This is a genomic window from Halorussus caseinilyticus (assembly GCF_029338395.1).
Taxonomy (GTDB): domain Archaea; phylum Halobacteriota; class Halobacteria; order Halobacteriales; family Haladaptataceae; genus Halorussus; species Halorussus caseinilyticus.
In genome coordinates this window covers 275951-333621 of record NZ_CP119809.1, presented here as the reverse complement: position 1 = coordinate 333621, position 57671 = coordinate 275951, and the positions used below count along the sequence as shown (strand labels likewise).

General features: G+C 67.9%; 48 protein-coding genes, 1 tRNA gene and 1 pseudogene (2 of these 50 running past the window's edge). 27 read left to right on the top strand and 23 right to left on the bottom strand.

The genetic code is table 11. The features are described from left to right. The 18 genes from P2T60_RS01705 to P2T60_RS01620 all read left to right on the top strand — a co-directional run. Positions 1–650 carry the 3' end of a type II secretion system F family protein gene (locus tag P2T60_RS01705; RefSeq protein ID WP_276280829.1) on the top strand. Its footprint begins 1252 nt before the window's first position, so the window shows 650 of its 1902 coding nt (coding positions 1253–1902); its start codon lies beyond the left edge, outside the window; the stop codon is at positions 648–650. Positions 651–658: 8 nt separating this feature from the next. Then, a complete protein-coding gene (locus P2T60_RS01700; protein ID WP_382210419.1) occupies positions 659–1468 on the top strand; it encodes a DUF7289 family protein in 810 nt (269 codons plus the stop codon). 96 nt (positions 1469–1564) lie between these two features. Continuing rightward, a complete protein-coding gene (locus P2T60_RS01695) occupies positions 1565–1987 on the top strand; it encodes a DUF7266 family protein (RefSeq protein ID WP_276280827.1) in 423 nt (140 codons plus the stop codon). Then, positions 1987–2661 (top strand): DUF7263 family protein, encoded by a 675-nt coding sequence (locus P2T60_RS01690; protein ID WP_276280826.1) that lies wholly within the window; start codon positions 1987–1989, stop codon positions 2659–2661. The genes P2T60_RS01695 and P2T60_RS01690 overlap by 1 nt, the downstream gene beginning before the upstream one ends. Beyond that, positions 2654–3094, top strand: coding sequence for a DUF7262 family protein (locus tag P2T60_RS01685; protein ID WP_276280825.1), 441 nt, complete (start codon positions 2654–2656; stop codon positions 3092–3094). Before P2T60_RS01690 ends, P2T60_RS01685 begins: the two co-directional genes overlap by 8 nt. Continuing rightward, the gene (locus tag P2T60_RS01680; RefSeq protein ID WP_276280824.1) at positions 3082–3645 is read left to right on the top strand and encodes a DUF7261 family protein; all 564 of its coding nucleotides are present in this window, start codon (positions 3082–3084) and stop codon (positions 3643–3645) included. The genes P2T60_RS01685 and P2T60_RS01680 overlap by 13 nt, the downstream gene beginning before the upstream one ends. A gap of 219 nt (positions 3646–3864) precedes the next feature. Beyond that, positions 3865–6075, top strand: a complete 2211-nt coding sequence (locus P2T60_RS01675; RefSeq protein ID WP_276280823.1) for a hypothetical protein — start codon at positions 3865–3867, stop codon at positions 6073–6075. Beyond that, a complete protein-coding gene (locus tag P2T60_RS01670) occupies positions 6072–9560 on the top strand; it encodes a DUF6603 domain-containing protein (protein WP_276280822.1) in 3489 nt (1162 codons plus the stop codon). Before P2T60_RS01675 ends, P2T60_RS01670 begins: the two co-directional genes overlap by 4 nt. Beyond that, positions 9557–13378 (top strand): hypothetical protein, encoded by a 3822-nt coding sequence (locus P2T60_RS01665; protein ID WP_276280821.1) that lies wholly within the window; start codon positions 9557–9559, stop codon positions 13376–13378. The genes P2T60_RS01670 and P2T60_RS01665 overlap by 4 nt, the downstream gene beginning before the upstream one ends. 91 nt (positions 13379–13469) lie before the next feature. Then, positions 13470–20084, top strand: a complete 6615-nt coding sequence (locus tag P2T60_RS01660) for a BGTF surface domain-containing protein (RefSeq protein ID WP_276280820.1) — start codon at positions 13470–13472, stop codon at positions 20082–20084. 1 nt (position 20085) lies between these two features. Continuing rightward, positions 20086–22536: a lamin tail domain-containing protein gene (locus tag P2T60_RS01655; RefSeq protein ID WP_276280819.1), complete on the top strand. Its 2451-nt coding sequence runs from the start codon at positions 20086–20088 to the stop codon at positions 22534–22536. A 127-nt stretch (positions 22537–22663) separates the two neighbouring features. Beyond that, positions 22664–24577 carry a hypothetical protein gene (locus tag P2T60_RS01650; RefSeq protein WP_276280818.1) on the top strand — a complete coding sequence of 638 codons (1914 nt, stop codon included), beginning with the start codon at positions 22664–22666 and terminating at the stop codon, positions 24575–24577. A 208-nt stretch (positions 24578–24785) separates the two neighbouring features. Continuing rightward, positions 24786–25541, top strand: coding sequence for a hypothetical protein (locus tag P2T60_RS01645; protein WP_276280817.1), 756 nt, complete (start codon positions 24786–24788; stop codon positions 25539–25541). Positions 25542–25576: 35 nt separating this feature from the next. Continuing rightward, positions 25577–26389, top strand: coding sequence for a hypothetical protein (locus P2T60_RS01640; RefSeq protein WP_276280816.1), 813 nt, complete (start codon positions 25577–25579; stop codon positions 26387–26389). Continuing rightward, a complete protein-coding gene (locus P2T60_RS01635; RefSeq protein WP_276280815.1) occupies positions 26379–26936 on the top strand; it encodes a hypothetical protein in 558 nt (185 codons plus the stop codon). Before P2T60_RS01640 ends, P2T60_RS01635 begins: the two co-directional genes overlap by 11 nt. Positions 26937–26947: 11 nt before the next feature. Next, the gene (locus P2T60_RS01630; protein ID WP_276280814.1) at positions 26948–27883 is read left to right on the top strand and encodes a hypothetical protein; all 936 of its coding nucleotides are present in this window, start codon (positions 26948–26950) and stop codon (positions 27881–27883) included. Continuing rightward, complete coding sequence (locus tag P2T60_RS01625; protein WP_276280813.1) at positions 27877–28809, top strand: hypothetical protein; 933 nt, start codon at positions 27877–27879, stop codon at positions 28807–28809. The genes P2T60_RS01630 and P2T60_RS01625 overlap by 7 nt, the downstream gene beginning before the upstream one ends. Position 28810: 1 nt before the next feature. Continuing rightward, complete coding sequence (locus tag P2T60_RS01620) at positions 28811–29749, top strand: metallophosphoesterase family protein (protein ID WP_276280812.1); 939 nt, start codon at positions 28811–28813, stop codon at positions 29747–29749. 30 nt (positions 29750–29779) lie between these two features. On the opposite strand, the gene P2T60_RS01615 is transcribed toward P2T60_RS01620, so the two are convergent. Both P2T60_RS01615 and P2T60_RS01610 read right to left on the bottom strand, forming a co-directional pair. Further along, complete coding sequence (locus tag P2T60_RS01615; RefSeq protein WP_276280811.1) at positions 29780–30850, bottom strand: TrmB family transcriptional regulator; 1071 nt, start codon at positions 30848–30850, stop codon at positions 29780–29782. A 130-nt stretch (positions 30851–30980) separates the two neighbouring features. Next, on the bottom strand, positions 30981–31772 hold the full coding sequence (locus P2T60_RS01610; RefSeq protein ID WP_276280810.1) for a helix-turn-helix transcriptional regulator: 792 nt from the start codon (positions 31770–31772) through the stop codon (positions 30981–30983). Between the two features lie 189 nt (positions 31773–31961). On the opposite strand from P2T60_RS01610, the gene P2T60_RS01605 reads away from it, so the two are divergent. Next, positions 31962–32465 carry a hypothetical protein gene (locus P2T60_RS01605; protein WP_276280809.1) on the top strand — a complete coding sequence of 168 codons (504 nt, stop codon included), beginning with the start codon at positions 31962–31964 and terminating at the stop codon, positions 32463–32465. A 68-nt stretch (positions 32466–32533) separates the two neighbouring features. Here the strand turns inward: P2T60_RS01605 and P2T60_RS01600 are convergent, their stop codons facing one another. Next, positions 32534–33190, bottom strand: a complete 657-nt coding sequence (locus P2T60_RS01600; RefSeq protein ID WP_276280808.1) for a hypothetical protein — start codon at positions 33188–33190, stop codon at positions 32534–32536. Between the two features lie 136 nt (positions 33191–33326). On the opposite strand from P2T60_RS01600, the gene P2T60_RS01595 reads away from it, so the two are divergent. The 3 genes from P2T60_RS01595 to P2T60_RS01585 all read left to right on the top strand — a co-directional run bounded on the left by P2T60_RS01595 (position 33327) and on the right by P2T60_RS01585 (position 36135). After that, positions 33327–33956, top strand: coding sequence for a helix-turn-helix transcriptional regulator (locus P2T60_RS01595; protein WP_276280807.1), 630 nt, complete (start codon positions 33327–33329; stop codon positions 33954–33956). Positions 33957–34149: 193 nt separating this feature from the next. Further along, on the top strand, positions 34150–34743 hold the full coding sequence (locus P2T60_RS01590; RefSeq protein ID WP_276280806.1) for a hypothetical protein: 594 nt from the start codon (positions 34150–34152) through the stop codon (positions 34741–34743). A 420-nt stretch (positions 34744–35163) separates the two neighbouring features. Next, positions 35164–36135, top strand: coding sequence for a lamin tail domain-containing protein (locus tag P2T60_RS01585; protein ID WP_276280805.1), 972 nt, complete (start codon positions 35164–35166; stop codon positions 36133–36135). 6 nt (positions 36136–36141) lie between these two features. On the opposite strand, the gene P2T60_RS01580 is transcribed toward P2T60_RS01585, so the two are convergent. The 5 genes from P2T60_RS01580 to P2T60_RS01560 form a co-directional block, all read right to left on the bottom strand. Further along, on the bottom strand, positions 36142–36336 hold the full coding sequence (locus tag P2T60_RS01580) for a DUF7535 family protein (RefSeq protein WP_276280804.1): 195 nt from the start codon (positions 36334–36336) through the stop codon (positions 36142–36144). A gap of 51 nt (positions 36337–36387) precedes the next feature. Next, on the bottom strand, positions 36388–39441 hold the full coding sequence (locus P2T60_RS01575; RefSeq protein ID WP_276280803.1) for an outer membrane protein assembly factor BamB family protein: 3054 nt from the start codon (positions 39439–39441) through the stop codon (positions 36388–36390). Positions 39442–39552: 111 nt separating this feature from the next. Further along, positions 39553–39729, bottom strand: coding sequence for a DUF7535 family protein (locus tag P2T60_RS01570; protein ID WP_276280802.1), 177 nt, complete (start codon positions 39727–39729; stop codon positions 39553–39555). A 33-nt stretch (positions 39730–39762) separates the two neighbouring features. Beyond that, the gene (locus tag P2T60_RS01565) at positions 39763–40341 is read right to left on the bottom strand and encodes a DUF8054 family protein (protein WP_276280801.1); all 579 of its coding nucleotides are present in this window, start codon (positions 40339–40341) and stop codon (positions 39763–39765) included. Continuing rightward, positions 40338–41111, bottom strand: a complete 774-nt coding sequence (locus P2T60_RS01560; protein WP_276280800.1) for a nucleotide-binding protein — start codon at positions 41109–41111, stop codon at positions 40338–40340. The genes P2T60_RS01565 and P2T60_RS01560 overlap by 4 nt, the downstream gene beginning before the upstream one ends. A gap of 291 nt (positions 41112–41402) precedes the next feature. Here P2T60_RS01560 and P2T60_RS01555 point away from each other — a divergent pair, with 291 nt between their 5' ends. Continuing rightward, entirely contained in the window at positions 41403–43910 is a 2508-nt protein-coding gene (locus tag P2T60_RS01555; RefSeq protein ID WP_276280799.1) for an efflux RND transporter permease subunit, read from the top strand. A gap of 199 nt (positions 43911–44109) precedes the next feature. On the opposite strand, the gene P2T60_RS01550 is transcribed toward P2T60_RS01555, so the two are convergent. The 12 genes from P2T60_RS01550 to P2T60_RS01495 form a co-directional block, all read right to left on the bottom strand. Then, on the bottom strand, positions 44110–44745 hold the full coding sequence (locus P2T60_RS01550; RefSeq protein WP_276280798.1) for a hypothetical protein: 636 nt from the start codon (positions 44743–44745) through the stop codon (positions 44110–44112). After that, on the bottom strand, positions 44679–45068 hold the full coding sequence (locus P2T60_RS01545; protein ID WP_276280797.1) for a hypothetical protein: 390 nt from the start codon (positions 45066–45068) through the stop codon (positions 44679–44681). The genes P2T60_RS01550 and P2T60_RS01545 overlap by 67 nt, the downstream gene beginning before the upstream one ends. Positions 45069–45208: 140 nt before the next feature. Next, positions 45209–45802, bottom strand: a complete 594-nt coding sequence (locus P2T60_RS01540; protein WP_276280796.1) for a cob(I)yrinic acid a,c-diamide adenosyltransferase — start codon at positions 45800–45802, stop codon at positions 45209–45211. Next, positions 45799–46560 (bottom strand): adenosylcobinamide amidohydrolase, encoded by a 762-nt coding sequence (locus P2T60_RS01535; RefSeq protein ID WP_276280795.1) that lies wholly within the window; start codon positions 46558–46560, stop codon positions 45799–45801. The genes P2T60_RS01540 and P2T60_RS01535 overlap by 4 nt, the downstream gene beginning before the upstream one ends. Further along, positions 46553–47563, bottom strand: coding sequence for an aminotransferase class I/II-fold pyridoxal phosphate-dependent enzyme (locus P2T60_RS01530; RefSeq protein ID WP_276280794.1), 1011 nt, complete (start codon positions 47561–47563; stop codon positions 46553–46555). Before P2T60_RS01530 ends, P2T60_RS01535 begins: the two co-directional genes overlap by 8 nt. After that, the gene (locus P2T60_RS01525; protein ID WP_276280793.1) at positions 47550–48554 is read right to left on the bottom strand and encodes a nicotinate-nucleotide--dimethylbenzimidazole phosphoribosyltransferase; all 1005 of its coding nucleotides are present in this window, start codon (positions 48552–48554) and stop codon (positions 47550–47552) included. The genes P2T60_RS01530 and P2T60_RS01525 overlap by 14 nt, the downstream gene beginning before the upstream one ends. Next, on the bottom strand, positions 48551–49123 hold the full coding sequence (locus P2T60_RS01520) for an NTP transferase domain-containing protein (protein ID WP_276282237.1): 573 nt from the start codon (positions 49121–49123) through the stop codon (positions 48551–48553). The genes P2T60_RS01525 and P2T60_RS01520 overlap by 4 nt, the downstream gene beginning before the upstream one ends. Further along, positions 49123–49908 (bottom strand): adenosylcobinamide-GDP ribazoletransferase, encoded by a 786-nt coding sequence (gene cobS, locus P2T60_RS01515; protein ID WP_276280792.1) that lies wholly within the window; start codon positions 49906–49908, stop codon positions 49123–49125. The genes P2T60_RS01520 and cobS overlap by 1 nt, the downstream gene beginning before the upstream one ends. Continuing rightward, on the bottom strand, positions 49899–50912 hold the full coding sequence (gene cbiB / locus P2T60_RS01510) for an adenosylcobinamide-phosphate synthase CbiB (RefSeq protein ID WP_276280791.1): 1014 nt from the start codon (positions 50910–50912) through the stop codon (positions 49899–49901). Before cbiB ends, cobS begins: the two co-directional genes overlap by 10 nt. Beyond that, a complete protein-coding gene (locus P2T60_RS01505) occupies positions 50909–51547 on the bottom strand; it encodes an HAD family hydrolase (protein ID WP_276280790.1) in 639 nt (212 codons plus the stop codon). The genes cbiB and P2T60_RS01505 overlap by 4 nt, the downstream gene beginning before the upstream one ends. A gap of 172 nt (positions 51548–51719) precedes the next feature. After that, the gene (locus tag P2T60_RS01500) at positions 51720–52922 is read right to left on the bottom strand and encodes a M24 family metallopeptidase (RefSeq protein ID WP_276280789.1); all 1203 of its coding nucleotides are present in this window, start codon (positions 52920–52922) and stop codon (positions 51720–51722) included. A 68-nt stretch (positions 52923–52990) separates the two neighbouring features. Continuing rightward, positions 52991–53329: a hypothetical protein gene (locus P2T60_RS01495; RefSeq protein WP_276280788.1), complete on the bottom strand. Its 339-nt coding sequence runs from the start codon at positions 53327–53329 to the stop codon at positions 52991–52993. A 91-nt stretch (positions 53330–53420) separates the two neighbouring features. On the opposite strand from P2T60_RS01495, the gene P2T60_RS01490 reads away from it, so the two are divergent. From P2T60_RS01490 to P2T60_RS01480, 3 genes are all read left to right on the top strand, one after another. Next, complete coding sequence (locus tag P2T60_RS01490; protein WP_276280787.1) at positions 53421–53954, top strand: redoxin domain-containing protein; 534 nt, start codon at positions 53421–53423, stop codon at positions 53952–53954. 76 nt (positions 53955–54030) lie between these two features. Then, entirely contained in the window at positions 54031–55860 is a 1830-nt protein-coding gene (locus tag P2T60_RS01485; protein WP_276280786.1) for an SLC13 family permease, read from the top strand. A 1-nt stretch (position 55861) separates the two neighbouring features. Beyond that, complete coding sequence (locus tag P2T60_RS01480) at positions 55862–56089, top strand: hypothetical protein (RefSeq protein ID WP_276280785.1); 228 nt, start codon at positions 55862–55864, stop codon at positions 56087–56089. A 26-nt stretch (positions 56090–56115) separates the two neighbouring features. Here the strand turns inward: P2T60_RS01480 and P2T60_RS01475 are convergent, their stop codons facing one another. The 3 genes from P2T60_RS01475 to P2T60_RS01465 form a co-directional block, all read right to left on the bottom strand. Further along, positions 56116–56340: a YgaP family membrane protein gene (locus P2T60_RS01475; protein WP_276280784.1), complete on the bottom strand. Its 225-nt coding sequence runs from the start codon at positions 56338–56340 to the stop codon at positions 56116–56118. An 87-nt stretch (positions 56341–56427) separates the two neighbouring features. Then, positions 56428–56880 (bottom strand): hypothetical protein, encoded by a 453-nt coding sequence (locus tag P2T60_RS01470; protein WP_276280783.1) that lies wholly within the window; start codon positions 56878–56880, stop codon positions 56428–56430. 224 nt (positions 56881–57104) lie between these two features. Continuing rightward, positions 57105–57178: transfer RNA gene (locus P2T60_RS01465), tRNA-Tyr, on the bottom strand. Positions 57179–57631: 453 nt separating this feature from the next. On the opposite strand from P2T60_RS01465, the pseudogene P2T60_RS01460 reads away from it, so the two are divergent. Further along, positions 57632–57671, top strand: a pseudogene (locus P2T60_RS01460) (double zinc ribbon domain-containing protein); it runs 601 nt beyond the window's last position.

The following is a 57671-nucleotide window of genomic DNA, read 5'->3' as shown; positions in this document are numbered from 1 at the left end:
AGGACTTCGTTCACGCCGTCTCGGGTCACGTCAGCCTCGGCCGCCCGTTCTCGGCGGCGGTCGAACGAGTCGCCCGCGACGTGGACCTCGGCGCGCTGAACGACGACGTGGCGGACCTCGCGTTCAACGCGAACCTGACCACTCGCGGCGGCGACCTGCAAGCGTCGGCCCTCTCGCAGTTCGTCAGCCGAGTCGGGACGCCGCTGGCCGACCAGACCGTCGGACTCGTCACGGGCGCACTCGACGCGGGAGGGGACGCCGAAGCCGTCTTCGAGACGCTACAGGTCGAAATCGGACAGCTCTACCACCAGAAGAAGGCGCTTCGCTCGAACATGTTAGTCTACGTCGCCGTCGGATGGACCACGGCCCTGCTGGTGGTCGGCATCATGGTCGCGGTCAACGGCTACGTCCTCGACAGTTTCGCGCAACTCTCGTCCATCTCGACGGCCGACGCGGGAATCGCGCTCGACGCCGACGCCGTGCAACCCGCCCGCGACCGGCGGCGGTTCTACGTCGTGACGCAGGCGACGATGCTGGCCTGCGGGTGGTTCGCCGGGTACGCGAGTCGCGGGCGCTACGAGGCACTGCTCCACTCGGCGGCGTTGGTCGGGGTCGCGTACTTCGTCTTCGCGGGGGTCGGGATGGTGTGAGTCGGCGGTTGCGCTCCGGCGCGTCGCAGTCGCGCCGGACACGGAAGCGGCGACTCCTCGGGCGGCGCGCCCAGTCGAACGTCGTCGGCGTCGCCATTCTGCTCGGCGTGGTCGTGGTCGCGCTCGGGTCGCTGACCGCCGCCGTCGGCACCGTGGTCGAGGAGAACGCCGCGGCCGCCGACTCCGCTCGCGTGGCCGCCGACTTCGACGCGGCGCTCGACCCCGTGGCGGCAACGGGTGCCCGCCGCGGTCGGGTCTCGTTCACCGACGGCGAGTTGCGCACCGTCGAGCGAGAGATGCGAGTGCTGAACGAGTCGGGGACGATTCGGACGATTCGGACCGACGCGCTCGTGTTCACCGCGGGCGACCGCCGGGTGGCGTTCCTCGCCGGGGCCGTCGTCCGCGGACCGCCCGGCAACGCCCGGATGCGGACCGCGCCGCCGATTACGGCCTCGCGGGGCGGCGGCGCGAGGGCCGGTGGAGGCGGCGCAGACACCGGGAGCGACCTCGGCGTCCTCGTGGTCGGTGCGCCGAGGTTGAACGGGTCCGTTTCGGTGTCGGCGAGCGGCGGCGGGTCGGTCGTCCTCCGGACCACGGTGTCCCACCACCGGACGCGCCTCGGGAACGGCACCTACCGGGTCGCGGTCGAGACCGCGAACACCGAGGCGTGGCGGCGACACGTCGAGCGACAGAACGCGACGGCGACGACGCGGGACTTCGACGGCGACGGCGTGACGAGCGTCGTGGCCGCCTACCCCGGCGAGCGCGTGGCCTATCTCGTGGTCCACGACCTACGACTGGAGGTGCGCCGTGGGTAGCGAACGCGGCCAGCGCGGGTGCGAGCGCACCCGCGCTGCGCTTGCGGGGGACGTTCGGACGGAAATCGCGCCGTCTCGCCGGTCGTCGGGAAGGCGATGGAGGCGAGCGTCGTCGTCCTCTACGTCGGGGTTCTGACCGCAACGCTCTACGGCGGCGTCGTCCCCGAGTACCGGACCGCGGCGGGCGCTGAGGTCGGCGAGCGCGTGCTGGCCCAGTCCGCCGAACGCGTCCAGCAGGCCGTGCCGACCGACGCCCGAGCGGTCCGCGTCCGAGCGGAGGTGTCGCTCCCACGGACGCTCCGGGGACGGGCGTACGCGATTCGGACCGAGAATCGGACGCTGGTGCTGGACCACCCCGACGAGAGAATAGACGGCCGAGTCACGCTCGCGCTCCCCGAGACGGTCGATTCGGTCCGGGGCAACTGGTCGAGTCGGGACCCCGCGTTCGTCGCGGTCCGGAGCGACGGCGCGGGCGGTCTGGCGGTCAGACTGGAGTCGGGCGACGGAGGCGGCGACTGATGCGCGCCCAGATGAACCTGCCCGCGCTGGCAGTCGCGCTTCTGGTCGTGACAACGGTGACGGTCGTGAGCCTCGGGATGGCCGACCGCGCGTACCTGAGCGCCGAACGGGACGCCGACCAGCGCCGGGTCGCCGTCGCGCTCTCGGAGCGACTCGTCGCACCCGACGCGGCGGTCACGACTCGGGCGAACGTCCTCGAAGACGACGCGCTCGCGGACCTGAACGCCCCCCGACTCCGAACGCTGTTTCCCGTGGCCGAGGGCTACGACGTGCGGGTCCGACTCGGCGACCGGACGCTCGCGTCCGCGGGCGACCCGACCGGCGGGACGACGGTTCGGCGACTCGTGCTGGTCGAGAACCGGACGGAAACGACGTTGACGCCGAATCTCTCGGCGAGCGACCCGGCCGTGACCCTGCCGCGGCGCTCGCCGCGGGTCGAACTCGCACTGACTCCGCCGTCCGAAAGAAACGTAAAGATTGTTAAAACAAATGAAAAAGTGGTTTTGCGGAACGAGTCGGGGCTTCGGGGGACGTTCGCGGTCGAACTCTCGCGGTTCGAGACCACGACGCTGACCTTCGAGACGGACGGCCCGCTTCCCGCGGGGAGCGTCGAAGTGACCTACTACCCGGCCGAGACGACCAAGGCGGTGCTGGCGGTGACGGTGGATGAGTGACGAACGCGCCCGCGGCGTCCGCGCGCGGACGCCGCGTGGCCAACTCTCGCTGTCGGTGGTGGAGGCCGGAATCGGCGTCGTCCTGATTCTGGCGGTGGCGATGGGGTTCGCGCTCGGCGTCTCGCCGCCCGACGGCAGGGCCGCCCAGTTGGACCTCTACGCCGAGGACGCCGCCACCGTCCTCGCGGGCGAACCGCCGCGACACGGCGGCGCGACCCGACTCTCGGAGGTCGTGCGCTCGCCCGACGCCTTCGACCGCGAGCGGTCGGCCCTGCGTCGGCGGGTCGCGCGCATCCTGCCCGACAACCTCATGTTCCGGGTCCGGACGCCCCACGGCGCGGTCGGATTCCGGAAACCCGCGGGCGTGGCGATTGGGACGGCCAGCGTGACCACCGCTCACGGCGACGTGACGATTCGGGTGTGGTACGCGTGACCCGGCGTGCGCCGGGGGCCGACCGCCCGCCCGCCGGAGAGCGCGCCCAACTCGTCCTCGCGGCGGCGGCGCTGGTCGCCGTCGCCCTCGCGCCGGTCGTGGTCGCGTACCTCCAGTTGGGTTACCACGCCGACGTGACCGCGAGCGCGGAGTACGACTCCCCCGGCAGGAACGCCGAGCGACTCCTCGGGCGGGCGGTCCACGACGCCACCCGCGACGTGCCCGCCGACTTCGCGTGGGGCGAGCGAACGGCGGCCGTGGCCGCCGTTCGCGCCGACCTGCGGCCCAGACTCGACGCCCTGCGGTCCTCGCGGGTCGAATCGGGGACGGTCTATCAGGTCTCGTACAACCGGTCGGCGGCCGAGGCGTGGCGCGATTCGAGTTGTCCCGGCGGACCGAACCGGCAGTTCGGTCCCTGCGAGGCGCGGCGCGGCGTGGTCGTCCAGAATCGGGCGGGCCGGACCCACGTCCTCGCCGTCGCGTTCGACGTTCGGGTGGTGAGCGAGGAGTCGGAGATGGCGCTGACGCTGGTGGTCGAGGGCGTCGAGTGAGTGCGACGCTCCCGCGACACCACCGGGCGCTGTCTCGGTCGGACCGCCGTCGAAGACGGGAACCGAGCATTCTCGTAACGTCAGTAAAATATTTAAACTGGTAGGTTTGTCTGGTATCATGGTACCGGGTATAGGAATTTTACGCGTGGCGCGGTTGAGAATCCCGTACCGGCGTCGTGGTTCGCTAGCCGGGAGCAAATCCGCCGGAGACGATTCCGGATGACCGGCGAAAAGGAGACCCAGCAGGCGAAGGAGAAAGCCGACGGGAAGTCCGTCGCCCGGAAGTCCGGTCTCGAAGCGACTAACGGTTTCTACACGAGATACGCGAGGAGCGTAGTCGAATGGAACCGAAAACAGGCCGTCGAGGGGAATCGAAACCTACTGTGGAAAATCATCGAGAACCTGCTCGTTCAGAGTCGCACCGACGAGTGGAAGAACAAGGATGGACTCCCGACCAATTCGGACCTCCGGTCGGCCCTGAAGATTCAGGGGAGCGACGACATCGAGAAGATACTGGCCAGCGGGCAGGGCAACTCGCAATCGCCGTTCGTACAACACGGGCGCGACGTGGACCGTCGCCGCCGAAGGGTGGAGGAGAAGGCCAACGACCTCCGGAAGTTCGTCCTGTACGGCGGCACGGACGTTGAGACGCCTGCCGACGCGAAGAACCTGCTCGACCAACCGTTCTTTACCGCGTTCAGGGACCTCAGCTACAGAAGCCAACTCCGAGTTGCGGTCCAGTTGACGAACGGTCTCCACTACACGCGAGTCGGAAAGGAACTCTTGGCCGAACTCGTGTTCTCGTTGCCGTTCCGGTTCCTCGACTTCTTCGACGACCCGGCGAACAAACTCTCGGGCGAAAACTTCGGTCTCGTCAAACCGCTGGACGAAAGTTACGTCCAGTCGGACGCCCCCGGAAAGCTGAAAAAGGAGTTCGACCCCGTAGTCGACGACCTCATCCGACTCGCCCAGCAGTTGATTCCCGGTGTAATCCACAGACTGACCCGAGATTACGAACGCGAGACTACCCGGAATCAGGCGCTCGAAGCCCTCGGAACCATCTTCTATCCCCTCTTCGAGAGTGAGAACGTATTCGACGAGGAGGCGGTGAAAAAGCACCTTCCGTCCACGTCGCCGAACGCGGTCCTCGGAGACCTCGCGTCGGGCGACGTTCCGTGGTCGGAGGTGGGCGGACTGGTCCCTGCGTACGTGGGGAAGAACGCGAAAGTCATCCACACGATTAGCGAGGAGACCGAGTGGGCGGACTCGGGAAACATCATCCAACGCCGTGCAGTCGCGCTGAAAGGGTTGTTCACTCTCATGGGTGGCGCAGTCCACTTCTACGGGACCGTCTCCGAGTATCAGTCGGGTAACTACGAATTGAAGGACTTCGGGAAGAACATCGTCACCCTCGGGAAGATGATGGTCGATTCGGTGTCGGTCGCAAAGGTCGTCTTCAGCGTCGCCGTAAACGAGATAGCGGACAAGATACTGGGCGTCGTCGGTCTCTTGGCGGACTGTTACGACGCGGGGATGACCCTCTACAAGTCGGTCGAGGCCTACGAGCGTAACGACCTTTCGGTGGCAGTCGGACACGGCATCGCGGGGTTAGGGGCAATCGGCGGTATCGTCAGCGGGACCGTGTTGCTAGCCGGGACCTCGAACCCCGTCGGATGGACGATTGCCGGTATCACCAGTGCCATCATGTTCATCAGCGGGGAGTCGGTCGCGGCACTGACCGCGGACTCGGCGCTCCTTCAGTGGGTCCGGCGGTCCGCATTCGGTCGGAACCACGGCGACATCGACTCGCCGGAGCCGTCCAAGTTCTACTACGGGTACGACAGCGCTGACGATGACGACCAAACCGCCGACGCCCGGATGACTGGGACGTACTACGGCTTTCAGTCCGACGAGAAGGTGGTCAGTATCAACGTGCTAGATGGAGAGGGAATCGCGTCGATGCTCAAGATTACACTAGACGAGGTGGTCGTCGCCTCCGCGACGGACGTGTTCGTTCAGCCGATAGTCGATTTGGGCAACGAGTACGAAGTCAGGCCGTTCCAGCATATCGTTCACCTCGCGAACACCGCCCACGTGAGCAATACGGCGGACCCGCCGCCGCTCAGTACGAAACTGAGTCCGGGGGCGTACGCGACACCGACGAAGCCGTCGAAGTGGGCCATCGAAATCTTCGAGGACCCCAGCGAGAACCCGTTCAGTATCAAGGACCTGCTGGGCATCGAGCGCTCGTTGCTCGAAAAAGACAGGAAACACTATCTGGAGATTGGAATCGTCCCGAGTTCGCTGAAAGACACCGAGTCGGACTCGATAGGTCCGATGATTCGTGCGAGTACCGCCGACCAGTACTCGCGGGCGTACAACCGACTACCGACGATGGTTCGTGAAAGGAAGGTTATAGATTTCCCATGAGCGACGAGCAAAATCGGCAGGACACCGCGGCAGTCCTGCTCACGGAACTGACCCGGACGGTCGAACCCCTCGTGAGAGCGGGCGAAGACCAGCAGGCGGGCTTCGACGGTGTGGCCTTCCTCATGCGGGAGGCCGGTGTCGGTCGGGAACTGTTCGGCGACGACTTCGAGACGGTCGAGAAAGAGGTCGAGGAAATCGTCTCGTCGGCCACGAAACTGTACGAACGGGTCGTGGAGAACGGCCCGCCGGACATCGGCGACGTGCCCGACCTGATGGACGGGTTGGTCGCGGTGGTCGAGTCCGTCGAGGCGTTCGGCGAGGTGGCACAGGACACCGACGCCGCGGACGCCGCCGACGCGGGCGAGCGACTGCTTGACTACCTCCTGTTGACGTACCTCGACGATTACCACCCCGTCGTCCACAACGTGCTGGCGATGCTCGGCGTCGTGAAGTACACCGGCGAGGGCGACGAGCGAGAACTCGACTTCTCGGCCGTCGGCGACGTGTTCGCCGACCCCGGCAGTATCCCCGTCCTGCTGGCGAACTGGGGCGACGGCGAGTTCACCGAGGCGCGGGCGCTCGAACTGTTCCGTGGACTCCTGCAAGGGTTGGGCGTCCCCGCGGGTCTCGAAATCCCGGACGAGACGGCACGAACCGCCCTCGGCGGCGACGACGCCGACCTCCCGCAACTCCGCGTCCCGGTGTTGATACTCGATTCGGGGACGAGCGAGGCGGGCGTCCGAGTCCTCCCCGTCCCGAAAGGCGGCGTTCCCGGACTCGGCGTCGTCCCCTACGGCACGGCGGGTCTCTCCGAGTCCATCGACCTTGGCGACGGGTGGTCGTTCGAGACGAACGTGTCCGGGAAGGTGGACAATCAGGGAGTGGTCCTCAGACCCGACGACGTGTCGTTCGAGGCGATAGACGACGGCGACCCGTTGGGGTCGCTCCACGGCGAGGCGGGCATCGAGTACTCGCCGTCGAACGCCGAGGGAGACGACACGACCTTGCTCGAAGCGCCCGGCGGGACCCGCGTGTCTGTCGGGTCGATAGCGGTCCGGGCGCGGATAGACGCGGAACTCGGGTCGGGCGGCGACCCGTCGTTCAGTTACGAAATCGGGCTTCCCGCGCGGGGGAGACTCGCAATCGACCCCGAGGAGGGCGACGGCTTCCTCCGAAAAGTCCTGCCCGAGGACGGCATCAGCTACGACTTCGACACCGAAGTCGGTTGGTCCTCGAAGAGCGGTCTCTACTTCGAGCGCGGCGGGAGTCTAGAGGTGTCGCTCGCCCAACACGCAGACCTCGGACCCGCGGTGCTGAACGCCATCCACCTCTCGCTCGGTCCCGGCGAGACCGGACTCTCCGCGTCGGCGTCGGCGTCCGCGGGCGTCGAACTCGGCCCAATCTCGGGCAACGTCGAGAAGTTGGGCATCGAGACCGACGTTGGCTTCCCCGGCGGGTCGGCGGGCAACCTCGGTCCGGTGGACCTCGGTCTCGGGTTCAAACCGCCGGACGGCATCGGCGTCTCCATCGACGCTGGCGGCGTGACCGGTGGCGGCTACCTCTACTTCGACTCGGAGAACGAGCGGTACGCGGGGGCCGTCCAGTTACAGGTCGGCAAACTCACGCTGAACGCAATCGGGTTGGTCACGACCGAACTCCCCGACGGGTCCGACGGCTTCTCTATGTTGCTCATCGTCTCCGGGGAGTTCCCGCCGGTCCAACTCGGGTTCGGGTTCACGCTCAACGGCGTCGGGGGCTTGCTCGGCGTCAACCGCTCGACCCAAATCGACGTGCTTCGCAAGGGCGTCCGGAACGGCGGGATGAACTCGGTCCTCTTCCCGAAGGACCCGGTGGCGAACGCTCAGCGAATCGTGAGCGACCTGCGGGAAATCTTCCCGCCGACCCGCGGCCAGCACGTCTTCGGCCCGATGCTGAAGGCCGGATGGGGGTCGCCGACCATCGTCACCGCCTCGCTCGGCGTGATTCTGGAACTGCCCGACCCGCTCCGGGTGATTCTCCTCGGACGACTGCGCGCGGTGTTGCCCGACGAGGAGGCCGCGCTGGTGTTCATCCAGATGAACGTGCTGGGGTCGATAAACTTCACCGAGAAGAAGGCGGGGTTAGACGCCTCGCTCTACGACTCGCGGGTCGTCACCTTCCCGATGACCGGCGGGATGGCGATGCGGTCGCGGTGGGGCGACGACTCGGCGTTCCTGCTGTCGGTCGGCGGGTTCAACCCGCGGTTCGACCCGCCGGACGCGTTCCCCGACGTGAAACGTCTCGCCATCGACCTCGTGGAGGGCGACAACCCCACCCTGCGCGCCTCGGCGTACTTCGCCATCACCTCGAACACGGTCCAAGCGGGCGCGGCCATCGACCTCCACGCCTCTGCGGGCGGGTTCGGCGTGGACGGTCACCTCGGGTTCGACGCACTGGTCCAGTTCGACCCGTTCAAGTTCTACCTCGACATCGCGGCCCATCTCATCTTCTCGACGCCCATCGGGGACCTCGGCGTCTCGCTCGACGGGACGCTCTCGGGACCGTCGCCGTGGCGCATCTGGGGGAAGGTCACGCTCGACCTCGGCCTGCTGTCGCCGTCGGTGTCGGTGGACATCACGGTCGGCGACGACGGTAGCGGGTCGCAACTCCCGCCAGCCAACCTCATGCCGAAGGTGAAGTCCGCGCTGGCCGACAACCGAAACTGGGCCACCCAGATACCCGAGGGCGGCGAGTCGCTGGTCGGCCTGCGCGAGATTCCCGACGACGAGAAGCGACTGTTGGCCCACCCGCTGGGTCACGTGCAGGTGCGCCAGCAGGTCGTTCCGCTCGGCGTCGCCATCGAGAAGTTCGGCGAGAACGAACCCGCCGACTTCACCCGGTTCGACGTGACCGCGGTCAGCGTGGACGGCGAACCGGCCGGGGGCCGGAGCGGTCCCGACCCACTGCGCGAGAAGTTCGCGCCCGCCCAGTACTTCGAGATGAGCGGAGACGAGAAGCTCTCGCGACCCTCCTTCGAGAAGTACGAGGCGGGCCGGGACGTGACCAACGACCGACTCGACTACGGCGGTGCGACCGACGACTCGGTGTCCGCCACACAGACGCTCACTTTCGAGTGTAGCTACGTGGACCGCTCGCGGGACGCCTACCGCGTCGAGCAGGGACTCGGAACAATGACAATCGACACAGCAGCGCAACTAGCCGACGCGAGCGCGGTCGCAAAGAGCGACGCCAGAACCACCGGGCGAGCCAAGTTCGCCGACGAGAACGCCCAGCAGGTCACTGTCGAGGACGCGAAGTACGTCGTCGCCGACGACGACATGACCCGAAACGAGCAGGTAGAGGGCGTCCCGGACGGCGGGACCACCTACGTCGAGGCCGAGCAAGCGATGCGGGCCTACGTCGAGTCCAACCCCCGGAAGGCCGGGTCGCTCCGGGTGGTCGGCGTCCACGAACTCGACGCGGCGGGTCGGGGAGGGTCGGCGTGAGCGACGACGCCGCCCGCTACGAGTTCCTGCCGTGGGTTCGGGAGGGGTACCAACCGCCCGACGCCGAGACGCTGGCGGACCCGATTCCGGACCCCGGCGCGCTGTCGGTGTCGCTCACCCTCCGCGGCGAGGGCAAGGGCGACTCGCGCGAGGAGACCGTCTCGCTCGACGTTGACATGTACGGTCCCGGAGACGTGGTCGGCATCGACGGCCGACAGGTCGTCCGGATGGAACCCGAACCCGACACCGGCGACTTCGCGCCGAACTACTTCCCGATGGTGGAGTTCGACCGGCCCGACCTGCCGTGGCTTTTCAGTCCGGTGTCGGCCGACGGCGAGGGGAAACTCCGGCCGTGGTTCTGCCTCGTCGTGGTCGAACAGCAGGAGGGCGTCGAGCTGTCGGCGTCCGGCGAGAAACCGCTCCCGACGCTGACCATCGGCGGTCCGGCCGACCCCGCGCGGGAACTCCCCGACCCGACGAACTCGTGGGCGTGGGCGCACGCCCAAGTCGTCGGCGCGGGGAGTTCCGGGGGCGACCCGGTGCGCGACGAACTCGAAGCCAACTCCACCAAGACCGTCGCCAGACTGGTCGCGCCGCGGCGACTCGAACCGGGGAAGTCCTACCACGCCTGCGTCGTACCGACGTTCGAACCCGGCAAACTCGCGGGTCTCGGCGAGGAACCGTACCCGGAGTCGGGCGGCGACTCCGGGGGAGGTAGCGACTCCGGGAGTGGAGATGACTCGGGCGGAAGCGACTCCGGCGGCGAGAGCGACGGAACCCGTCGCTCGGACGACGTGGCGATGGCGTGGAGCCTCGACGGTCTCGGCGACCGCATCGAACTCCCGGTGTACCACAGTTGGGAGTTCAGCACGGGCCGGGAGGGGGACTTCGAGTCGCTGGTCCGGGAACTCGAACCCGAGGTCCTCGCCGGACTCGGCTACCGCGACGTGGACGCCAGCGACCCCGGCGTCGAAGCCCTCTCGACTCGCCGGACGCCGACCGACGTTCGACTCGAAGGCGCGCTCAAGTCGGCGGAACTCGACCGACTGCGCTACCCCGACGAGATGCGCGCGGAACTGACCGCGCTCGCCAACGCCGACGACCCCGACGGCGACGGCACGCCGACGTTCGGCCCGCCGACCTACGGCAAGTACCACGCCGACGTGAGCGAGATTCCCGACTCGGGGTCGTCGTGGGTTCGCGAACTCAACGTGGACCCGCGCCACCGCATCGCGGCCGGGTTCGGTGCCGAGGTGGTCCGCGACCAGCAAGAGCAGTTGCTCGGGTCGGCGTGGGACCAAGTGGGCGAGATTCGGGCCGCCAACCGACTGCTCCGGCGGGCGCGACTCGCCCGCGAAGCCAGCAACCGCGCGCACGACGAGTTGACCGACCTGTCCCCGGCCGAGGCGGTGTCGGCGACGGCCGGGATGCACGACCGAGCGCGCTGGAACGAGAAGGCGACGACGTTCCGGCGGGCCATCGAGGACAGCAAACTCCCCGCGGCCACCGTCTCGCGGGAACTCCGGCGACTGCTCCGGCCCGACGGCCCGATAGCCGGGCGAATCGGCGACGCCGCGCCCGACCAGTCGGAGATAGTGGACGCCTTCGACCCGGCGAGCGAGGGCACCTCTCCGGTCCGCATCGAGCGCGAGGGGTTCCCGGACGGCGCGAGACTGCTGACGCCCGAGAAGCGCGACGGCTACGAGTACGGCGGGTTCGCCGAACTCTGCGAAGTCGTCGGAGGGCAGTCCGGCCCGTCGTCGCCCGGCCCGGTCCTCCACGACGAGGCGAAGACCGACGGCGACGAACTCCGCGAGGAGTGCTGGTCGGCGCTCGAAGACGCCAGAGGGGTAGTCCAGAAGACCCGCGAAGGGGTCGAGGACCCCCGCCTCCGAGCGATTCTCGCCGACCTCGCGGCCGAACTCGCAGTCGTCGGCCGCGAGGAGGGCGGCGAGTTCGACGGGTCGAACAACCTGCTCGCTGGCGTGGACGAGACTGTCGAGGACGGCGACGACGCGACTCGCGTCGTCGCCTTCTTGGGTGCGGTCGCTCGGGCCTTCGAGACCGTCTCGGACGCCGCCGACGGCGTGGAGCGACTGGCCGACGACCTGTCGCCCGACGACGCCGCGGTCGTCAGGGGCAACTTCGGCGACTACCGGGCGGCGTGCAGAACCTTCGAAGTCGCGCTCGCGGCCCGAGCGTTCCGGCAACTCCGCGCGGTCTGCGCCGTCGTCGTCGGCGTCCCCGACGACCTGCCCGCGGACGGAACCGGAGTCGAAGACGTGCGAGTCGCGTGCCGGGCGGTCTGTGGGGAGTCCGCGAGCAGTCCGGGCGGACTCGTAGCGGACTTGAAGACGCTGGTCGGCCAGTCGTCCCACGCCCGAGCGACCGACGTGATGGCGGAGATTCGCCGACTCGTCGCCGTGACCGGCGACCGACTCGCCGAACTCCGCGAGTCGGGTGCGCCCGTGGAGTCGGCCGTGACGAGTTGGCGGGACGTGAACGCCGTCTTCGACCTGCTCGCGGCGACGATGGGCCACTCCGGGCGGAACGCGGTCCGGTCCCGCGTGGCCGAGACCGTCTGTCCGCCGTACGACGACGAACCGTCTGCGGGCGAACCGATAGACCTCGGGCGCGCGAAGGCCGCACTCCTCGACGCGACCGACCCCGAGCGGGCGGTTCCCCGCCGAATCAGCCGACGGCTCGGCGGCGCGACCGGCGGCCGCGAGGACCCCCTCGACGAGATTCTGGCGGCACCGACGTTCGACGAGCCGATGTACGAACCGCTGGCCGACCTCTCGCAGGACTACCTCCTGCCGGGGGTCGGCGACGTGCCCCGAGACTCCATCGGCGTCCTCGAAACCAACCCCGAGTTCGTCCGGTCGTACATGGTCGGGTTGAACCACGAGATGGCCCGCGAGTTCCGGTGGCGCGAGTACCCCACCGACATGCGCGGGACCTACTTCGACCGGTTCTGGGGCGCGGAGGGCGCGGTCCCGGTCCCGGACGACCCCGCCGACATCGAGGCCATCCACACGTGGGGCGTCGGGAGCGACCCGAAGCGACTCGACGCACCGCTTGCGCGCGACGAGGACGGCGACGAGTCCAGTGACGGAGTGGGTGGCGGCGAGGGCAACGTCGTCCTGCTGATTCGCGGGGAACTCCTCCGGAGATACCCGAACACGACGATTTACGCCGTGAAAGCCGCGCCCGGGGAGGAGGGCGACGACGGCGACGACCAGACCCAGACCGGGCGCGTGCCCGACCTCCCGACCGGGACGAACGACGAGGCCCCCGACCCGACGGCCGACGACGTGGCGTTCCCGATGTTCCGGGGGCACCTCGACTCGGACGTGACGTTCTTCGGGTTCGACCTCGGCGTGGACGAGGCCAGAGGCACGCCGGGGAGCGACGACGAACTCGGCTGGTTCTTCGTCGTCGAGGAAGCGCCGGGCGAACCCCGACTCGGACTCGACGTGAGCGACGGCGACGTGGGGACCGTCCCCGACGGCATCCGGACGGGCGACGGGTCCACCGGAGGCGGCGGGTCGGGCGGTATCGACGCCGAGTCCGGGTGGGCCGCGCTCTCGTGGGGCCACGTCGTCGGGGGCGCGGGCGAGGACCCCCTCTCGGAGTTGCGCTACATCGACACCGAAACCGCGGTGCCCGGCGCGTCCGGGTGGGAGTCAACCGAGGACCCCGCGGAATGGGGCAAGAACGGCGCGCACATGGCGGCGATTACGTGGCAGAAACCGGTCCGCATCGCCATCCACGCCGACGACATGCTCCCGGCAGACGAGGACGGAGGGGCCGCGTGACGCCGCTCGCGGCCGGACGAGACGAACCGCGAACAGCCACGACTACACGACAGATGACAGCAGAGACACCACTTCGCCGGAGGCACAGCAGATGAGTACCGACCGACAGTCCCGACTCGCCGAGACCCGCGAGCGACTGGCCCGCGTCGAGACCGAAGTCCGGTCCGGGGCGGCGGTCCTCGCCGACCTGACCGACGCCGTAGAACGGTCAGCGAGCGACCCGGAAGCGGACGCACCCCAACCGAGCCACGTAGCCGACCGCGCTCGCGCGACGTTCGAGCAGTTCCAGCTCGCGGAGTTCGACTGGCTGTGCGCCGAGATGCGGGTCGCCTTCGGGACCTACAACCGGGCGGCGTTCGACGCCGCCCTCGCCGACCTCCGGAAACCCTTCGCGGACCTCGCGGCGGCGACGGTCGAGCGACGACTCGACGCCGCGCTCGACGCCCGCTGGCAGGTCCGGGACGCCGACCCGAGGGAGGCGGCCGCGGCCGTCCGGGACGCGTTCGAGGCCGACGACCGGGACGCCTACGAGGACGCCGTGGACCGACTCGACGACTACCCCGCCGACCGCCGGGAGGCAATCGAGCAGTACACCGCCCACCTGCCGCGACTGTTCGGGACCACGTACCGAGACGGGGCGGCCGACGGCGTGGCCGCGCTGGAGGACGCCTTCGAGACCGACGACGGCGAGGCGTTCGAGACCGAACTCCGAGGGGTGGAGTCGGCCTTCGAGAGCGACCACGACGAGGCCATCGGCGAGCGGGCGGCGACCCTCGGGTCCGGACTGAACGACGGTCCCGTTTCGTCGGCCCGCGAGCAGGTCGCGGCGTTCCGGGCCGACGTGTCGGCCGCCCAGTCGCTCGCCGACGACCTGACCTACCGACTCAACGCCGACCTCTCGGCGACGGTCGAGTCCTACCCCGACGACGCGACGACTGCGCTCGCGACACTGGCCGACCCGCTCCAACCGGTGTTGATGCTCCCGGTGCAACTGGAAACGCGATTCACTCCGGCCGACTCGTGGGGCGACTGCCGACTCCAGATTCGGGTCTACCCCGACGACGTTCACGTCGATACCCACGAGCGCGGTCTCACGGCGGCCGAACGCGCGGCGGGCAGGCGATTCTGGGAGCGCGTCTGGTGGGCCGCCCACGATGTGCCGACGAGTCTCCTCGACGCCGAACTCGGCAACGTCGGCGAGTCCGACCTGCTTGACGACGTGGACCTGTCGTCGCTCCCCGAGAGCGCCGACGACCGACACGAGGCGGTCCTGCGCCGGGCGTGGAACGCGCTGGTCGAGCGGTTCGACGAGAACCGCGCGGCGTGGGTGAAGCGAGCGACAGCACCGCCGCAGGCCGACGACCTGCTCGGCGGCCCGATAGCCCCGGCGCACCTCGATTCGGTCGCGTTCTCGGCGCTCGGCGACGACGTGCCGACCCTGCCCGCGGCGTGGACCAGACCGCCGCGCGCCCGACTCCTGCCGGACCGCTGGGTCGCCGTCGTGGACCTCGGCGACGAAGTGCGAACCGTCGAGGGAGAGGCCATTCGGGAACCGCTCCCGGTCGGTCCGGGACCCGACCCGAGGACCGACACGGACGGCGCGGACGCCACGGGTGCGCCCGACTGGACCGTGGACTTCGAGGCGGCCGAGCGAATCGGCATGGCCCTCGAAACCGAACTCTCCGAGCAGGAGGCCCGAGACGGAATCGACTCCATCGTCGTGGTCGGCGTGAAGTCCTCGATGACCGCCGCGGCGTCCGCGGAGTCGGTCGGCGACCTGCTCGACGCCCACCGGTTCACCGACGGCCTGTCGTTTCTCGAACAGGGAACGGCGACCAACAACACGGGCGAAGCGAGCGCCGGGAGTTCGCCCAGCGCGAGCGGAACCCGGTCGGACGGGGTGGCCGTCGAGTGTGGCCCGTCGCTCGCCCGGCCGGGCACCGACGGCGCGAAGGCCGCCAGACTGCTCGGACTCGACCCCGAGCAACTCGGCGACGAGTCGCGCGAACACGTCTTCGGTCACGTTCCGGGTGCCGACGCCATTGAGCAACGCGACGCCAGACAGTTCAATCAGGCGCTCTGGTCGGCGACGTGGGGCTACTACGTCCCGCACATGCTGGCTCCCGCGGTGGCCGAGGGCAACGGCGGCAACCTCGACTACGAGGCACTGCTGACGTGGCTCGGAGCCTACCGCGACCACTTCGTGGAGTACGTCCGGGGCCGGGGACCCCTGCCGACGCTCCGCGTCGGCGACCAACCCTACGGCGTCCTCCCGGCGACGAGCCTCGACGGGTCTCGCTGGCGGGAGCTGTCGCTGGCGGGCGACGGCGACGACGAACTTCTCGGGGCGGGCGACTCCCGGCGCTTCCCGGACCTCGACGTGCTTTCGGACCTCGTGGACATCGTTCGCGCGCTCCGGCCGGTGTGGGAGCGGTCGAGCGACGACGTGACCGTCTTGGACGACGTGGCCGACGGGTGGTCTCCCGTCGAGGACCTGCTCGAGATACTGAGCCTCGACGCCACGAGCGTCGGCTACCGGACCCGCGCGCAGTACGGGAGCGAACTGCTCACCGACGCCACCGAGGACCACGGACTCGCCGCCGACATCGAGAAGGCAATCCGGAGCGTGAAGCAGTCGGTCGGAATCGACTACGTGGAGAAGGCGCTCGGCGGGTCGCAGACGACGGTCCCGCGAGTCGCCGAGACTCTGCTGTGGGGGCCGGAGAGCGAACCCATCGACCCGCTGGTGAGCGACGACTTGGACCCCTTTCTCGACGCGCTTCTGGGGTCGTCGTTCGAGTCGCTCGCCGTCGCCGACCCCGGCCCGGAACTCGTGGACGTTATCGACGAGTCGCCGCTCGGCGACGCCCGCGACCGGTTCGAGTTCGTCGGGCAGGAGTTCGGGTCGCTCCTGCAGGCGTTGCTCTACTACGCCACGCTACAGGAGTACGCGGCCGCTCGGGTCCGACTCGGCCACCTCTACGACGACGGCCGGACCGACATCGACCGCCTGCTGTCGGGCGAGGTCTGGAGACTCGTCCCCGAACCAGAACGCTACGGCCACGGCGACGAGGGCATCGTCCAGCGACTCTACGACCCGGTTCCCTCGACGCTCGCCGAGCATCCGGCGGTGTCGGAGGACGATAACTACGTCGAAGCCCTCGACCGGGTTCGGGCCAGCGACCCCGAATCCGCCGTCTCGCCGCAGTTGCAGGCCCACACCGACAGCCTCCGGTACATCCAAAAGCGCGACTTCGACCCGGAGACCGCCGAGCGACTGCTGACCGAGACGCTGGACTTGGCGAGCAACCGACTCGACGCGTGGGCCACCTCGATAGCGACCCGGCGTCTGGACGACGTTCGCGACCACCAGACCGCCGAGGGCGACTCCGGTCTCTACGTCGGCGGGTGGGGGTACGTCACCGACATCGCCAAGACCGACGACCCCGACTCGGAGGGTTACCTCCACGCGCCCTCGATAGAACACGCGACGACCGGCGCGGTCCTGCGGAACGGGAGTCTGGCCTTCGAGGACGAGCGCGCGGACTTGCTGGACCTCGACCTCTCTCCCGAGCGAGTCCGGGCCGCGATGGAGGTCGTCGAGACGGTCCGGGCGGGCGAACCCCTCGGGACGCTACTGGGCTATCGCTTCGAGCGCCGACTCCGAGAGACCGACTCCCCGCCGGACCTCGACAAGTACCTCCGGGAGTTCCGGGCACTCGAACCTCCGGTCGCTGGCAAGCAAGCCCGCGAGGGCGACGGCGGGACGCCGACCGAAGCGGCGTCCCGAGATGTCGTGGACGGACTCGCGCTCTATCGGACGTGGCGCGACGACGGGATTCCGTGGGGCCGGAGCGTCGATGGGTCGCCGACCGGTCAGACGCTTCCCGACGAGGAGTCCGACCCCGCGGCGTACAACGCAGTCCAGCTAATTCTGGACGACATCCACGACACCATCGACGCCGTGAAAGACCTGCTGACAGCAGAGAGCGTCCACCAGTTGCTTCAGGGCCGGTCGATGCGCTCGGGGGCCTCGCTCGACGCGCTGGCCCGCGGCGAAGCGCCCCCGGAGATAGACGTGGTGGAGACGCCCCGGAGCGCCACCGGCGTCACCCACCGAATGCTGGTGCTGTTCGGCGACAGCGACCCCGAGTCGCCCGAGGCGTGGCCGACGACCCACCGGCAGGTCCGGGCGACGGCGGAACCGAATCTGGACGCGTGGGTCGCCGACCTGCTCCCCGACCCCGCGACGGTCGCCTGTGCCTGCACCTACGAGGTCCGCGACGACGAGGGCGCTGTCGTCTCGGAGGGCGGATACGGCGTCACGCTGGCCGACCTCGGCCTGTCGCCGCTGGACCTGCTCGCGGTCGTGGAGGGCGGCGTCGAGGCACAGCAGTCGGAACTCGAACAGCGCGTCCGCTATCACCTCGCCCGCGAGCGCGGACTGCCCGAGAACGCGACGGTCGAACTCACCTTCCGGGCGGTCTCGGAGTGGGACCACGACGTTAGGACCCTCGACGGCCTGTCTTCGCTCGACGGTCTCGTGAGTTTCGGCGAGGTGCTGGCGGCCGTCGAACCCGCGAGCGACCTCGTTTCGACCGGACGACCCGCCGACGCCCGCGACCTCCGGGAACCGGCGTCGGCGGGCGGACGGAACCGGGACGCCGACGCGCTCCGGACGCGGGCGAACGCCGTCGTCGGGAAACTCGCCGGGGCGGACGCCGACCTCGGGCGGACGCTGGCGGTCCTCGAACCGGACGAGGACGGCCGCGACGACCTGACCGGGTTGGATGCGGTCGGCGATGCGGTGGCCGCGCTCCCGCCGAGCGACGTGACCCTCGACGGACTCGCGGCCGACCTCGACGGCGTGGACTCGGCGGCGGTCCGGGCGGCGGTCGGTCGCCTCGCCGACGCGCTGGCGGCCGGACTGGTCTCGCTGGCGACGGTCGATGGCGAGGTCCGACTCGAACCGACCGCCGACGCCACCGTCGAGGGCGTGGTCGCGGCCGAGCAGGGCACCGAACTGGGCGTCCGTCTCCGGGCGTCGGGAAGTCAGCCACTGCTCCTGTCGGCGGACGTGACGGTCGAACGGGGCGGCAGGTTCGCCGCCGACTTCGACCTGAGCGCGGTGCCGGAAGGAACCGCGTTCTCGGTGACGGTCCACGGCCCGAACGGGACCGTCGGCCAGCAGTCCGGGACCGTCGTCTCGTCGGTCGAAGAGACGCCCTCGGTCGCGCCGGGCGTCGGCCCGGTGTCGGTCCCGGCGCTGACGGCGTTCGCCGAGACGGCCCGGACGCTCCGGCGAGTCGGAGACGCCGCCCGACCGCTCCGGGAGGCGCTGGCCCGGACCGACTTCGGACCTCTGCGGACTCTCGACGCCGAAATCGACTGGTCGGCGGTCCGCCAGCGCGACGACTGGGACGACGCGTGGCCCGCCGACCTGACCGACGACGTGGACGACCTGCTGGCGCTCCCGCCGGTCGCACTGCCGGGGTTCGACCACGAGGACCTCTCGGCCGGAGCGTGGCGGGACCTGCTGGATGCGGTCGAAGCGCTCGCGTCCGGCGCGGGAACTGACCTGCTGGCCTACGAGAGCGAGGAACTGAGCGAACTCGGGGACGCGCTCGGCCGAGTTGCCGACCGAGAGGACGCCGCGGTCGAGCAGACACTGGACGCCGCACTGGGCAGTGCGGCGTCGTCGCTCCGGGACCTCGACGCCCTGACCGGGACCGCCAGCGCCGCGGTCTCCGGGTTCCGACTCGGGACGTTCGAGACCGTCCGGGACGCGCTGATGGCGGCGTCGCACTTCGGCGTCGGCGCGAGCGTTCCGCAGGTCGCCACCGGCTACGGCGAGGACGCCCGAGAGACGCTGACGCGGCAGGCCGCGGCGGTGGCCGACGAGGTGTCGGCGCGACTGGCCGACGCGCCCGCCGACAGCGGAGCGGCCGACCCGGACGCCGAGACCGAACTCGCGCGCATCGAGACCGTCTTCGAGGAGTCGTTCACCGTCCTCGCGCCGTTCGCGCCGACGAACCCGACCGAACTCGGGTCGGCGCTGTCGGTGTCCCACAGCGACTCGCTCCAGAACCGCGAGCGGAACCCGCTAGCGGTCGAGACGTGGTTCCGGCGAAACGCCACCGTCCGGGACGCTCCGGAGACGCTGGGCCGGGCGTTCGCCAGCGCCGAGGCCCTCGCCGGGCCGTCGGCCACTTTCGACGCCGAACAGCGCGGTTCCCGGCTTCGGGTCGGCCAACTCCCCTACGTCAAGGACGACGACTGGGTGGGCCTGCCCGAGGCGTGGGACGACCGGCGACCGGCGGGTCGGTTGTCGCTCGTGACCCACGCCGCGACCGGCCACGGGGGGCGTCCGGTGGCCGGACTGTTCGTGGACGAGTGGGTCGAGTCGGTGCCCGACGAGTCCGAGACGACCGGCGTGGCCTTCCAGCACGACCGGCCGACGAACCAAGCGCCCCAGTCGATGCTACTGGCGGCACCGCCGAACCGCGACGGATGGTCGGTGGACGCGCTCGCCGACGTGGTGTCCGAGACCATGGCGCTGGCGCGGTCCCGCGCGGTGGACGCCGCGACGTTGCGGGACCTCGGGCACGTCCTGCCCGCGCTGACCTACGCCCGCGACGGCGTGGACGGTCCCGCCGACCCGCGGACGGTTTCGGTCGACCTGACCGACCTGCTAGGAGGTAACTGAGATGGAATCTACGACGACGTGGCGACGACTGGAGCCTCGCACCCGAGACGAACGACTCGCCGGTAGCCTCCGGGCGTCGGTCCACGACCCGGCGTGGTCGCTGGCGAGACAGTGGCAACTCGGCGAGTTCGACGGCGTTGACGCCGGGTCGCCGATACGGGTGGACCTCTCGGTCCGCCGACGGCCGGTCACGGCCTACGGCTTCGGCGACGAACGCGGGCGCGACTCCGGCGCGTACACGCCGGAGTCGCCGCCGCTGGAGGTGCTGGCCGAGCGCGAGCGAGTGAGTCGCCGGTTCGACGACCCCGACCGGAACCTCCGGGACGCCGCCGACGCGGGCGCGCAGTTCCTGCGCCTGCTGGCGACCCACGACGAGTCGTTCGACTACGCGGCGGCCGACTTCGCGGACGCACCGGCGCTCGACGCCTACGACGAGGTGGACAGCCTGTTGCTCGACGTACCCGACGAGGACTTGGACGCCGAGGGCGAGCGGTTCGCCGCGGTCGTCTCGGGTCGGGCGCTCGACGGCGACCGACTCTATCACGTCCTCACGAAGGCCGAGATGGGCCTGAGCGGGCCGCTTCCGCTCCCCAACGAGTCGCTGGAGACCGACGACGGCTACGACCAGTCGTACCTCGACGCCGTGAGCGAGTTCCGGGAGTGGTACGGCGAGGTGTACTCCGAACCCGACGGCGAGGCCGACGCGTGGGACCCCGAACGACTGGAGTACGAGTTCGAGGTAGCCGCCGGGAGCGACAGCGACCGGCGGAGTCTCTCGGTCGAAGCCTACGAGGGCGGCGGACTCGACTGGTACGACTTCGCGGCCCGGAAGGGGTCGCCGCCCGAACCGCCCGAGGACGCCGCGGTCCCCGAGACCGAGACGGTGACGACCGCGACCCGGCCGACGCCGGTCCGGTTCGGCGGGATGCCCGCCCGTCGCTGGTGGGCGTTCGAGGACGGCGAGGTCAACGTCCCGAACGTCGATGCCGCCGCGGAGGACATCTCGCGGCTCCTGCTGGCGGAGTACGCGCTGGTGTCGGGTGCCGACTGGTTCCGGGTCCCCGTCGAGTTGCCCGTCGGGACGCTGGCGACCGTCGAGGACCTGACCGTGACCGACACCTTCGGCCGGGAGACCGAGGTGCGTCCGACCGCGGGCATCGGCGACTCGTGGCGACTGTTCGACTTCACCTTCCAAGCGGGCAACGACGTGGAGCGAAGCCTCTTTTTGCCGCCGACCGTCACGGAGTCGCTGGAGACCGACCCGGTGGAGACGGTGACGTTCGCCCGCGACGAGGGCGCGAACGTGGCGTGGGCGCTGGAGGAAGCCGTCGAAGGACCGCTCGGAACGCGACTCGACCGCCACGAACAGAGCCAGCAGGCCGCCGGGAAAGCGGCCGACGCGCCGGTCCAACCGACGACCGACGCGGACTGGGCCTATCGACTCTCGACCGGCGTGCCCGACTACTGGCATCCGCTGGTTCCGGTCCGGCGGGGTCGCCGGGCGACGGACCTCGAACGCGGCGAGATGCTGGTCGCGGACCGCGACCACGACACCGACCCGAAGGGCGCGATTCTGGACGAGCGAGACGCGTCCATCCCCGAGGAAGAGGTGCCCAGAACCGGCAAGCGCGTCACCCGCCGCTACCGTCACGCCCGGTGGACCGACGGTTCGACCCACCTCTGGAGTAGCCGCGAGGCGACGGTCGGCACGGGTGAGGTGTCCAGTGACCTCCAGTTCGACGTTATCGCCGAGCGACCGCCGGGCGAGACCGGGGCGCTGTCGGTCGCGGTCGTCAGCCAACGGTCGGCGGGCGGCACCTTCGAGAACCTCGACGAGGAGTACGTCGCGTTCCGGAACGCCGCCGGGCGGACGCTCGACCTCACCGGGTGGACCGTCGCGGACCGCGCGGGCCACGAGTACGCCTTCCCCGAGGGGTTCACCATCGACGCGGGCGACGTGGTGCGCCTCCGGACCGGCGAGGGAGACGACGACGAGTCGGACCTCTACTGGAATAGCGGCGCGCCGGTGTGGAACGACGCCGTGGACGAGATTCACGTCTACGACGAGGAGGGCGCTCCCGTCACGACCCAGAGCTATCCGGACCTCGGGTCGGTTCCGGACGACTCGCCGTTCGAGTGTCTGGTCGAACCCGACGCGCCGGGCGACGACTTCGAGAACCTGACCGGCGAGTTCGTCGCCTTCCGGAACGTCGGCGACGACCCGGTGGACCTCACCGGGTGGCGCGTCGAGGACCTGTCGGGTCGGCGCTACGAGTTCCCCGACGAGTTCGTCGTGGACGCGAGCGACTGGTGCGTCGTCGTGACCGGCGACGGAACCGACAGCGACCCGGTTCTCTACTGGGGCGCGGACAAACCCGTCTGGAACAACGACGGCGACGCGGCGTTGCTCTACGACGACCGCGACGTGTTGATAGCCGGGACGCTCGTCTGAGCGCCACACTGCGAGCGAGTCGGCGGTTAAGACCGCCGACTCGCTCGCAGTGTCTCGGCGAGATAGTTTATATTTCTAACTTTTTAGACGGCAACACTCATATATTCTGCATTCGCAGAACCGAATAATGACATTTCGAACGGAATTCCTATTGGTCGTGATACTACTGGTCGGGGCGTTGGCGTTCGCCCCCGCGCCAGCGAGCGCCCACTGCGAGGAGATTTCGGAGGACTACCAGTTCGAGGACGGCGGGACCGAGCAGTCGGCGGCCCAGACCATAAAGAGCGGCGACTACGTGGAGTTGGGTTCGAACACCGACTCGGGACGCTGGTTCAAAATATACGTCGAAAAACCGGGGAGCGCAATCGTCCCCGAGGACTGGTGTATCAAGACCGACGAGTCGTACACCTTCTACCTGCACAGAGAGACGGCGAGCGGAACCGAGCGCATCGGCATCTGGGGATGGGACGACTTCAGCGAGGAGTACGAACGACAGAGTTACCCGACCGTAGAGGAGTCGGGATGGTACTACATCTACGTCGATTTCTACCGGCGGTACAGCGCCGAGGACACCCACGTCCAGTTCGAGGTCCAGCAGTCGAGTTCCGAGAAGTTCGAGGTGGACACCTTCGAGCTGTTCCCGTCGTCGCCGACGGTCGGCGAAGAAGTCACAACGAGACTCACGGTGTCGAACACGAACGCGGGACTCGACTACAACGAGGAGAAGGCGGGTGACTTCCGGGACAACGCCACCGTCACCCTCGAAGTCGGGTCCCGCGTCGTCGGCACGAAGCAGGTGTCGCTCGCCGAAGACGAGTCCACGGACGTGGAGTTCTCGTACACGTTCGCCCCCGACGAGTCGGGTGACGTTTCGGTCACGGCGGAAGTCGTCCCGACGTGGGCCGAGTCCGGGAGTACCGAGACCAAGCAGGTCGGGGTCGAACTCAACGATTTGGACGGCGACGGACTCATCGACAGCCGCGAGGAAGAACTCGGGACCGACCCACGAAACGAGGACACCGACGGCGACGGCCTGACCGACGCCGAAGAAGTCGAGGGCGAGACGGACCCGCTGGAAGCGGACACCGACGGCGACGGACTCGACGACGGCGCGGAACTCGACGCCGGAACCGACCCGCTGACCGCCGACTCCGACGGCGACGGACTCGACGACGGGGACGAGTCGGACGCCGGTTCCGACCCGCTCGCGGTCGATACGGACGGCGACGGTCTGGACGACGGCACGGAAGTCGAGGAGGGAACCGACCCGACGAACGCCGACACCGACGGCGACGGCCTGACCGACCAAGAGGAACTGTCCACCGGGAGCGACCCGACGAAAGCCGACACCGACGGCGACGGGTTGCCCGACGACAAGGAGGCCGAACTCGGCACGGACCCGACGGACGCCGACACCGACGGCGACGGTCGGTCGGACGCCAGCGAGGTCCGGAAGGGTCTCGACCCCGTAGAGAGCAACCCGGAAACCGAATCGGCCACGGTCCGGGGCAGTGGCGGCGGTGGCGAGAATGTAGTCGAACAGAAGTCGCTCAACGTCGCCAGCGACCGGGTGAACCTCCTGTTGCGCGGAGAGAAGACCATCGTGGGCCGGGACGAACCCGCGATTTTGACGTTCAGCGCGTCGAATCTCATCTCCAACGACGGCCAGATGCACGTCCAACTCATCATCGAGACGCCCAGCGGCGTCTCCGTGGAGGGAACCGGGTTCGTGGACAGCGGAAGCGGCCAGTACGTCCGGACGATGACGCTCTCGCCCGGCGGCACGAAGGGACTCGAAATCGAACTCTCGGCGAACGAACCGGGACGGTTCGGCATCACCGGTCACGCGGTGTACTACTTAGGCGAGGACAAGGACAACGCCACGAGCAAATCGGTCACGATTCCGCTACAGGTCCTCTCCGAGGCCCAGACCGGCGACGAGAGCACCGAAACCACGAGTTCCACGGAGACGCCCGGATTCGGCGTCGGAGCGGCGGCGTTGGCGCTCGCAGGGTTCGTCCTCCTCGCTCGTCGCCGATAGCGGCCCGTCGTCGGGCCACCTATTAAAGAAAAATTACACTTCGGAGGTGCTATCACCGAAACAGTACGATTCGGTGCGGTGACTCATCGAGCAAATCTCGGATATTCACGCGTTTCAGGCCAATTACGCCCCCTTTATTCGTAATGCATTACTCGTAACTTTACTCGTAAAGATATATATACAAGGAGTGTTATATCGGAGACGAGAGATGAAAGATACCAAACTTCAGCGCGCGTTCGTCGCAATGACGGCGCTTCTCGTCCTCGGGGCGGGAGTCGCCGCTCCAGCGGCCGCACAGCTCCAGAGTAACACCACGGCTCAGAACACGACCCAGACTACCACCACCGCGGCGGCACCCGCCACCACCCAAGGCGAGTGTGGCGACCTGTCCTCGCCGCCGAGCATGGACCAAGCCCGACTGTACGCGCCTCAGAAGACCGTCAAGGCGTCCCAGCCCGGTGAAATCTCGGGGGGCTTCCAAGTCTCACCGACGGCGACCTGTCCCGTCGTCGTCCAAATCACGATGAGCGTCCCGAGCGGGATGACCATCCAGGGTTCGTCCGACATCCTCTCGGGCGGTGCTGGCATGGTTTCGGGTAGCTTCGAGGTCCGACCGCAGGGCGGCATCAAGGACATCCGCGCGAACGTCTACAGCACCAACACCGGCAAGCGCACCGTCACCGCCGACATCACCTACTGGCCCAAGGGCCACAAGGACCTCGCGCAGGAAATCGACGGCATGTCGTTCACCTTCGACGTGAAAGAACCCGTCGAGGCGACCGAGAACACCGGAAGCGAGCAGACTCAGACGACTTCGGGACCGGCACCGGAGGAGTCCGAGAGCAGTCTGCCCGTCTCCCAGAACCTGCTGATTATCGGCGGTCTCATGTTCATCCTGCTGGTCGCGGTGCTGGCGATGACCAAGATGAGTCCGCGGGACATCAACATCGGAGTCAAAAAGTGACGGTCCGTCTCGGGCCAGCAACGAGGTAATCCCCAATGTTCGACCGCTTCTTCGGAGACGACGACGACGATTCCGCCGACGACCCCGACGTGGAAGTCCGAACCAACGCTGGCGCGTGGGGAACCGACGTGAACGTCGGGTCAGGTGACCCCTCGGGCATACTGGACGGTGACTCGTGGTTCGACACCCACACGTTCGACGTGTCCTCCGAGAAGAGTTCGACCAAGACGCGACCGCAGACGGACCCGCAACCGAAGGTCTCGCCGCGAGACTCCCCTGTCGGAACCTACTCGCGCGGGACGTTCGCGTTCCCCGACTCGAAGCCGTTCATGCAGGCGCTCGAAACCCGTGGCAAGAACGGTGCCCACGAACGCGTCGAGACGGTGTACGTCCTGACGGGCCAGTCGCCGACGACGCCGACCGAACTGTTCGGTCTCGACAAACCCGAGTACTACAAGTCGGCGACCCGCAGTAGCGTCACCACGCTCGAAGGGAAGGTCGCGCGGCGCGTGGCCGCGTCGTACCCCGACGGCGAGACGCCAAACGTCATCGCCCGGTTCCACACCCATCCCGGCGGGACGACGACGCCGAGCGATGTGGACCGAAAGAGCGCAGAGAGCGTCAAGAGTTGCTACGAAGACGCGTTCGGCACCGACGACTTCGAGTTCTTCCACGGCATCCACGCCTACGTCGAACAGTCGGGCGTCCCGTCGGTCGAAGAGCGCCACGACCCGACCGCCCTCAATAGCGGTATCTCGTGGCGCGGCGACCAGTACCGGCACGAACTCGCGCTGTTCGGCCCGCGGTTCAGAAACTCGCGGGACGTGGTGATAGCCGATGGTTCGTGACGCCACCGACGGAGAACTCCAAGCCGTTTTCGAGACGCTCGACTCGGAGACGAAGACGGCACTGCGACGACTCGCGGAGAACGACCCGGCGCTGTTGCGCGAGACGCTCTCGGACCTCGGCTACCTCGGTGCCGACTCGGAATCGGTCGAGACCGCCGAGAACCGGGAGGCAATCGAGGTCACGCCCGCACAGGAACGACTCGGCGAACTCCTCACGTCGATGGGCAGTCCCCGAAGCACGACCCAGATTATCGACCTCATCGGCGAACAGCATCCGTCGTTCTTCGAGGAGTACCAGTCGGCCAAACACCGGCCGTGGATGTCGAACCAACTGAACGCGCTAGTGGACGCGGGCGAACTCGGGCGGTACCGCGACGGACGGACCGTCCTCTACACGCCGAGCATCGCCGACGCGATTCGCAACTGGGCGCTCAAGAACGACTTCTTCGTGGAGGACCTGACCGCCCGACACGTCGGACGAATCGCGTCCGACACCGAGATGCCCCGCTCGGCGGTTCGAGAGGGGTTACAGGAGTTGCAGGAGTAGCGAGCGGAACCGTGACCGACCTCCGTTTCAGCGTGACGCAGGACGAACTCTCGCAGGCCTCCCGCGGCGACCAGCGACTCCGCGACTTTCTCGCCGAACTCGCCGACCGGAGGATACCCGTCGAACTGTTCGTCACGGTCAACGCGATGTCCTACGTCGAACACGACGTGTCGAAGGCCGAGTCGTTCGGTCTCGACGTGCGGACCGTCCACCTCCCGCCGCTGGTTCGGGGCGCGGAAGACGACGGCGACGTGGAACTCAACACCCACCTCAAGGAGAGCCAGATGGTCTACGAACACGACGACGACGGAAACGTCGAGCGAGTCCGCAACCTCGCGCCGGAACTCACGACGGTCCACCCGCCGCGGTTTCCGGCGGCCGAGAGCGCCGACCTCGAAGCGCGGCGCGAGCGACTCGTCCGGACCCTCGCGGCGTCGAGAGACCACCGACGGGCCGAACGCCGGTACCGCGGCCCGGTCGCACTGGAGAACGTCTGCCCGCGTGGGCCGTTCGACTACCTCCTGACGACGCCCGAGGACGTGACGGCGTTGCGGGCGACGGCCGACCGCCTCGGGCGACGGGACGCCCTCGCGTTCACCTGCGACCTCGGGCACGCGCGCGACCCCTTCGAGTTGCTAGACGCCGTGGAGTCGCCCGCGAGCGTCCACCTCCACGGGACGCTCCCGGCGAGTGCGACCGACGAACTCGGGAGCGTGTGCGAGACGTTCGGCGTCGAGTCGTCGGACGCACTCGCGGTCGAGGAGTCGGTCGGCGAGTACCACCACCTGCCGCCGACCGTCGGCGCGCCGTCGCTCGGCCGCGTGGCCGACGCGCTCGACGCCCGCGACATCGACTGTCCGGTCGTGGTCGAACTTCGGTCGGCGTTCGAGACCGCCGAGGCGGTGGCCCGGATTTCGGACGCCGTTCGGGAGGGAGGCGCGTGTTAGACCCGCCGATTGCGGTGTCGCTCCCGCCCGACCGACTCTCGGTCGCCGCGCGAGTTCCCGGTGCGGTCGAACTCAAGTTCAGTTGGGACCACCGCGACCTGTTGGTCGGCGAATCCGACCTCGACGCCCGCCTCGACGCCAGCGGCGTCGAGGCTCACCGCATCGCCAGCGTCCACCTCCCGCCGGGCACCGAGACCCGCGGCGACGAGGTGGGGATGGCGCTCACGGCCGCGAACCGCGGGACGATTGTGGACTTCGTTCACGGGCAGTTGGACCGTCTCCGGGCGGCCACGCTGGTCGCGCATCCGCCGAAGAAGTCGGGGTACGACGACGCGATACCGCTGTTGTCGAACTTGCTCGAACTAACCAACCGGGAGATTTCGGTCGAGAACACCGCCGTCGAGTCGCCGTGGCACACCCCCGAAGACCTCGGGTTCGTCGCCTCGCTCGCGCGCCGGTACCGGCCGCTGTCGGACCTCCGACTCACGGTCGATAGCGCCCACCTCCCCCGCGAAGGGGCGGGCCGCCGTCTCGACCCGGAGAACGTCGAGGCGATTCGGACGCGACTCGGGCCGGGCGTCCCGCCCGCGGCCCGCGACTTCGAGTCCGAACTCGACGACCGGACGCCCGATGCGTGGCCGCCGACGGACGCCGACAGTCCGTACCTGCCGCTTCTGAAGTCGCTCCGGTTGGGCGGCCGAGCGGTCGGGAGCGTCCACCTGAACGACCCGACCACCGACGGCGTGCCGCGCTTCGACGCCCACCACGAGGACCCGGTTCTCGACCGGGCGCTGGCGACGGTTCCGGACCTCGGAGCGCAGGTCGTGGTCGAACCGAGCGCGGACCTGCTGGCCGACTCCGACGAGTTGCGGCGGCGCGTCACGGCGCTTCGGGACCGGATGGCCGACGCGAGGGGAAGTGAGTAGCGTGCGACTCCTCCTCCTCAACGACCTACATCTCGGACCGGGAGACGACCGACCGGCGTACGCCCGGCCCGCAATCGAGGAAGCGAAGTTCGACGCCGTCGTGACCGTCGGGGATGTCATCGACGAGAACCGCGACCACGCCAAGTCCGCGGCGGCGGGCGAACGCTACGAGCGCGTCGGCCGGGCGTTCTACGAGTTCCTCCACGACGAGTACGACCTCCCGATTCTGGTCGTGCCCGGCAACCACGACCCGCTGGACTGCGCCGAGCGCCTCACCGAGGGACTCGACCGGGCGGTCGTCCTCCACGAGCGAGCGGTGGACGCCGCGGAACTCGGGCTATCGGACCTCGACGGGTTCGCGTTCGCCGGGTGGGGGTGCGAGCAGTTCGACCAAGCGCCCGAGATTCGGTACACCGAGTTCTCCGCGACCAACCCCGTCGAAGACGCGACCACGGCGACCATCGACCACCTCGCGGCCGAGCGCGCGAACGAGGTCGAATCGGTCGCTGGCCGGTACCTCGACGGTGACGCCGACGGCGACGACGTGGCGGACGCACTCGGCGTCGCTGGCCGGGCGAAGGCGCGTCTGGTCGACCAGTTGGAGACACTCGAAGACCGCTACGAGACGCTGTACTCGCTTGCGACCGCCGACGAACGAGTCCTGCTGTTCGCGCACGTCCCGCCGTTCGACGTGGCGTTCGACCACCACCACTCCGGGTCCGGTCTCTACGGACGGGTCCGGAGCGGGTCGCTCGCGCTCAAGCACGCGATTCGCCGCGCCAGCCCCCACGCGGCGTTCGGCGGCCACACCCACCAGTACGGCATCGACACCGTGGCGACCGACAGTGGCGACCGGTACGTCGTCAACGCGGGTGCGCCCGGCGTCGCAGTCGTGGAAGTCGAGACCGACCCCGGCGTGCTGAACGTCCGGACGGCGTGAGCGGCGAGTCGGGTGACAGAGGGGGCGTCGTCACTCGATGCCCGTCACGACGACGCGGGTCGCCTCGATGTCCTCGATGAGAGCGTCGAACCCGCCGACGGTGTACGTCTCGTCGCCGGTGTCGAGGGTGAGGCGAGCGTCGGTGAACATCTGGAGGGGCGTGGCCGTCTCGCCCGCCTCGAACCCCGGATAGTCGATGTTCAGGACCGTCCCGGCGACCTCACACCGGCGGCCGCTATCGACCCACGTCCCCTCGATTTCGGCGGTGAGCGTCCGACCCTCGCGGACGAGCGGTTCGACGACGTGCAGGCAGTCCCGAAGCGCGCCGAACCGGAGCGGCGGGTCGTAGGGCGTGGCGATGTAGTGTTCCTCGGCGGCGTCCCGGAGGTTCATCATGAAGTTCCACACCATGTTCTCGTGGGCGCTGTCGTCGATGTAGATGCCGTACTCGTCGTCGGTCGCGGGGTACCACGAGTAACAGGCCCGCTCGCGGTCGATGAGCGCGCCGAAGGGGTCGGACCGAAGCGGACGCCGGAGGACGCGGGCGTGAGTACAGAGTTCCGAGAAGTCGTACTCGGCCAGCGACTCGCGGTCTTCCACGTCGTACAGCGATACGTCCACGAAGACGTTCCGGTCGTGGGCGGCGACGAGCGTCGGCCACAACGCCTCGAGGTGGTCGGTCTTACAGACGAGTTGGGCGTGGTCCACGGCGTGGTCGAGTTCCTCGCGGGCCTTCTCGAAGACCGTCTGGCCCCGCTGGACCAGACTGATGGTGTGTTCTTTGACCGCGGGTTGTTGCCACCGGTCGGTAATCTCCTCGACGGCCGCTTCGAGTTCGGCCGCGCGCTCTCTCACCACGTCGAGAGCGTCGTCGGGATTGAGCGCCTGCACGTAGAGTTTGTCCTGTTCGTAGGTCGTGACGAACCCCTCCTCTTCGAGGTCCCGCAGGATGTCGTAGACGCGCGGTTGGGGGACGGAACTGAGGTTGGCGACTTCTTGGGCGGCGAGGGTTCCCCGCTCCAACACGGTGACGTACGCGGTCGCTTGATACGGGGAGAGACCGTATCGCTCCAGAATGTCCACGAGTTCGGTCGAGTCCATACCGGTTTCTTGTTCTGCCCCCTCAATAACTTCCACGTATACTCTCGTTCAAGTATTCGGATTTCCGTCGGGGGTATCTTCTCGGCGTGTGCGCTTCCAATCGTCGTACTCGGGAGATGGGTCTTCGTGGCTAGCGGGGAGTGGAGTCCACCTCGGCGCGAGAAACCCGTCTCGCGTCCCGCTGAATCCGGTTGTACTGCTCGATACCCCACGCTAGAGCATCGTCGGTGTCGTTTTTCACGATGCCGCGGATGCCTTGTTCGGTGTAGACGATGATTCCGACGTGGTCGTCATCGGCAATCCACAGCGAGAAGGTCACTGGGACATCGCCAACGTAGCAAGTAATGTTCTCGTCGGCGAGCATCTCGTCTATTCGTTCGGGGTAGAATCGTTGGAGGTGGTCGAACACGTTGGCCGAGAAGATGAGGTCGAGTCGGGATTCTCCTCCCGTCGTCGCCGATTGATAGACCGATTCGTAGTGTCCGGCCATCACCGTCGGAGTGAAACATCGGATTCGAGTCGCTGACTTGAGCGACTCGAAGAACACTTCCATCACCGCGTCGGGGATGGCCGCCGTCGAAACGTTGGTTTCTGCACCGACGAGGAGTCGGTTTCCGACGGGTGTGTCGTTGGGGAGGTCCTCGATGACGGGAGGCGTCGAGAGGAGGCTTTCGAGGTCGTCTTCGTATTCGGTGTGGAGGTCGAGGGCACAGCGACCAAATGTGGTGAGTTGCCATGTACCATTGTGGTATTCGACGAGACCGTTCTCGTCGAGTTCGCGGACAATATCGTCCAAGGTCGAGCGTGGAGTGTCGAGCGTGTCTACGAGGTCTCGTTTCGACCGAGGGGTGTCGCTGAGCGTTTGGAGGTAATCGTACCGACGGTTGACGAGAGAGACGAGGTCGGTTGGGTCGGGAACCATCGTTCTATCTAATTCCCGCTAATGTTTTAATTCTAACTAGTATGCGAGTGGTTGAATCGCCCGAATCGCACCAGTGCGAAGTTCCGGCAGGGGGTGGCTACTTCTCGTAGCCGAACGTAATTATTGTAATCGTCCCAACCGTTTGAGTAATCGTTTTACCCCGATAATCTCCGAGTGCGGAGTCACAAAATGACCGAAGACCCCACCGGAAGCAACTCCGGAACGAACTCGACTCGTCGTAGCGTCCTCAAGACAGCGGCTGGCATCGGTGCATTCGCTGGCGGACTCGGTAGCATCTCCACGCTCGCCACCGCCGACTCGCCGTCGACCGACTCGATGGACATCACGTACGACCCGGACTACATCGAGACCGGCGAGTCGTCCGGCCCGTCGATTCAGGCACTCAGTTTCAGCGGAACGGTCACCCCCGGAACGTACAATCTCCACGGGTCGTTCGTCTGGAACGAGGGCAAGCAAGTCACCGTCAACGTCGACTGGGGCCCCGACTACGAGAACCTTCTCGTCGGCGTGTTCGACCGAAACAAGGGCGAAGGCGCTGCCGTCGAAGTCACCGGCGGTGCCGCGACGGTCAACGTCGACGTACCGTGGTACAGCGACGACTGGGCCGCGTTCATCGCCGCACCCGACGCCAACACGGAAGCGGTTGACTACAGCGGCAACGTCGAAGAGTAGCCCGTTCGACCCGACCCTTTTTACGTTTTATCGCGGACCCCGCCGCCACCGAGTGTATCACCAACCAGTTACTCGACCGAGGACCGACGAACCGCCGTCCAGTCGGTGACATCGACGACGGTTTCGTTCGTCAGGTCGACGCGAATCGCGTACTGGAGTTCCGACGAGTCGCGTCGTCGGACTTCGACCACGGCCTCGTCGGGAGCGTACCGCGTGGTTCGTTGGACGACGACGGTTCCCGCTCGGTCGTCGGTCTCGGCGGGTTCGACCGCGTAGACGCTCGTTCCGGTCGTGTTCGTGCGGTCGGTCCCGGCGGCAATCGTCTCGGCGCTCACGTTGAGCGTGTATACGGGCGTGACGGTGAGTCGGTATCCGTCGAGGGCCTGAAGCCGGGTGTCCACGGTTGCGTTCCGTCGGACGATTGCTTTTGCACGTCGTCGTTCGGTGCTCGTGAATGGGGTGGCCGTCTTATTGACTAAGAAGCGACCGGAGTCCACCTCCGTTATTTTGATTTCGGTCGCGTGCGAGGTGTTGTCGATTACGGTCCGGTTTCGGTCGCCCTGTGAGAACGTGATGTTCCGTTCGGACACGACGAATTCGGTGCGGGGACCAGTCTCGGTAATCGGGTCCGCCACTCCGAACGTCGTTCCGACACCAGCCAATCCGACGCCGACGACGGCGAGGACCAACAGGACGACGAGGCGGGAACGGACATCGGCGGTCATCGGTTGTACTGTTGGTTGAAACGCCGGATGAATGCTGGGGTGAAACGGGTTGGAAACCACTTCGGAACGCCTTTCGCCGCCGAATTACGACAGTGGAACAACAAGAATTAGGGCGGCTTACCAGAGACACTGGGCTATGAACGTTCGTGCCCTCCAGCACAACCAACTTCTCACTGCAGTCGTATTCGTCGCTTCAACAGTAGTTCTCGCGGTGCAACTGATTACACCGTCGCCAGTCATGGTGTCGATGGCTGGAAACGGGACGGAGGCAACCAAGTTAGGGGAGTATTTCACCTACAGCGACATCGCCGTAATCGTGGTATCGACGTGTATTCTCAGCGTCAGCGGAACCCTGCTCGTTCTCGGCGACCGGAACCGAACGCCGAACGACCGTTCGCAACGCCAGCGGACGAACGCGTCCCCCGAAACTGACGCTCGACCGACGAACGACCACGTAAGTCGACCACCGACAGAATCGAGCGACTCCGAGGAGACCCCCACCGCGAAGGCCCACGGCGAGGAGGGTCTCCAGCAGAAAGCGAAGAACAAGCCGGTGAAGCGACTCAAGGACAGCGAGGAGACGGTTTACGATTTGGTTCTGGACTCGGGAGGGGAGATTGCTCAGCGTGAAATCGTGACGGAGACGGACCTCTCGAAGGCGACGGTGAGTCGGACGCTGGATACGTTGGAAAGTAAGAACCTCGTCGAGCGCAAGCGACACGGAATGGGAAATATCGTGGAGTTGCGGTCGGGGCCGGGACGGTAGGAGGGAGATAACCCCTCCGCTAGCGGCCTGTAATCGGTGAAAAGCCCCGCCAAAACCAGTTTCCAATCAAACACTTTAAGGCGTTTCATCGTAGGGGGAAACGAGAGCGATTCGGGACCGTCGTAGCGGCGACCCCGCGTACCAACCAACGCCGCACTTCCCGAGTCGCTCTCAGGAAACAGTGATAGAAACTATGAAATACAAACTTGGAGTACTCGCGCTGACTCTCACAGTCGTACTCGGCGCGAGTGGCGTCGTAGTCGCCCTGAACCCGGACGAGACGCCGGAAACCGAACTGCCCGAAAACCATACCATCGACGTTACCGACTCGAACGGAACCCTGAGTCCGCAAGCCGTCGAAAGCGTCGTTAAAGCGGCGTGGGCCAACGACGAAGTGCGACGCGCGTTCGACTCCGGACGAGCAATCCACTTCGACGTGTGGACCGGCAACCCCGACGAACGACTGGTGTACGTCTCCGTTGCCCCCGCCGACGCACCCCAAGAGACGCGCGTCGTCGCCCACGTCACCCCCGAACGCGGTGAAGTCGTGACGGTGAAAGAACCGGTCACCCTGAACGCCTCGACCGGACTTTCCGTCGGAGAGACGAGCGACGACGACGTGACGGTCAACACCGATGACGACCGACTCGTCCTCGAACACGACGCGAGTTCCGACGACAACGTCCGACTCGCGTTCGACGACGGAAACGAAACCATCGAACTGCGTTCGACCGCGAACCAGACGGTCGAAACCAGCGAGGGAACCACAATCACGCTATCCAACTAACCCCGCCGACCCTCGCCAAACAGCACAACCCGACCGGTGAACTCTCGGTGGCAAAAACGACGCAGGGAATCCAAACCGGTCGAGAACGAGAGCAACGGCGGTTTTGTCCCGCCAGCGGTCCGCCACACCGATACCCACGGGACGACTCGTCCCGCCGGGATGTGGCAGTTCGATGATTGAACTGCGAATCTGAAACTCCCATCGCCCGGATTCCACACCGTCTACGGCGTGGTGGTCCTCACTCGCAGTGAGTGTCGCGTGCGCCGCGCGAAAGGCGAACGCACCGCCTAAAGCAACAAAAATGTTTTTCTAAGATATATTTACCAAGCCAATAGCAATACAAAACAATCCATTGCCGACCGCAGACGCATATTTATTTCTTAGAAAAGAATAAAAAAATGAACGCGCTTCTAGCACCCTGTGCAACTCGACAAGCACGGTCTCACGGCGCTTCTCGTCGCACTGCTCGTCGTCAGCGTGGCGGCCCCCGCGAGCGGTGTCTCCGCGACCCGAGCGACCGCAGGTCCGACGGACCTGCGGTCCGGCGGTGCGGCGGGCGTACAGGCAACCGATTACTCCACCCAGTCAATCAGCGGCACCGAAGAGGTCACGGTCATCGACGTGACCGACGGCGATACCGTCACCGTCGAGTACGACAACGGAAGCACCGACGAGGTGCGACTGCTCGGCGTCGATACGCCGGAGGTGTACGGCAGTACCTCCCCGAGCGAGTTCGAGGGCGTGCCCGACACCGGCGACGGCGAGACCTGTCTCGGCTACGAGGGCGAAGTCGCCAGCGCGATGGCGAAAAACCGCCTGCTCGGCGAGCGCGTCACCCTCAAGTTCGACTCGGAGGCCGACCGGCGGGGCTACTACGGCCGACTGCTCGCGTACGTCTACATCGACGGCGAGAACTTCAACTACCAACTCATCGACCACGGCCACGCCCGCGTCTACGACAGCACCTTCAGCATGAGCGACGAGTTCTACGCGGCCGAGAGCGACGCTCAGAGCGCCGGTATCGGCGTGTGGGCCTGCGAGGACCCCGCCAGCGAACTCGGCGAAGTCACCATCGAGCGGTTCCACCCCGACCCGGTGGGCGACGACTACGCCAACATGAACGAGGAGTTCGTCGTCCTCCAGAACCGCCGGAGCGCGAGCGCGGACCTCGGTGGGTGGGAGATGGAAGACGAGTACGGCAACCAGTACGACTTCCCCGGTAGCTTCAGTCTCGACTCGGGCCAGACGGTGACGCTCCACACCGGCACCGGAAGCGACACCGCCAGCCACCTCTACTGGGGCCGAACCGACTACGCGGTGTGGAACAACGACGGCGACACGGGCTATCTCTACACCGACGGCGGCGAGTACGTCAACTCGAAGTCGTACTGACGACCCCTACGCCGCGTTCTCCCCCGAGTACCCTTCTTCGCGCTCGTCGCTCCCGCCGAGTTCCGACACCACCCACAGCACCGCGACGAACGGCAACACCGGCAGGAGTATCACTGCGACTCCCGCGGCCACGACGTACCCCACTGCCCCCATCTGTCCGTTGGCGGTCTGACCCTCCATTCTGGACACTTGGCCGGTCATGGCGGAACGAATACGACTCCGACGGTCAAAGGCGTTCTGCCCGCGAGCGCGCTACGTGCGGCGACTCGCGGCCGCGAACGTGATTGCGAGTGCGACCAGCGCGACGACCGGGCCGAATCCGGGGACCGACCCCGACCCGTCGTCGGTCGTGGCCCGCGTCGTCGCAGTCGCGTCGCCGGACGAGACCGTCGTGGTCGCCCGCGTCGTCCGAGTCGTCGTCGGTTCGGTGGTCGAAGTCCCGGCGACTTCGGTCACGCCGACGCCGAACAGCGAGACCCCATCCGACTTCGCGCGGAAGGCGTAGGCCCCCTCGCGCTCGCCGACGAACTCGGTTTCGAGCGCCTGCCACTCGCCGTCGCGGTAGCGGTACGCCGTGACTTCCTCGGGCGAGACGCCGCCGGTCGGGACTCGGAACCGGACTTTCGACCGGGTGAACTGGTCGCTCTCGACGTTCGTCGGTTCGACCCGCAGGACTCCGAGCGTCTCGTCGGCGGGGAGTGGGGCCACGCCCGAGTCGTCTACGCTCGTCGCTTCGATAGAGAACCGAGGCCCTGCGTCGTCGGTTCCGGGCGTGACGCTCACCTTCTGGAAGGCCACGCGCTCGTTCCCGAGACCCGACAGCGACACGTCGGCGGCGGCGTCTGCGCGGACGCCGGTGACTTCGGCACGGAGGGAATCGTCGGTCTGCTCGACGACTTCGACCAGCACCGGCGGCGGCGGGACGCTCCCGCCGCCGCCTCCGCCACCGCCGCCGCTGTTTCCGCCCGACCCGTCGCCGCCGGTCGCAACCGTGTAGAGCGACCACGCCGTGTTCCCCACGCCGTCAGTCGAAGTGACTTTCACCGTGTGGAGACCGTGACTGACGTTCTTCCGGTAGACCACGCTGTCGCCGACGACCGAGTAGTTCGTGACGTTCTGGTTGTCTACGGTGACGTTCACGTCCGAGGGCACGACGCCGGACCGAACGTCGGTGACGTTGACGAAGACGACCGGTTTGTCGGTGTAGTTCACGGACCGCGATTCGATGGTGAGGTTCGGACCCATCGCGTCCACGCGGACCGTCTCGTTCGTCGCCGGTCCTCGGTTGTCAACCGCGTCGATGCCGCGGACCGAGACGGTGTGGTTTCCACTCGTGTTGAAATCGAACTCACCGCTCGTCTGTATCGTGGGGTAGGACCACGCTTGGCCGTCGGCGCGGAACTCGTAGGAGTCGAGTCCGCTCTCGCCGTCGGTGACGTTGCTCCACGAGACCGTCACGTCGCCGTCGGTCCACCCCTCCGGGACCGAGACGTTCGGCGCGGACGGCGGAATCGTGTCGGCGTGCGTCGTCGCGTTGGTCGCCGGGCCGACGTTACCGCCGGTATCGACCGCCCGGACCGAAATCTCGTGAGTCCCGTTGGTGAGGTTGATGGTCTCCGCGTCGTTTCCGACCGACTGCCACGGACCGTCGTCAACCTGCATCTCGTAGTGGTCGATGATGCCGTTGTCGGTCACGCCAGACCACGACACGGGAGCGGTGTCGTTGACCCACTCGGGGACGGACACCGCGTCGGGTGCGGTCGGCGGCGTCTCGTCGCGGACCGTCACGTCGGTCGAAGCGAGCGACCCGACTGCCAGCGAGTGATTTCCGGACGACGAGAACGACGTGGAGAGCGGCGAGGTCGTCACCGAGTGTGCGCTAGCCCAAACGAGTTTCTCGGAGGACAGCGTTCCGTCCCGGTGGAGTTCGACCGAGAGGTTCCCACCGGCCTCGCCCGTGTTCCGGACAGTCGCGTTCACGACTATCGTCTCGCCGACGGTGACGTTCGTGTCCGAGACGGTGTAGTTGACGAGGGTGAGGTTCGGCGTGCCGACGACGTTGCCCGTGAGTTTGACGAGCGAATCGTCGTTGTGCCCGAGTCCGGCGTAGACGGCCCCGTCGCCGACCGACGGCGGGTCGTACATGTAGGGGCGGTCACTGCCGACGCTGAGGTTGCGGAACCAGCGGACGTTCCCGGCGGTGTCTACCGCCAACGGACCGCGGTTAGTTCCGACGACCACGGTGTCGCCTCCGGCGACGGCGGCGGTCGAGAGGTCCCGCGTCGTCCACGTCGTCCTGAGGTGGCTCCCGTCGCTGGCGCGAAGTCGAACGATACCCTCTGTGGTCGTCGGGCCGGAAATCGGGAAGACCGCCGTCCCGTCCACTACGACCGGCGAGCCGAGTGCGTCGAGACTCGCGGTGTAGTTCCACTCGACGGTGCCACTGTTCCCGGCCACGTCCACGGCGTACACACTTCCTTCGGACGCAGACTGGTTGTTCGAGCTGACGTATATCCTGTCACCGACGACGGAGGGTGCCGTGAGCGCACCGCCGGGGAGACGTTCGCTCCAGTCGAGCGTACCGTTCTCGGCGTCTATCGCCCGGAGATAGCCGTCTTTGTACCCAGCGTAGACGGTCCCGTCCGCGAACGCGAGTGCGGTTTCGAGGTTCGCCGACTCCTGATACGTCCATCGTTCGGTCCCCGTCTCGGCGTCGAAGGCATACGTCGTACTGGAACTGTACGTGTCCGTCGTGCCGACGTAGACCGTCCCGTTCGCAACGGTGGGTGCGACGGCCGTGTCGTAAGCGAGGGTCGCGTCCCACTCCTTCTCGCCGGTGGTCGCGTTCACCGCGTAGAGGAGGTCGTCTTGGCCGCCCTCCACGAAGTAGACCGTCCCGTCGTCAACCGCGATGTCGGCGACGGAGTAGTCGAGAACGAAGGTCCACCGGACGGTTCCGTCCGAGGCGCGTATCGCGTACACTTGATTCTCCTCGCTCCCGGCGAAGTACACCGTGTCGCCGACCACGGCGGGCGTGGAAGTCGCCCTGTCGTCTCCCTGAAACGCCCACGCTTCCGTGACGTTCTCGACGGGCGGCAAAGCGTTCTGACTGTATCCCGACCGCGTGGGACCGTGTCGGAACGTCGGCCAGTCGTCGTTCGAGACTGTCCCACCCGTGTTTCCGGTGTTCCCCGCAGTTGCAACGTCGGCGACTCCGACCGGCGCGCCGACCACAGAGAACCCGAGTAACACGACGGAGAGGGCGGCGAAAATCTTGCCCCCCGAATCGGTAAGCTCGAATACCATTTATCGGGAAAACAAACACTAAATTGATAATTCTTTCTCTTCAAAAGTAATCGGCCCACGGAGGGTCGTTCCGACCCGGAATAGTGTCGGAAATCCGCCAGTCTCGAAGCGTCAGTTCGAACCCGGTTCGCCGCGCCCGCCGGTCGCTCGCTGGAAGAGGTACAGCGCAATCAGGAACGGGAGTACGGGAAGCAACAGCACCGACGCGCCGGTTCCGACGATGTACCCGATGGTCCCAATCTCTCTATGTTGTGTCATCCCTTGCGTGCTGGATACTTGGTCTGCCATGACAGTAGGAAAACGAGACGGCCCACACATCAATTATTCTAATTCCCCGTCGAGTCCCCACCGGCTGGCGCGCTCTCTGGCCTCCTCGCGGGCACGGTCCCGAATCGCGTCGATTTTCTCCTCGTCGTCCAAGAACGCCTCCACCGCGTCCAGCGACCCCTCGTCGCCGTCGGCGGCGTCCTCGGTCCACTCGGGCGGTGCCGCCTCGCGGGTTCGCTCGGCGAGGGCCGGGTCGCCCGCGAGTCGGTCGGCGACCAGTCCGGGCGGGACCCGCAGGTCGGGTCGGTCGTACTCGGCGAACTCGTCGGCCGAGAGGTCCCGGAGTTCCACGTCGTAGGGTCCCGGCGCGGCGAGGTCCGCCAGCGCCGCCGGTCCGCCGCGGCCGGTTCCGGTGTGGTACGCGAACCGGGGCACGCCCTCTTCGAAGGCGACGACGCCCGCGCGGGCGTCGTCGCCGCCGAGCAAGAGCGACCCCTGCGGTTCGAAGACGGCGTACCCCGTCAGCGCGCGGTCAAGCGCGGTTTCGAGGGGGTCGGCCGGGTCCGACTCCACTCGGGAGCGAAGCAGAGTTCCGTCGGGCAGGGCCGGGTCGGTGGGTTCGGCGGGCGTCATGGCGAGTCGGGGACGACGGCGCTCCGGAAGCGGTCGGCCACCTCGCCAGACTCGCCCGCCCGAACGTCGAGGTTCGCCGCGGCCTCGCGGTACGCGCGGGCGGCGTCGCTGTCGGGGTCGTGGGCGAGCAAGGGTTCGCCCGCGCGCCGGGCGTCTCGGGCGGCGTCGGAGTCGGGCACCGTCGCCAGCGTCGGCCCGTCGAAGTAGCGTTCGGCCTTCTCGGTGACGCCCGCCGCGCCCGTCGGGTCGTGGACCTTGTTGAACAGGACGCCTGCGGTGTCGGTGCCGTAGGAGTGGGCGTACTCTTGGACCTTCAGGCCGTCGCTGAGCGCCGGAACCGTCGGTTGGAGGACGACGACCACGCGGTCGGCGAGGACGATGGGAAGGACGGCGCTCTTGGACCCGAGCGCCGCGGGCGAGTCCAACAGGAGAACGTCGGTGTCCGCGGCGAGTTCGGCGACCACCTCTCGGAGTCTGTCTGGGTCGGCGTCCTCAAACGCGGCGAGACTCGTTCCGCAGGGAACCACCGACATGCCGAACCGGTCGTACACCGCGTCGGCGACTTCGGCGTCGGCGTCCGCGACCAGCAGGTCGTGGAGGGTCGCGTCGGCGTCGGTCAGGCCGGTGTGGAACAGCAGGTTCGCCATTCCCGTGTCGGCGTCCACTATCGTCACGTCGTACTCGTCGGCCAGCGCCATGCCCAGCGCAACCGTCGTCGTGGTCTTGCCGGTTCCGCCTTTCCCGCTGGCTACCGCGAACGCCTCGACCATTACTCCGGAGTTGCGCCCGACGTGTTAAAAGTCTCACCGTCGGAGAACTACTGTTTGTTCCGTGCGAGCGCGTCGTGAATACGAGATAACATATAAATCTTTCCCACAGTTGCGTCGTTCACAACTACGCTTCCCCTTATATGGAGTAAGGGTTCGACGGTTCGAATAGAGCGAGATGAACCAACCAAAGCATCGCTTCGTCGATTCGATACGCGACGGCACAGTGCGGAAATCAGGCCCGCTCGCCGGGCCAGACGGCCCGATTACCGGCACTAACGGGGGCGCTTCGAGATGAGAGAACTGTTCTCGAAGATGGCTCAGTTCGTCACGGACCACAACCGCCTCGTCGTCGTCGTGATGCTCCTGCTGACGGCGGGCGTGGGCGCTGGCGTGACGAACCTTCAAGTCGGAAGCGCGGCCGACGCGAGTACCGGCGACACCGAAGTCGCACAGAAACAGAACTACATCCAGAACCACTACGGCGACCAGAACGACTCGGCGGGGACGCCAGCGGCCGTCTACGTCAGGGACGACGGCGGCAACGTCCTCTCGAAGGAGTCGTTGCTCGAATCGCTCCGGTACCAGCAGGCGGTCCGAGAGAACGAGACGGTCGCCGCGGCGCTCCCCGAGAAGGGCGGCGTCGTCGGTGTCTCGAACCTCGTCGCCAAGCAGTTGGCCGGAAGCCCGGACGCGACTCTCGACGAGCAACTCTCGGCGCTCGAATCGGCGAGCGACTCCGAGGTCGAGCAGTCCGTCAAGAAGGCGCTCTCGGGCGCGGCGGCGCGCCAACTGATGCCCAAGGACTACGAACCGGGCACCGCGAGCGCGACGAGTCGCCGGATGGTCTTCCAGTTCGAGACGGAGGCCGACGGCAGTAGTCTGGAGGGACGAACCGAGACCCACGCGCTGTACGACCGCGCGAAGGACACGACCGGGTACTTCACCCTCGGCGCACACGCCCAGTCTGACTCGCTCCGACAGACCCAACAGGACACGTTCGAGTTGGTCCTTCCGGCCGCGCTCGCGGCCATCCTCGCGGTTCTCGTGTTCTCCTACCGCGACATCGTCGACGTGGTGGTCGGACTCATCGGCGTCCTGCTGTCGGTCGTCTGGATGTTCGGCATCCTCGGCTGGCTACAGGTTCCGGCCGGGATGACGCTCGTCATCGGTCCGGTCCTCATCGTCGGACTCAGCGTTGACTACGGTCTCCACGTGTTCATGCGCTACCGCGAGGAACGCAAGGAGGGCGACGACATCCGCGGGCCGATGAACCGGGCGCTGTCGTCGGTGGCGGTCGCAATCGGTCTCGTCACTATCACTACCGGGGTCGGGTTCATGTCGAACGTCACGAGCGACTTCGGCGTCATCCGCGACCTCTCTATCGGCATCACTCTCGGCGTCATCTCGGCGTTCGTCATCTTCGTGACCATCGTTCCGGCCATGAAGGTGAGCATCGACGGCTTCCTCGAAGGGTTCGGCTTCGACCGACGCAAGCAACCCCTCGGGAAGACCCGACTGCTCGAACCGATTCTCGGAAGCGGTGCCGACCTCGCGCGGAAGGCCGCGCCGGTCGTCATCGTCGCCGCACTCGTGGCCGGTACCGCTGGCGGCGTCATGTGGAACGACTTGGACCGCCAGTCGATTCAGCGCGACGACGGCGACATCGCCGAGTGGAAACAGAATCTCCCCGAACCCCTCGCGTGGGACGTTACCGAGTTCAACCAACACAGCCAGTTCGTCAACGAACGCTACCGGTCGGCCGACCAGAGCGACCGGCGCAAGTCACAGGTCCTCGTGGAAGGCGACGTGACGGACCCGAAGACGCTCGAACGACTCGCCGACGGCCGCGAACGCGCCGCCGAGAGCGGCATCGTCTTCGAGCAGTCCGGGACGGTTCCGTTCGTCGGTCCCGTCTCGGTCATGGAGTCCGTGGCGGCCGAAGACGAGGAGTTCGCCAGCGTGTTCCGGGAGGCCGACACCGACGGTAACGGCGTGCCCGACCAGAACCTCGAACAGGTGTACACGGCGCTCTACGACGCGGCCCCCGAGAAGGCCGCGCAGGTCGTCGAGCGCACCGACGGCGAGTTCCGGTCGGTCCGACTCGTCGTCCCCATCGAACCGAGCGCGAGTTACGAGACCCAGACCGAACAGATGCGAGCCGTCGCCGATACCGTCGGAGACGACGAGACGCTCACCGCGACGGCAGTCGGACGCGCGACGGTGAGTGCGGCCGAGTCCGAGCAGACGGCCGAGAACATCCTGACCACGCTCATCGTCGCGCTCATCGCGGTGTTCGTCATGCTGATGCTCGTCTACCGACTCACGCAGGGAAGCGCCACGCTCGGCGCAGTCACGGTGATTCCCATCGTCCTCGTCACCGCGCTCGTGGTCGGTGGCATGTATCTCCTCGACGTTCCCCTGACGCTGTTCACGTCGCTGTTGATGAGCCTCGTCATCGGTCTCGGTATCGACTACAACATCCACATCACCGACCGATTCGCCGAGGAACTCGAACGCACCGGTGACTCCTACTTGGCGCTCCGCGAGGCCGTCACCGGCACCGGCGGCGCGCTCCTCGGTAGCACGCTCACTTCGACCGGCGCGTTCAGCGCGCTCCTGCTGGCGTCGTCCCCGGCGCTCCAGAGCTTCGGGAAACTCGTCGTCCTCGCGCTGACGCTCTCGTTCGTCGTGAGCATCTTCGTCCTGCCGAGTCTGCTGGTCGTCTGGACGCGCTACGTCCACACGATGCCCGAGGGCGACGCCCAGTCGGGGGCCACGCCCGCGGGTCATCAGGATTGAACACTCACCACATCAGGTAAGGTCCGAAGTTCCACCCTATCTACCACACTCTCGGTAAGGTCCGAAGTTCCACTCTCACCACATCTATCACGCTCGCAAGTACAGTCCACGTTCACCACATCAGGTAAGGTCCGAAGTTCCGCTTTCTCCCCGTTCGACCGCATCGGCCCTCCACCCGCCGTGTCGGTCGCTCTTTTCGTCACCGCGCGCTCTCACGTCTCCTCGGGGCGACCCGCGTAGCGTATCGTGAGAAACCGACGGCCGAACACCCACATCTCGTGAGTGGCGACGATGCCCTCGGGGAGTTCGGCGCGCGCGCCGAACTCCCCGCGTCCCGTTCGTCGGCGGGCCGAACCCGAAACCGCTGGTCCAGTGGGAGCGCAACCGACCCCAGCGGAGTCGCCAGATACAGTCCCTCGTCGCCCGCGGCGTCGAGCGTCGTGAGTTCGAGACCGTCGCCGCGGTTCTCCGGCCTGAGGACCGTACTCAGGTTCGACCACGGCAGAGGGACCGCGACGTTGACGTACCGGGTCGCTCGGTCGCGCTCGGAGTCGCCGGAATCCCGCTCGTGGTGGGCGTAGACCGCCACGAAGACGGCCGTCCGGTCCGCCGGTTCGAGGCGCGAGGCGGCGTCACCGCCCCGCGCCTCGCGGTCCGCGCGCGTCCGGACCCACGCCCGAGCGCCCGGCCGTGGGTCGGCGTCCGGGTCCACGCGCGCGAATCGACTGTCGAGGTCCCGGACGCCAGACTCGCCCGGTCCGGGGAGGTTCAACTGCTCGATTCGACTGGTGACGCCGCTGGCGAGGGCCGCGCCGAGGCGGAACGGGGGTGCCACCGGACGCGGTAGGCGAGTCCGTAGTCGGCAGTGCGTTCGTAGAAGTCCCGGACTGCGGGCGCGAGCGCCGTAGGGTCGAAGGTGGGACTGGCGTAGTCGGCCACGTCGTCCATCTCCCCCGCGACTTCGCCGTCGGCGACGATGCCGCGGCGCTCCGGGTAGTCCGCACCGACGCGCCATCCGGCGGTGAGCGGACTCAGCGGTACGTCTCGGGCGCGAGCGACCGCGCGCCGGAGACGGCGTGCGACGAGCGTCACTGCGAGAGCGGCGAGAGCGAGAAGCGCGACGCGCCAGCGTCGCGCCGGGCGGTTCGAGCGGACCATACCCGGCGCTTGGCGCGTCGGACAGTCAACGGTGCCGTTCGACGGCGAGCGGCGGCGACCGAGCGCGAGAAAATTATACAATCGCTAAAGATAGAGAAACATTTCTTAGAGCAAGTTTTACATTTCCGAGAGGCAGATTTTCAGTACTCGGTGCCCTTCCGCGCGCCCTGCCCGTCCTCGATGGGGTGGCGTTCCTTCTCGACGTGGGTCACGAGGTCCGCGAGGTCCGCGACGTACTCGGGACGCCGGTGGCCGCCGGTCAGGACGAGTTCGAGACCGTCGGGTTTCGACGCGACGAACTCCCGGACCGCCTCGGGTTCGACGAGACCCCGGTTGGCGGCGTACAGCACTTCGTCCAAAATCAGCATGTGGTAGCCCTCGTCGGCGGCGTCGCGGGCGCGGGCCAGCGCCGCCTTCGCGCGGGCGGCGTGTTGGTCGTCGTCGCTCCCGTCCGCGAAGCCGTGCCACCCGTACTCGCCGGTGGTCTCGTAGGTGAACGTCGGAAGGGCGTCGATGGCGGCGTACTCCCCGCGAGCGTCCTCGACGCTGTTCGCGCCGCCCTTCATGAACTGGAGCAGGTGGACGCGGTAGCCGTGACCCGCGGCCCGAAAGCCCATGCCGAGCGCCGCGGTGGTCTTGCCCTTCCCGTCGCCCCACCACGCCTGCACGAGACCGAACTCGTCGGGGGTCGATGGGTCGATGCCGCCGGAGCTGGATTCTGTATCGTTAGTCATGGTTTAAACACTACTGCGCGCCGGTCGGTCACGACGCCGTGGTCGGCGTCGGCGACCGACGCGGGAATCGTATCGTCGGTCCGGTCCCCGTACCGGGAGTCGAGGGCCGCTCGCACCGCCTCGCGGACGCAAGCCCGGGCGCAGGCCCCGACTTCGGTCGCGGACCCCGTGAAGGCGACTTCCTCGCCCGCCGGGTCGCACGCCGCGACCACGGCGTCGGACGTGGTGCCCGGAAACCCGGTCTCGGCGAGCAGAGTCGCGGTCTTGGTCTCGACTGCGACCGCCAGCAGGTTCGCCAGCGCGCCGTCGGCCAGCGCCCGGTGGGTGCCGACGAGGACGTTGACGGTGCCGATTTCGGGCGCGGAATCGGCGTCGGACGCCGATTCCGCGCGCTCGCCGCCAGCGCCCGAGTCCGCCGACGCGTCGGCGGACTCGCTCGCGGCGACCATCGGGAGCGCGGCCGGGTTCGAGACGCCAGCGGTCCCAATCGCCGAGACCGGTCCGCACCGCGCGCCGCGAGCGTGGCGGAGTTCGACGCCCGTGAGCAGACACGGGCCGGATTCGCCGAATCCGGCCCGCTGGCGGCGCTCGGCGAGGTAGGCGTCGAGGTCGGTCCGGTCGAACCCCTCGGGCACCGAGACGTTGTAGGCGGCGTCGCCCCGGCGCTCACCCCCTCCCCACCCGGTCGAGAGCCACCGCGCTCCCTCGCGGCGCACCCTGAGGACGCCCTCGCGGACGGTGGTCTCGAACTCAACCACCTGCCAGCACCTCCAGCAGACGGTCGTTCTCGTCGGGAGTCCGGACCGCGACCCTGACGTGCGAATCCAACCCCCGGAAAGTGGTGGCGTCCCGGAGCGCGACCCCCTGCTCGCGGGCCGACGCGACGATTTCTGCGGGGTCGCGCTCGCCAACGTCCAGCAGGAGGAAGGGCGCATCCGAGGGATGGACGCCGAACTCCCCGCGGAGGGCGTCGGCCATCCGGTTTCGTTCCCGGCGGACGCGCTGGCGGGTCTCGGCGACGAACGCCGACTGGCACAGGCAGTGGGCACCGACGCGGGCCGCGGGCGTTCCGAGACTCCACGCGCGCCGGGCGGTAGCGAGGTCCGCGCCGAGTTCGCCGGTCGCCGCCGCGAACCCGGCCCGGAGACCCGGCAGGCCGAAGAGTTTGGTCAGCGAGCGAGCGACCACGACCCCCGAGCGCCCGGCCAGCGACGGTCGGTCGGTGAACCCGAGGAAGGCCTCGTCGGCGACCAGAAGCGTCCCGGCGTCCCGACACCGGGCCGCGAACTCCCGGAGGGCGTCGGCGTCGTAGGCGTCCCCGGTCGGGTTGTTGGGGTTGCAGACGACCGCCGCGGCGTGGCCCGCGGGGTCGGCGTCGAGGAGTTCGTCGTGGGGCACGAACGCGGGGTCGCCGCCCTGCAAGCGCACCTCGCGGGCGTACTCGCCGAAACTCGGGTACGGGACCAGCACGGAGTCGCCGGGCGAGACGCCGACGGCGAACGCGAGGCGGAGCGCCGCCAGACCCCCGGCAGTCGGAACGACCGCCTCCGGGTCGCAGTCCGCGAAGTCGGCCGCGGCCCGCCGGAACGCGGGGTAGTCGTCGTCGGGATACGACCGAGAGGGGTCGAACGACTCGGCGTAGACCTCGCGGGTTCCCGGCGGCGTCCGGGGGTTGGTGTTCGCGCTGAACTCCAACAGGTCGGGGTCGTCGCGCCCGCCGTGGGGCACCCGCTCGGCCCCGCGGACGCTATCCGGGTCCATCCTCTCCCTCCACCAGTTCGTCGTACACCGACCGAACCTCCTCGCGGACCCGAGCCATCGGGACGCCCTCGCGGTCGGCCAGCGCCAACGCGCCGCCCATGCCGACGCCCTCCTTGGCTTCTCCGGCGGCGTACCGGGCCGTCGCGGGGTGGTCGGTCCCGTCGAATCCGGGGTCGGTGACGGTCACGTCGAGGTCGAAGTCCGCGCCCGCGCTCCGGAGGTCCACGGCCGGGTCGTCGGCGACGAACCGAGTCGTGGCGAGCGAGAGCGCCGAGTCGAGTCCCGCGTGGCGCGCCAGCGCCGCGACAGCCACGAGTTGGGTCCCGCCAGCGAGCGTGACGCGGGTGCCCGACCGGGCGGCCCCGGCGACGAACCCCGCGGCGCTCGCCAGCACGGGGTCGCCGACCTTCCGGAGCGCGAGTCGGGGGTCGCCCGCCGCGTCGCCGGGGTCGAGTCCGCTGGCGTCGAGGGCGTCGGCGACCACCTCGCGCTTTCGCTCGATTGGGTTGTCGGGGAGCGACGACGAGACGCCGCGCTCTTCGCCGAGTGCGGTCAGGACGCCGAGTGCGGTCGTGGTCCCGCCGGGAATCGTCTCGGCGACGACCACCTCGTCGTCGGGGAGTCGGCGGCCGAACTGCCGGGCGGCGGCGAAGGCACCGGGCGCGGTCGGCACGGGGTCCTCCTCGCGCACGTCCTCGCCGGGGCGCGCGCCGACCGTGACGGTCGGCGCGGCGGTGGGTTCGGCGAGTCCGGCGTCCACCACGGTCGTCTCGAAGTCGGCGAGTTCGCGGACCGCGCGAGTCACGACCGCCGGAGTCGGACACCCCGTGGGACTGACCGGGACGACGGGCGCGCGGACCGGTGCGCCGTATTCGAGAATCTCGGCGTCGGCGCTCGGGGTGTGGACCATCGCCTCCGGGTCGGCACCCGCGGCGCTCAGGCCGTCGATTTCGGCGGTCCGGGTCGTCCCGGCGAAGACGACGAGTCTCACAGCAACGCCTCCGCGAGGTCGGCGTCCGGGAGTCGATTCACGTTCACTGCCAGTCGTGCGTCGTAGGTCTCGTACATGGTTTCCGTATCCGTCTGGGCGACGATATTGACGCCCGCGGGGGCCACTTCCCGACCGTCGCGCTCGAAGGCGGTGTCGATGCTCGCGCCGAGTTCACGCTTGAGCGCGGCCGGGACGCAGACCGTCTTCGAGGGTGGTTCGGGGACCCCGCGGCGAGCCTCGTCGTAGGCGTCGAGGACCGCGTTCACGGCGTCCGCGTCGAGGAGGGGCAGGTCCGCGGCGACCGTGAGAACCGGCGGTTCGACCGCTCGCAGGGCGGCCCGCAGGTCCTCGACGTAGCCCTCGCCGGGCGTCTCGACGGGGGCGAGGTCGGCGCGCTCGGCGGCGAATTCGCGGGTCTCGGGCGCGTGGGGCGAGACGACAGCGTGAGCGGTCTCGGCTCGACTTCCGGCGAGGGCGTCGGCGACGCGCGCGAGCATCGGTCGGCCGCCGACCTCGAAGAGGGGTTTCTCGGTCTCGCTGTCGAGGCGGGTGCCCCGGCCGCCGCACATCACGATAGCGTCCACGCGACCACCCCCGCGTGGAGACCAGCGAGTCGGGCGAGTTCGTTGGCCGCGCCGAACACGTCGCCGTTGACGCCGCCGAGAGCCGACCGGGACCACGACAGGAGCGCGAGCGCGACGGCGACCCCTCCGGCGAGGGCGGCGAGGGCGGGGACGCCGAGCAGAGCGACGGGGACCGCGACGAGGCCCGGCGCGACCAGCGAAGTCGGCGAGTTGTCGGTGAACGCGGACCCCAGTCCCTCGAACGCGGGCGTCCCGAGGCAAGCGAGCGCGGCCATCCCGACCTTCGCGCCGACTTCGGCGGCGAGGGCGACCCCGACCGCAGTCGGGACGCCGACCGCCGCCGACGAGGGCGCGACCGGCGGGAGTCGGGCCAGCGAGAGCGCGCCGAGCGCGAGACCGGCGAGCGCGAGACCGAGCGCCAGCACCGCGCCGACGCCGACCTCGGTGTCTTTCAGCACGGCCCGGCGTCTCTCGGGGTCGCCGTGGACCACCGCGGCGTCACCGAGGTCGGCCACCCCGTCGGCGTGGTTGACGCCGGTGACGGCGTAGACCGCGAGCAGGTAGCCGAACGCGACCGTCGGGACCGGAACCGGCGCGGCCGGTACGACGGCCGGTGCCGCGAGCGGAAGCGCGGCCAGCGCACCCACGACCCACCCGGCCAGCGGGAACGCCGCCGGGGTCTCGCGGAAGGCGGTCCACGCCTCGTCGGTCCGGCCGGTCGGAATCCGGGTGAGAAAGCCCAGCGCGCCGCGGACCGCGGTCAGGACCACGCCACCACCTCCCGGGCGGGCGTCGGCGCGGTCATCGCGCCGACGCCCGCGAAGGTGGCGAGCGAGACACTCTCGCCGGAGGCGAGAAACTGGGTCAACAGGACGGCGAGAGCGCCCGCGAGGACGAACGCCAGCACGCCCGCGGCCGAGACGACCCGGACGCCCTCGCGCGAGGACTCGACCGAGGGGAGCGCGGCGTCGGAGTTCAGGACGTAGACGCCGGGCTTTTCCAGTCTGGCGTCCACGACCGCCGCCAGCGTCGCCATCGGCCACCCGGAGTTCGGCGAGGGCGGGGCGTCGGCCCACCGCGCGCCGTCGGGGAGCGCGCCGGGCGCGAGCGCCGCGAGCGCGAGCAGGAGCGCGCTCGCGCGAGCGGGAATCCACATTACGAGGTCGTCGAGGCGGGCGCTGGCGGTGCCGTGGGGCGTCTCGCGGTAGCCCAGCATCGAGTCGAGGGTGTTGACCGCTTTGACCCACGCCGCGGCCCCGGCCCCGAGCGACGGCGAGACGGGCGCGAGAAGCGCGAACGCGAGCAGTGGGGCCACCACGCCGTCGGCGAGGTTCTCGGCGGCGCTCTCGACCGCGGCGCTCCGGACCTCGCCCGGCGAGAGGTCGGCGGCGTCCCGACCGGCCAACCACCGCAGTCGCTCGCGGGCGGTCGGCAGGTCGGTCTCGGTCGCGGCGACCACCTCGGCGGCCTTCGCCGAGAGCATCCGGACACTCGTCGTAGCGAAGACGGCGAGTCCCGCGGCGACGGTGCCAGCGACGGGGTGGAGCCGAGTCGCGGCGAAGACGGCGAGTACGACGAGTCCGGCCGCGACCACCGGGAGCGCGGCGGCGACGGCGAGACCCGCGAGTCGAGGCCGGGACCACTCCCGGTCGAAGGCGGCGACCAGCGACCCGAACCACGCCACGGGGTGGAAGCGATTCGGGGGTTCGGCGACTGCGGCGTCGAGCAGGAGGGCGAACGCGATGGGGAGCGCGAGGGCGGACGCCGAGGTCATCGCCGCCCCTCCAACCAGTCGGGGAACGCCGCGAGGGGCACCTCCGACAGGAGGACCGCGGTGCCGCCGTCGTCGGTGAGTCCCGCGTCGGCCGCGCCGCCGTCGGTCCGCGGGTCGTCGCCGACGTGGACGAGTTCCGAGACGGGGACGCCGAGTCGGTCGGCGCAGGTCTCGAACGCCCGCGCGTCGGGCTTGCGCCACCCGCAGGCGACGCTGGTGACGACGGCGTCGAACGCCTCGCGGTCGAGGGCCGACCGAATCAGGGCTTTGCGGGCGAGTTGCGGGACCGCGCAGTTCGAGAGAACTGCGACCGGTCCGCGGTCGCTGGCAGACTCGATGGCTTCGACCGCGCCCTCGCGGGTTTCGACATCGGGGTCGAACGCCGCGACGACGGCCCGGCGCGCGGCGTTGCCGGGCGCATCGACGCCGCGACTGGCGAGGGCGGCGCTGACGTGGGCCATCAGCGGCACCTCCGCGCCCTCGGGCGCGTCGACGTGGACCTCGCGGTAGGCCCGGTCCCAGTCGTCGGGGACCGCCACCCCGCGCTCGCGGAGTTCCGCGGCGACGGCGCTGGCGGGGTCGTCGGGCCTGTCGGCCGTGACGAGCGTTCCGAAGAGGTCGAACGAGACTGCCACTACGTCGGTGTTAGTGCAAGTGGACTTGAATCGGTCGGATGTGAGTCTTCGTTCTTAGGGAGGATTTTTGTGTTTTCTTAAGACATAAAATTCTTTGTTTTAGAAATTTATAGATTGTTCTACGCCGGACCGCGACCGCACCGCCAGCGACCGACTACTCCGCGCGGACCGACTACTCCACGCTGATGACGTTCGACTCCAAGTCCCGCGGGAAGTAGGTCAACCAGTCCACGCCGTCCTCGGTAATCGCAATCGTGTCGGAGTGTCGATAGCCGTACTCGTCGGTGTAGATTCCCGGTTCGATGGTGTAGACGTGGCCGGGTTCCATCTCGGCGTCCGCGTCGTCCCGGCCGGGGCGGTCCTCGCAGTGGTCGGTCCACCCGCGGTCGATGTACGGCGGTTCGTGTATCCCCAGTCCGATGTTGTGGCCGACGTGGTGCTGTGCGAGGTCCGCCACGCCCTGCTCTTCGAAGAAGTCCCACACCTGCTCGTCCACGTAAGACACCTCGACGCCCGGCCCGAGCGCGTCGATGGCGATGGTCTGGGCCTCCAGCATGAGTTCGAAGTAGTGGGCCTGCTCGTCGGTGGGTTCGCCGAGGAACATCGTCCGCTCTAACTCGGAGTGGTAGCCGTCCACCTCGGCGCTCGCGCCCGTCACCAACACGTCGCCCTCCTGCAAGCGCCGGTTGGCGGTGTGGCCGTGGGGCAGGGCGGTCTGCTCGCCGGTGATGAATCCGGCGTGGGCCGGGCCGTCGCCGCGGGTCCGCGGGACGTACTGGTCGCCCAGCGCGTCGAGCATCGCCCGCGACGCCTCCAGCGAGGCGCGCTGGCTCACCGTCGCGGGGTGTTCGCCGACTTCGGTGAAGTCCGCGAGGTAGCGGTGGGCGAGGTTGCCCCACCGCGCTGACTCCCGAATCAACTCGACTTCCGCGTCGGACTTGGCCCACCGCATCCGTTGGACCCAGTTCTGGGTCTCTACGTCCACGAACGCCGAGAGTTTCGGCCCCTCGTAACCCATCACGCCGGGCGCGCCGTCGGCGTCGGCGGCGACCGATTCGACGCCGAGGTCCGAGAGCATCTCCGCCGCGGCTTCGAGCGGTTTCCCGCCGGGGTAGTCGAAGTAGTGGTGAACCGCGTCGATTCGCGGGTTCGGTTCGACTCGCTCGACTTCGAGGCGGGGCACCGTCACCGCCACCCGGTCGTCGGTCACCGCGAGGACGACCGGTCGCTCGGTCTGAACGTGGTCGAAGCCGGTCAGGTACTCGATGCTGGTCGCGCCGAACCAGACTCCGGCGTCCGCTCCGGTCTCGGCGAGTCGGCCGCGAGCGGCGTCGAGTCGGTCCTGAAACTCGGCGTCGGGTACGCGCGTCGGCATGCTCCGACCCACGAAACCCGTGCGGTTAAATATTGACGTGGGGGCAACCCGTCGCGGTCACGCCCGCCTCAGCTTCCCGAGAGGTTCAGCCCCATCCGGAGCAGGATGGCGTACACCGCGATGCCGAACCGGAAGAACAGGCCGAACACGACCGCGAACGACGCGCCTAGTCCGACCGCCGTCGCCGCCGCGACGACGACACCCGACTCGACCCGCGAAATTTCGACTGCCATCGTCGCCAGCGCTAACAGTGTCCCGATACCTCCCGCGACGTAGGCCCCCAGCGAGAGTCCCACCCCGAGTCGCCGGTCCAGAAACTCGGTAGTCGCGCCGAGGTCCCGCGCGAGTCCCCCGTAGAAGCCGACCAACGCCACGACGACCAGCGTGTCGGCGAACAGCGGCGTCATGGGAACCGCGTTGTCGGTCCCCGGTCATAAACTAGTCGGATAGGGCGGATATGGCGAAAATTTAAACCCGTTCCGGTTGAAAGAGGAAACGATGGAAGATTCGGGCGGTCCGACGGTCGGTTCGCAGGCCCCGGCGTTCACCGCGCCGTTAGCGGCACCTGACGGGTCGGTGTCGGAGGTGTCTCTGTCGTCGCTCCTGTCGGACGGCGCGGTCCTGCTGGTGTTCCAACCCACCGACTTCGAGTTGGAGACGTTCGCCGAGCGCCACGCCCTCGGCAAGTACGACTGGTTCTCGGCCGACGACCGACTTCGAGTCGTCGGCGTCAACCGCGCCAGACCGCGGACCAATCAGGAGTTCGTGGACTACCTAGACGTGACCTTCCCGTTCTGTTCGGACCGCGACCTCTCGATAGCCAAGTCCTACGGCCTGACCTACCGGGCGTTCGGACTCGCTCTGCGGGCGCGCCGAGCCTGTTTCTTCGTGGACGAGGACGGCATCGTCCGGTATCGCTGGATGGCCGACCTCGACCGGAGTAGCCGCGCCCGTCACCAGATTCACGACCTCTACGAAGTCGTGATGGACGTTATCGGAAGACCTGAAACCGAGAGTTTCGGGTTCGCATGAAGCGCCGACCGTCGGCGACCAATCCGAACTCGCGCCACCGCAACGCTAACTTCCCCGTTCGCCGATACCCCGGACGATGATTCAGGGGTCGCCAGCGTTGACTGCGGACGTACTCGTCGTCTTCGCCATCGTCGTCGTCGCGGTGGCGCTGTTCGTCACCGAGGCGATTCCGACCGACACGACGGCGCTGGCGGTTCTCGTCTCGTTGGTCGTCCTTCAGGAGTTCACGCACATCTCGGCGGAAGAAGCCATCTCTGGGTTCGCCAGTCCCGCGACCGTGACGATTCTGGCGATGTACATCCTGAGCGCGGGCGTCGAGGAGACCGGCGCGGTCAAGCGACTGGAGGTCGCGGTCGCCCGGTTCACTGGCGGGGACCGCGGGCGACTCCTGACCGCGACGGTGGGCATCACGGGACCGCTCGCGGGCGTCGTCAACAACACGCCGGTCGTCGCGCTGTTCATCCCGATGATAACCGACCTCGCCGACCGGACCCATACCTCGCCCTCGAAACTGCTGATTCCGCTGTCGTACGCCGCGATGCTCGGCGGGACGCTGACGTTGGTCGGGACCGCGACGAATCTGGTGGCGAGTTCGGTCGCGGCAGACCTCGGGGTGGCGGGCGCGCCCTTCTCGATGTTCCAGTTCACGCCGCTGGGCGTCCTCGTGTTGGTCGTCGGGTCGCTCTATCTGCTGACGGTCGGCCAGTGGCTTCTGCCCGCGCGCATCGCGCCCTACGACCTGACCGAGGAGTTCGGTCTCCGGGGGCGACTCGCGCGGGTATACGTCCCGGCGTCGTCGTCGCTGGTGGGACAGACCGTCGCCGAGGCCCGGAACGGCGACGTGAAAATCCTCCAAATCGTCCGCGGCGACCAGACGCTCGTCGCGTCCCGGACCGACCGGGAAATCGAGGCGGGCGACGTGCTGACCGTCCGGGCCGAAGACGAGAACGTCCGAGCGTTCGTGGACGAGACCGGACTCCGCCGACTCCCGCGGGCCGAAGTGACCGAAGAGGAACTCGCACTCGGCGAAGGCAGGGGGACACTCGCGGCGGTCATCGTCTCCGAAGGCTCGGGACTGCTCGGGCAGGCGGTCGGCGAGACGCAGTTGGGCGAACGCTTCGACGCGACGGTGTTGGCGGTCCGGCGCGGGAGCGAACTCGTCGTCGAAGACGTGGCCGACACGGTGCTGGGAGAGGGCGACGGCCTGCTGGTCCACGCGACCCAGAGCGGTCTCGACCACCTCGAAGAGACCGGCGACTGCGTGGTCACCGAACGCGTCGGCGGGAGTCTCGACATCGACCCCGAACCAATCGACCGCCGAGAGGTCACGCTCGCAATCGGCATCGTCGTCGCCGTCATCGGGGCCGCCGCCGCGGACCTGCTCCACATCGCTATCGCGGCGCTCGGTGGCGTCGTGGCGATGGTCGTCGGCAACGTCGTTCGGCCCGCGGACGCCTACGACGCGGTGAACTGGGAGGTCGTCTTCCTGCTGGCTGGCGTCATTCCGCTCGGACTGGCGATGGACCAGACGGGGGCCGCGCGACTGCTCGCGTCGTACGTGACCGAGGCGTCGGCGTTCCTGCCAGTAATCGCTACGCTCGCGCTGTTCTACCTGCTGACCGGACTGCTGGCGAACCTCATCACGCCGGTCGCAAGCGTGGCGCTCGTCCTCCCTATCGCGGTCAGCACCGCGGGCGAGGCGGGTGCGAACGCCTTGGCGTTCACGCTCGCGGTCACGTTCGCGGCTTCGACGGCGTTTATGACGCCGATGGGCTACCAGACGAACCTGATGGTCTACAGTCCCGGCGGGTACCGGTTCACCGACTACGTGCGGGTTGGTGCGCCCCTGCAACTGCTCCTGACGGTGGTCACGACGCTCGGCATCGCGGCGATTTGGGGCGTGTGAGATGGCTGACGACTTCGACGGGGACGCCGACGAATGGGAGCGCGTGACCGAGGACGGCGAGACCCTACTCCGGCGGTCGGTGACGCTGGAGGAGGTGACGGCGGTGTCGGTTCCCCAAGAGGAGACCCACGAGGACCTGCCGGGCAAGACGATTCAGGTCCGGAAGGGCGGCGGCGAGGAGTACGTTGACAACGCCGAGATTATCGAAGTGCAGGACCGGAACCCCTGAAGTTCCGGTCGGTTCGTCTCGTCAGTTCACTCCGGCGAGTCGTCCGAAGTCGTGTCGATTCCCAACAGCGCGTTGCCACCGCAGTGCTGGCTCTGGGCGTTGCGGAGCAGTCCGGCCCCCGCGATGGCCGCCGTCGCCGCCGTCACGCGCTTCTCGTCGAGCAGTGCGCTGATGGCGACGGCGACGAGCCAGATTCCCAGTACGCCGCGGACGATGCGGTCGATACCGCCGACGTTCTGCCGGTAGTCCATACGACACGCTACGAACAGGTTCGGTAAATAGCTCCGGGTCGGTGCGCCGAATCCGGCGAACGGGTTCCGTTTCCAGATGCCGAGGTTTCACCGCGTTATACGCACTCGGGGGCGGGATTTCGCCATCGCCACCACTATCAGAATCACGTAGGTGAGATACGCCACTGCCGTAATGGCGACTGTATCTGCGAACGAGAGGACGGTCGTCGGTGGCCGGAACTCCCCGAGCGTCGTGGTCAGGACGAACGAACTGATGAAACTTCCCAGCAGACCAAACGTGAGAGTGACGCCGGAGACGTAGAGCGAACCGGCCGTCCGGTAGACGACGCACCCGGCTATCGCTAACAGCACCGCGTGGATTCCGACGAACAAGGTATCGACGCCGTAGCTATCGCACAAGACCGCGACCGACAACCGAGACGAACACGCGACCGACGACGCTCGGACGGCGAGCCAAAACGCGCCCGCGACGAGAGAGAACCCGAAGACCGAAACGTCGAACAGTGTCGTCGCCAGCGATTTCGCTCCCGAGACTTGCATGTGAGATGAGACGTTCGGCCGACTAACAAAAAGGAACTGGTGTCGAGACTTCGAGTCTCACGGCGCGGTTCAGTCGCTTCGCTCCTTCGTGTTACGCCGTGAAAAGTAGTCCGCTCTCCCCGATTTGAACTCGCCGAGACGGTCCGGGCATGTGGCGCTCCGCGCCATTCCGGGCGTGCGACTCGTCTGCTCAAATCGTGTCGGTCGGAATTTCGCAGAAAAAGTCCGCCCTCCCCGATTTGAACGGGGGGCAAGTCGATCTACAGTCGACTGCTCTACCAGTCTGAGCTAAGGGCGGGCACGCAGTTTCACGTAGGTGCCCTGCCGGACTTAAGGGTTATTATTCATCGGTACCGTGTCCCCTTCCAGCGAGTCACACGAACGGGCACGTCGCCGCCTAAAGCCCGAGTCACGGCCGCGAGCGTCCGCTCGCGGCCGGTCGGCGTCGAGACGACCGGCGCGCTCGGACTCCTCTAGCAGTCCTTTAACAATCTACACATATTTTTACAATGTGTTTACAATTGTCTGAGAACTGTGTAGCTATTTTTCGAGGAAGGCCGGGGTAGCGTACGCTCGCCGACCGGCGAGTTCGCCGGTCGGCGAGCGCGACGGCCCGAATTCCACAGTCCGAGCGCGAACGCAATCGTCCGAGAACCGCGACGAGACGCCTCGTCGCTCCGCGTCTCCCGTCGTCAGACATCTGGAGAAGATTGAAATAGGGCGGCCGTGATAGTGTAAGTCGAACTGCCACATGAGTAAGATAACCTTCCGCGCGGACGAGGAACTGGTCG

Coding starts and splice junctions, on each gene's coding strand:
- P2T60_RS01695 (WP_276280827.1), top strand. CDS start 1,565: ATGGAGGCGAGCGTCGTCGTCCTCTACGTCGGGGTTCTGACCGCAACG.
- P2T60_RS01690 (WP_276280826.1), top strand. CDS start 1,987: ATGCGCGCCCAGATGAACCTGCCCGCGCTGGCAGTCGCGCTTCTGGTC.
- P2T60_RS01685 (WP_276280825.1), top strand. CDS start 2,654: ATGAGTGACGAACGCGCCCGCGGCGTCCGCGCGCGGACGCCGCGTGGC.
- P2T60_RS01675 (WP_276280823.1), top strand. CDS start 3,865: ATGACCGGCGAAAAGGAGACCCAGCAGGCGAAGGAGAAAGCCGACGGG.
- P2T60_RS01670 (WP_276280822.1), top strand. CDS start 6,072: ATGAGCGACGAGCAAAATCGGCAGGACACCGCGGCAGTCCTGCTCACG.
- P2T60_RS01660 (WP_276280820.1), top strand. CDS start 13,470: ATGAGTACCGACCGACAGTCCCGACTCGCCGAGACCCGCGAGCGACTG.
- P2T60_RS01655 (WP_276280819.1), top strand. CDS start 20,086: ATGGAATCTACGACGACGTGGCGACGACTGGAGCCTCGCACCCGAGAC.
- P2T60_RS01650 (WP_276280818.1), top strand. CDS start 22,664: ATGACATTTCGAACGGAATTCCTATTGGTCGTGATACTACTGGTCGGG.
- P2T60_RS01645 (WP_276280817.1), top strand. CDS start 24,786: ATGAAAGATACCAAACTTCAGCGCGCGTTCGTCGCAATGACGGCGCTT.
- P2T60_RS01640 (WP_276280816.1), top strand. CDS start 25,577: ATGTTCGACCGCTTCTTCGGAGACGACGACGACGATTCCGCCGACGAC.
- P2T60_RS01635 (WP_276280815.1), top strand. CDS start 26,379: ATGGTTCGTGACGCCACCGACGGAGAACTCCAAGCCGTTTTCGAGACG.
- P2T60_RS01615 (WP_276280811.1), bottom strand. CDS start 30,850: ATGGACTCGACCGAACTCGTGGACATTCTGGAGCGATACGGTCTCTCC.
- P2T60_RS01610 (WP_276280810.1), bottom strand. CDS start 31,772: ATGGTTCCCGACCCAACCGACCTCGTCTCTCTCGTCAACCGTCGGTAC.
- P2T60_RS01605 (WP_276280809.1), top strand. CDS start 31,962: ATGACCGAAGACCCCACCGGAAGCAACTCCGGAACGAACTCGACTCGT.
- P2T60_RS01600 (WP_276280808.1), bottom strand. CDS start 33,190: ATGACCGCCGATGTCCGTTCCCGCCTCGTCGTCCTGTTGGTCCTCGCC.
- P2T60_RS01595 (WP_276280807.1), top strand. CDS start 33,327: ATGAACGTTCGTGCCCTCCAGCACAACCAACTTCTCACTGCAGTCGTA.
- P2T60_RS01590 (WP_276280806.1), top strand. CDS start 34,150: ATGAAATACAAACTTGGAGTACTCGCGCTGACTCTCACAGTCGTACTC.
- P2T60_RS01580 (WP_276280804.1), bottom strand. CDS start 36,336: ATGACCGGCCAAGTGTCCAGAATGGAGGGTCAGACCGCCAACGGACAG.
- P2T60_RS01575 (WP_276280803.1), bottom strand. CDS start 39,441: ATGGTATTCGAGCTTACCGATTCGGGGGGCAAGATTTTCGCCGCCCTC.
- P2T60_RS01570 (WP_276280802.1), bottom strand. CDS start 39,729: ATGGCAGACCAAGTATCCAGCACGCAAGGGATGACACAACATAGAGAG.
- P2T60_RS01565 (WP_276280801.1), bottom strand. CDS start 40,341: ATGACGCCCGCCGAACCCACCGACCCGGCCCTGCCCGACGGAACTCTG.
- P2T60_RS01560 (WP_276280800.1), bottom strand. CDS start 41,111: ATGGTCGAGGCGTTCGCGGTAGCCAGCGGGAAAGGCGGAACCGGCAAG.
- P2T60_RS01555 (WP_276280799.1), top strand. CDS start 41,403: ATGAGAGAACTGTTCTCGAAGATGGCTCAGTTCGTCACGGACCACAAC.
- P2T60_RS01545 (WP_276280797.1), bottom strand. CDS start 45,068: ATGGTCCGCTCGAACCGCCCGGCGCGACGCTGGCGCGTCGCGCTTCTC.
- P2T60_RS01540 (WP_276280796.1), bottom strand. CDS start 45,802: ATGACTAACGATACAGAATCCAGCTCCGGCGGCATCGACCCATCGACC.
- P2T60_RS01530 (WP_276280794.1), bottom strand. CDS start 47,563: ATGGACCCGGATAGCGTCCGCGGGGCCGAGCGGGTGCCCCACGGCGGG.
- P2T60_RS01520 (WP_276282237.1), bottom strand. CDS start 49,123: ATGTGCGGCGGCCGGGGCACCCGCCTCGACAGCGAGACCGAGAAACCC.
- cbiB (WP_276280791.1), bottom strand. CDS start 50,912: ATGACCTCGGCGTCCGCCCTCGCGCTCCCCATCGCGTTCGCCCTCCTG.
- P2T60_RS01500 (WP_276280789.1), bottom strand. CDS start 52,922: ATGCCGACGCGCGTACCCGACGCCGAGTTTCAGGACCGACTCGACGCC.
- P2T60_RS01495 (WP_276280788.1), bottom strand. CDS start 53,329: ATGACGCCGCTGTTCGCCGACACGCTGGTCGTCGTGGCGTTGGTCGGC.
- P2T60_RS01490 (WP_276280787.1), top strand. CDS start 53,421: ATGGAAGATTCGGGCGGTCCGACGGTCGGTTCGCAGGCCCCGGCGTTC.
- P2T60_RS01485 (WP_276280786.1), top strand. CDS start 54,031: ATGATTCAGGGGTCGCCAGCGTTGACTGCGGACGTACTCGTCGTCTTC.
- P2T60_RS01480 (WP_276280785.1), top strand. CDS start 55,862: ATGGCTGACGACTTCGACGGGGACGCCGACGAATGGGAGCGCGTGACC.
- P2T60_RS01475 (WP_276280784.1), bottom strand. CDS start 56,340: ATGGACTACCGGCAGAACGTCGGCGGTATCGACCGCATCGTCCGCGGC.
- P2T60_RS01470 (WP_276280783.1), bottom strand. CDS start 56,880: ATGCAAGTCTCGGGAGCGAAATCGCTGGCGACGACACTGTTCGACGTT.